Origin of the sequence: Kitasatospora aureofaciens (assembly GCF_001188955.3) — a bacterium.
GTDB classification, from domain to species: Bacteria; Actinomycetota; Actinomycetes; order Streptomycetales; family Streptomycetaceae; genus Kitasatospora; species Kitasatospora aureofaciens.
The window spans coordinates 572,876-613,388 of record NZ_JPRF03000021.1; the positions used below are offsets into that span (position 1 = coordinate 572,876).

The 40,513-nt window shown below is 70.5% G+C and carries 33 protein-coding genes and 3 pseudogenes; 19 read left to right on the forward strand and 17 right to left on the reverse strand.

The window, feature by feature from the left end; all coding sequences use genetic code 11:
* Positions 1 to 59 precede the first annotated feature (59 nt).
* Both HS99_RS15275 and zwf read left to right on the forward strand, forming a co-directional pair.
* Entirely contained in the window at positions 60 to 866 is an 807-nt protein-coding gene (locus tag HS99_RS15275) for a Cof-type HAD-IIB family hydrolase (RefSeq protein ID WP_030556389.1), read from the forward strand.
* Between the two features lie 35 nt (positions 867 to 901).
* On the forward strand, positions 902 to 2,347 hold the full coding sequence (zwf, locus tag HS99_RS15280; RefSeq protein WP_046385940.1) for a glucose-6-phosphate dehydrogenase: 1,446 nt from the start codon (positions 902 to 904) through the stop codon (positions 2,345 to 2,347).
* Between the two features lie 81 nt (positions 2,348 to 2,428).
* Here zwf and HS99_RS15285 read toward each other — a convergent pair whose 3' ends face one another.
* Positions 2,429 to 3,280, reverse strand: coding sequence for a helix-turn-helix domain-containing protein (locus HS99_RS15285; RefSeq protein ID WP_043389759.1), 852 nt, complete (start codon positions 3,278 to 3,280; stop codon positions 2,429 to 2,431).
* Positions 3,281 to 3,770: 490 nt separating this feature from the next.
* Positions 3,771 to 4,388, reverse strand: coding sequence for a hypothetical protein (locus HS99_RS15290; RefSeq protein ID WP_232543264.1), 618 nt, complete (start codon positions 4,386 to 4,388; stop codon positions 3,771 to 3,773).
* Positions 4,389 to 5,003: 615 nt separating this feature from the next.
* On the opposite strand from HS99_RS15290, the gene HS99_RS15295 reads away from it, so the two are divergent.
* Together HS99_RS15295 and HS99_RS15300 are read left to right on the forward strand one after the other, a co-directional pair.
* Positions 5,004 to 6,194: an NAD(P)/FAD-dependent oxidoreductase gene (locus HS99_RS15295; RefSeq protein ID WP_030556383.1), complete on the forward strand. Its 1,191-nt coding sequence runs from the start codon at positions 5,004 to 5,006 to the stop codon at positions 6,192 to 6,194.
* Between the two features lie 10 nt (positions 6,195 to 6,204).
* Complete coding sequence (locus HS99_RS15300) at positions 6,205 to 7,143, forward strand: sigma-70 family RNA polymerase sigma factor (RefSeq protein WP_030556381.1); 939 nt, start codon at positions 6,205 to 6,207, stop codon at positions 7,141 to 7,143.
* A gap of 162 nt (positions 7,144 to 7,305) precedes the next feature.
* Here the strand turns inward: HS99_RS15300 and HS99_RS46675 are convergent, their stop codons facing one another.
* Positions 7,306 to 8,082: a helix-turn-helix domain-containing protein gene (locus HS99_RS46675; protein ID WP_232543272.1), complete on the reverse strand. Its 777-nt coding sequence runs from the start codon at positions 8,080 to 8,082 to the stop codon at positions 7,306 to 7,308.
* A gap of 353 nt (positions 8,083 to 8,435) precedes the next feature.
* Between HS99_RS46675 and HS99_RS48130 the strand changes: the two are divergent.
* The 4 genes and pseudogenes from HS99_RS48130 to HS99_RS15325 all read left to right on the forward strand — a co-directional run.
* Positions 8,436 to 8,888 (forward strand): annotated as a pseudogene (locus tag HS99_RS48130) (transposase); the annotation flags it as partial.
* Between the two features lie 1,230 nt (positions 8,889 to 10,118).
* Positions 10,119 to 10,538, forward strand: a complete 420-nt coding sequence (locus HS99_RS15315) for a hypothetical protein (protein ID WP_030556374.1) — start codon at positions 10,119 to 10,121, stop codon at positions 10,536 to 10,538.
* A complete protein-coding gene (locus HS99_RS15320; protein WP_050366129.1) occupies positions 10,535 to 14,335 on the forward strand; it encodes a WD40 repeat domain-containing protein in 3,801 nt (1,266 codons plus the stop codon). The genes HS99_RS15315 and HS99_RS15320 overlap by 4 nt, the downstream gene beginning before the upstream one ends.
* An 82-nt stretch (positions 14,336 to 14,417) precedes the next feature.
* On the forward strand, positions 14,418 to 15,704 hold the full coding sequence (locus tag HS99_RS15325; RefSeq protein ID WP_370863245.1) for an IS256 family transposase: 1,287 nt from the start codon (positions 14,418 to 14,420) through the stop codon (positions 15,702 to 15,704).
* Positions 15,705 to 16,330: 626 nt separating this feature from the next.
* Here the strand turns inward: HS99_RS15325 and HS99_RS15330 are convergent.
* The gene (locus HS99_RS15330; RefSeq protein WP_030558416.1) at positions 16,331 to 16,960 is read right to left on the reverse strand and encodes an isochorismatase family protein; all 630 of its coding nucleotides are present in this window, start codon (positions 16,958 to 16,960) and stop codon (positions 16,331 to 16,333) included.
* Positions 16,961 to 17,631: 671 nt separating this feature from the next.
* Positions 17,632 to 17,835 (reverse strand): hypothetical protein, encoded by a 204-nt coding sequence (locus HS99_RS44085; RefSeq protein ID WP_107050830.1) that lies wholly within the window; start codon positions 17,833 to 17,835, stop codon positions 17,632 to 17,634.
* On the opposite strand from HS99_RS44085, the gene HS99_RS47805 reads away from it, so the two are divergent.
* Positions 17,834 to 17,956 carry a hypothetical protein gene (locus HS99_RS47805; RefSeq protein ID WP_267885612.1) on the forward strand — a complete coding sequence of 41 codons (123 nt, stop codon included), beginning with the start codon at positions 17,834 to 17,836 and terminating at the stop codon, positions 17,954 to 17,956. The two genes, HS99_RS44085 and HS99_RS47805, sit on opposite strands and share 2 nt — an antisense overlap.
* A gap of 185 nt (positions 17,957 to 18,141) precedes the next feature.
* Here the strand turns inward: HS99_RS47805 and HS99_RS15335 are convergent, their stop codons facing one another.
* Together HS99_RS15335 and HS99_RS15340 are read right to left on the reverse strand one after the other, a co-directional pair.
* Positions 18,142 to 19,716 carry a G1 family glutamic endopeptidase gene (locus HS99_RS15335; RefSeq protein ID WP_170066667.1) on the reverse strand — a complete coding sequence of 525 codons (1,575 nt, stop codon included), beginning with the start codon at positions 19,714 to 19,716 and terminating at the stop codon, positions 18,142 to 18,144.
* Between the two features lie 958 nt (positions 19,717 to 20,674).
* The gene (locus HS99_RS15340; RefSeq protein ID WP_141763733.1) at positions 20,675 to 20,959 is read right to left on the reverse strand and encodes a hypothetical protein; all 285 of its coding nucleotides are present in this window, start codon (positions 20,957 to 20,959) and stop codon (positions 20,675 to 20,677) included.
* A gap of 18 nt (positions 20,960 to 20,977) precedes the next feature.
* Here HS99_RS15340 and HS99_RS15345 point away from each other — a divergent pair, with 18 nt between their 5' ends.
* Both HS99_RS15345 and HS99_RS15350 read left to right on the forward strand, forming a co-directional pair.
* Positions 20,978 to 21,289 carry a transposase gene (locus HS99_RS15345; RefSeq protein WP_030558521.1) on the forward strand — a complete coding sequence of 104 codons (312 nt, stop codon included), beginning with the start codon at positions 20,978 to 20,980 and terminating at the stop codon, positions 21,287 to 21,289.
* Positions 21,290 to 21,294: 5 nt separating this feature from the next.
* Positions 21,295 to 22,206: an IS3 family transposase gene (locus tag HS99_RS15350; RefSeq protein ID WP_240520922.1), complete on the forward strand. Its 912-nt coding sequence runs from the start codon at positions 21,295 to 21,297 to the stop codon at positions 22,204 to 22,206.
* A 28-nt stretch (positions 22,207 to 22,234) separates the two neighbouring features.
* Here HS99_RS15350 and HS99_RS15355 read toward each other — a convergent pair whose 3' ends face one another.
* Positions 22,235 to 22,504 (reverse strand): hypothetical protein, encoded by a 270-nt coding sequence (locus HS99_RS15355; protein WP_030558112.1) that lies wholly within the window; start codon positions 22,502 to 22,504, stop codon positions 22,235 to 22,237.
* A 301-nt stretch (positions 22,505 to 22,805) separates the two neighbouring features.
* On the opposite strand from HS99_RS15355, the gene HS99_RS45880 reads away from it, so the two are divergent.
* Positions 22,806 to 23,672, forward strand: coding sequence for a hypothetical protein (locus HS99_RS45880; RefSeq protein WP_191898914.1), 867 nt, complete (start codon positions 22,806 to 22,808; stop codon positions 23,670 to 23,672).
* A 297-nt stretch (positions 23,673 to 23,969) separates the two neighbouring features.
* Here the strand turns inward: HS99_RS45880 and HS99_RS15370 are convergent, their stop codons facing one another.
* Positions 23,970 to 24,827: a LysR family transcriptional regulator gene (locus HS99_RS15370; RefSeq protein ID WP_030558113.1), complete on the reverse strand. Its 858-nt coding sequence runs from the start codon at positions 24,825 to 24,827 to the stop codon at positions 23,970 to 23,972.
* Positions 24,828 to 24,897: 70 nt separating this feature from the next.
* Between HS99_RS15370 and HS99_RS15375 the strand changes: the two genes are divergently transcribed.
* Positions 24,898 to 25,629 (forward strand): SDR family oxidoreductase, encoded by a 732-nt coding sequence (locus HS99_RS15375; RefSeq protein ID WP_030558114.1) that lies wholly within the window; start codon positions 24,898 to 24,900, stop codon positions 25,627 to 25,629.
* A 38-nt stretch (positions 25,630 to 25,667) separates the two neighbouring features.
* Here the strand turns inward: HS99_RS15375 and HS99_RS45885 are convergent, their stop codons facing one another.
* On the reverse strand, positions 25,668 to 26,222 hold the full coding sequence (locus HS99_RS45885; protein WP_198429408.1) for a hypothetical protein: 555 nt from the start codon (positions 26,220 to 26,222) through the stop codon (positions 25,668 to 25,670).
* 300 nt (positions 26,223 to 26,522) lie between these two features.
* Positions 26,523 to 27,593, reverse strand: a complete 1,071-nt coding sequence (locus HS99_RS15380) for an epoxide hydrolase family protein (RefSeq protein WP_043481686.1) — start codon at positions 27,591 to 27,593, stop codon at positions 26,523 to 26,525.
* 65 nt (positions 27,594 to 27,658) lie between these two features.
* Between HS99_RS15380 and HS99_RS15385 the strand changes: the two genes are divergently transcribed.
* Positions 27,659 to 28,237, forward strand: coding sequence for a TetR/AcrR family transcriptional regulator (locus tag HS99_RS15385; RefSeq protein WP_030558118.1), 579 nt, complete (start codon positions 27,659 to 27,661; stop codon positions 28,235 to 28,237).
* A gap of 125 nt (positions 28,238 to 28,362) precedes the next feature.
* Here HS99_RS15385 and HS99_RS15390 read toward each other — a convergent pair whose 3' ends face one another.
* On the reverse strand, positions 28,363 to 29,199 hold the full coding sequence (locus tag HS99_RS15390; protein ID WP_030558119.1) for a helix-turn-helix domain-containing protein: 837 nt from the start codon (positions 29,197 to 29,199) through the stop codon (positions 28,363 to 28,365).
* Between the two features lie 116 nt (positions 29,200 to 29,315).
* Between HS99_RS15390 and HS99_RS48135 the strand changes: the two are divergent.
* Positions 29,316 to 30,402 (forward strand): annotated as a pseudogene (locus HS99_RS48135) (aldo/keto reductase).
* 721 nt (positions 30,403 to 31,123) lie between these two features.
* Here the strand turns inward: HS99_RS48135 and HS99_RS44095 are convergent.
* A pseudogene (locus tag HS99_RS44095) lies at positions 31,124 to 31,935 on the reverse strand (IS256 family transposase); the annotation flags it as partial.
* A 143-nt stretch (positions 31,936 to 32,078) separates the two neighbouring features.
* The gene (locus HS99_RS15405; RefSeq protein ID WP_030558120.1) at positions 32,079 to 32,723 is read right to left on the reverse strand and encodes a TetR/AcrR family transcriptional regulator; all 645 of its coding nucleotides are present in this window, start codon (positions 32,721 to 32,723) and stop codon (positions 32,079 to 32,081) included.
* A gap of 166 nt (positions 32,724 to 32,889) precedes the next feature.
* On the opposite strand from HS99_RS15405, the gene HS99_RS15410 reads away from it, so the two are divergent.
* Entirely contained in the window at positions 32,890 to 33,852 is a 963-nt protein-coding gene (locus HS99_RS15410) for a zinc-binding dehydrogenase (RefSeq protein ID WP_030558121.1), read from the forward strand.
* A gap of 1,331 nt (positions 33,853 to 35,183) precedes the next feature.
* On the opposite strand, the gene HS99_RS15420 is transcribed toward HS99_RS15410, so the two are convergent.
* The 3 genes from HS99_RS15420 to HS99_RS44915 all read right to left on the reverse strand — a co-directional run bounded on the left by HS99_RS15420 (position 35,184) and on the right by HS99_RS44915 (position 36,989).
* Positions 35,184 to 36,014: a cytochrome c oxidase assembly protein gene (locus tag HS99_RS15420; RefSeq protein WP_030558123.1), complete on the reverse strand. Its 831-nt coding sequence runs from the start codon at positions 36,012 to 36,014 to the stop codon at positions 35,184 to 35,186.
* Positions 36,015 to 36,025: 11 nt separating this feature from the next.
* Complete coding sequence (locus tag HS99_RS15425) at positions 36,026 to 36,589, reverse strand: DUF2243 domain-containing protein (RefSeq protein ID WP_030558124.1); 564 nt, start codon at positions 36,587 to 36,589, stop codon at positions 36,026 to 36,028.
* 229 nt (positions 36,590 to 36,818) lie between these two features.
* Positions 36,819 to 36,989 (reverse strand): hypothetical protein, encoded by a 171-nt coding sequence (locus HS99_RS44915; RefSeq protein WP_157881909.1) that lies wholly within the window; start codon positions 36,987 to 36,989, stop codon positions 36,819 to 36,821.
* Between the two features lie 258 nt (positions 36,990 to 37,247).
* Here HS99_RS44915 and HS99_RS15430 point away from each other — a divergent pair, with 258 nt between their 5' ends.
* The 3 genes from HS99_RS15430 (at position 37,248) to HS99_RS44920 (ending at position 39,648) form a co-directional block, all read left to right on the forward strand.
* The gene (locus tag HS99_RS15430; protein WP_030558126.1) at positions 37,248 to 38,006 is read left to right on the forward strand and encodes a hypothetical protein; all 759 of its coding nucleotides are present in this window, start codon (positions 37,248 to 37,250) and stop codon (positions 38,004 to 38,006) included.
* Between the two features lie 1,232 nt (positions 38,007 to 39,238).
* Entirely contained in the window at positions 39,239 to 39,442 is a 204-nt protein-coding gene (locus tag HS99_RS15435) for a hypothetical protein (protein ID WP_370863254.1), read from the forward strand.
* 47 nt (positions 39,443 to 39,489) lie between these two features.
* A complete protein-coding gene (locus HS99_RS44920) occupies positions 39,490 to 39,648 on the forward strand; it encodes a hypothetical protein (protein ID WP_157881908.1) in 159 nt (52 codons plus the stop codon).
* The last annotated feature ends 865 nt before the right edge of the window (positions 39,649 to 40,513 follow it).

The window sequence follows — 40,513 nt, forward strand, 5'->3', positions numbered from 1 at the left end:
CCTGTCCCCGAGGTCAGCCGCCCAGCTCCTGGACCCACCGGACCAACCCGGAGGCAGGCATGGCCCCCCAATCCATCCGACTGCTGCTCGCCGACGTCGACGGCACGCTCGTCACCCAGGACAAGGTCCTCACCGAGCGGGCCATCGCCGCGGTCGCGAACCTGCGGCAGGCCGGGATACTCTTCGCCGTCACCAGCGGCCGCCCGCCACGCGGCATGTCCATGCTCATCGAGCCGCTTGAGCTCAGCACGCCGATCGCGGCGTTCAACGGCGGGCTGTTCGCCCGCCCCGACATGTCGGTGATCGAGCAGCAGGTCGTACCGGACGACGTGACGCCGGCAGCGATCGAACTGCTCATCGCCCACGGGCTGAGCGTGTGGGTCTACCGGGGCGCGGACTGGCTGGTCCTGGACCCTCAGGGACCACACGTGGCCCGCGAGTCCTGGACGGTCCGGTTCGACCCGACGCCCGTCGACAGCTTCACCCCGGTCTCGGACGGCGTGGCCAAGGTCGTCGGGGTGAGCGATGACCACGACGTGGTCCAGAAGGCGGTGGCGGCGGCCAGCGAGCGCTTCGGCGACCACGTGTCGGTGTCCAGGTCTCAGCCCTACTACGCCGACGTCACCCACCCCCACGCCAACAAGGGCTGCGTGGTCCGCTACCTCTCCGGGGCCTACCGGATCCCGGCCGAGGAGATCGCCACGATCGGCGACATGCCCAACGACGTACTCATGTTCGCCCACTCGGGACTCAGTATCGCCATGGGCAACGCGAGCCAGGAGGTCCAGCGGGCCGCCCGTCGTGTCACCACAACCAATGAGGACGAGGGCTTCGCCAACGCGGTGGAGCGGTTCATCCTGCCTTGACCCCGGCGCTGCCAAGGCCGACGAGAAGGAGTGCCATGACTGCACCGACGAGCACGGCCGCGGATGTCCTGGTGATCTTCGGCATCACCGGAGATCTGGCCAGGAAGATGACCTTCCGGTCCCTGTACCGCCTGGAGCGCCGCCGGTTGCTCCGCTGCCCGGTCGTCGGCGTGGCCCGCCAGGAGTGGTCGGCCACGGCTCTACTGGATCACGCCCGCCACGCCATCGAGGACACGGGCGAGACGATCGACGAGGACGTGTTCCAGCGGTTCGCGCAGCGGCTGTCGATGACCTCCGGCGACTTCGGGGATCCGAGCACCTATGACCGCCTCGCCCGGACGATCGAGACCCGGCACACTCCGGTCTTTTATCTGGAGATCCCACCGTCGCTGTTCGGCCGCGTGGTTGAGGGCCTGGCCGGTGCCAACCTCACCGCTCAGGCCCGGGTCGTCGTGGAGAAGCCGTTCGGCCACGACCTGGCGTCGGCCCGGGCGCTGAATGCCCAGTTGCGTAGGCTTCTGGAGGAGCAGCAGATCCTCCGCATCGACCACTTCCTCGGCAAGGAACCGTCCCTGGACATCCTGTTCCTCCGGTTCGCCAACTCCGTCCTGGAGCCGCTGTGGAACCGCGACCGGATCCAGTGCGTGCAGATCACCATGGCCGAGGACTTCGGCGTGGCGGACCGGGGCAGCTTCTACGACCCGGTCGGGGCACTCCGCGACGTCGTGCAGAACCACCTGCTCCAGCTCATCGGGCTGTTCGCCTCCGAGCCGCCGAGCACCGCCGACGCCGACGGGCTGCGCGACAAGCGAGTAGAGGTGTTCCGGGCTATCCCGTCGGCGGACCCGAGGCACTACGTCCGCGGCCAGTACGACGGCTACCTGGCCGTGCCGGGGGTGAGCCCGGACTCGCAGACCGAGACCTACGCCGCGCTGCGGCTGGAGATCGACAACTGGCGCTGGTCGGGCGTCCCGATCTTCATCCGGGCCGGTAAGGCCCTCCCGGAGCGAGTCACCGAGATACGGGTCGTCTTCAAGCGGCCCCCCGGGGTCGCGTTCGCGCCGACGTGCGCGCCGGACCCGAACGAGCTCATCCTGCGGATCGACCCCGACCCGGGTGTCGACCTGGTCGTGCAGGCCAAGCAGCCCGGAGCCAGGGCGACCCGGACGGTGGATCTGTCGCTGATCTTCTCCGAGGAGCTCGGGGAGGCACCGGAGCCCTACGAGCGGCTGCTCGGCGACGCCATGGAAGGGGATTCCAGCCTCTTCACCCGGGAGGACAGCGTGGAGGAGACCTGGCGCATCGTCCAGCCACTGCTGGACGCCCCGCCCCCGGTGGAGCCGTACAAGTCGGGGTCCTGGGGACCGGCCGGCGCAGACAAGCTGCTCGCGGGACACCCGCGTTGGCGCGACCCCTGGCTCCACTCCCGCGCCATGAGCCAACACCGTACGCAGCTGGACACGCCGGGCCGGACCGGCTGAACCTTTTTGGGTGCAGCTCGTTCTGAGGGAGGTGTCTGGCGTACTCGGCGTGGTTTTGGCCTTTGTCAGCTGTCGAAGCCGTCATGGCTTTGTCGGCGTGCCTGCTGGGACGGTTGCGCTGGGGGGCGACGTAGCGAGGCACCTCAAGGCCGTCTCGGTGGCTGGATCCTGTGCCGGGCTCAGCGCGACGATGCGTTGGCGGGGGTCACCGGGCAGGTCGAGGTTCTCGAGGTGCAGGGCCAGCACGCCGGCATCGGGGTGTCTGAGGTTCTTGACCCCGGCGGCCCGCAGTTCCACATCGCCGGCTGACCAGTGGGTTTGGAAGGACTGGCTGGCGGCGGTTAAGACGTCGATCAGCTGTGCCAGTTCACTGTCCGCCGGGTGACGGGCGCGGACGAGTCGTAGTTGAGCGGCGGTGGCTGCGGCTATTTCGTCCCAGTCAAGGTAGAAGTCCGCGGCGGTCGGGCTCAGGAAGAGGTGGCGGGCCAGGTTGCGTTGCGAGTCCGGTTCGGCCAGTACCGGCTCGAAGAGCCGCGCGCCCAGTTCGTTCGAGGCGAGGACGTCGAAGCGGTCGTTGATGACGAGGGCGGCGACCGACGCCATGCGGTCGAGCATGCGCAGCAGTTCCGGCCGGACCTGTACGGGCTGGTGACCATTCGGATGGCGCGGAGGGTGGGCGAGGGAGCTGAGGTGGGTGCTTTCCACCTTGTCCAGGCGCAGTGCGCGCGCGATGGCGCCGAGCACCTCCGGGGAGGGGCTGGACGACCTGCCCTGCTCAAGGCGCTGGTAGTACTCCACGCTGATCCCGACGAGCTGGGCGACCTCCTCGCGGCGCAGACCGGACACGCGGCGCCGGGCGCCGGGCCGCAGACCGACGGACTCGGGGGTCACGCGGGCCCGGCGTGAGTGCAGGAAAGCCCCCAGATCTTCCATGAACTCCATTATGGCAAGGCGCATGGTGGCCCTCGCAGTACCCGTACAGGCAGGGCCTGGAGCGTTCCGCCACGAGGCGGCAGGCTCTCACCTGCACGCATCGCACGAGCCCGGGAGGTTTGGACATGCCGACACGGTACGAGCGGGGTCGGGCTCGGCAGGCCGAGCTGAGTGGGGCAGGCGAGATTCGGCAGCGGGTCTACGACTCTCTGGCCGACATTGCACCGGACCTGCCGCGACTGGCCGTCGAGTTCGCCTACGGCGATATCCATGCCCGGCCTGGACTGGACGCCGGGCGACGGGAACTGGATCGTCCGTGCTGACGTCGGGACACCTTGTCCTGCGTCAACCCCACCGCGGCGGCCAGTGGCGCGACGACGGCGCCCTTCGCGAGGTGGCCGTGCGGGGCGAGCACCGGAGGGCCGGACGGCGGCGAAGTCGAGGCATGAGCGCCTGCGGCCCGTCGGTGACGAGCTCCGCGCGTACGGCCCTACCTCTTCACCGTGAAGTAGTCGCGCCCATCCACTGTCAGCTCGAGCACGGTGCCGTAGCGGGCGCGCGCCTCGGCCACTTTCCCTGCCCCTTCCGGAACTTGCGCGCAACGGTGGTACGTGCCGCCGCCGGACGGCGACAGACAGGGCGCGGGCTCCTCGATCCGGTTCACGAGCGCCAGATCCAGCCGGTCCCAGTCGATCGCGAGCCCGTCTGCCGTCAGCCGCGGGCTGGGCATCGGCCGGCCGTCTGGATAGTGACCACGGGTGCGCTGGTACTCCAGGGCGTAGCGGACGGTGCCGGTCGCGTACGGTCCGTCCTGGCCCTTCTCGTCCACCGGACCCCACCTGGTGAGGCCGGCCGCGCGGATCCCGGGCAGCACCGAGGTGATGTCTCCCCGGACACCGAAGTCCGCGGTGGCGTGCATCTTGCAGTTCAACACCACCTGCGTACCTGGCTCGAGAAGGTTCTGGGAACCCCTCTCGCAGGTGTCCTCGAGCAGGGTCACTACGGGCTCCAGCCCCTCCACCCGGCCCAGGCGATCGATCAGGTCACGGATTCGTGCCTCCTCCGCCTTGGAGGCGTCCGGCTGCACGCTCCACGAGGCGATCGACATCTTCGGAGAACGGTATGAGCAGCTCCGCTGCGACCGGCCGGACGACTTCCAGGTGAGCCGTGAGGAGTATGGCCGCAACGTCTACACCTGACCCGGGGACGGCGTCTCGATCGGTCAAACTCACCTGGCAATCGGTCAAGGGCATCTGTCACAGGACATCCGTAACGCCCGGTAGTCCGCAGGCAGTTGGAAACCGAGCACCTTGGGCCGCTGCTCCCACGGGACCGGGACCACTCCGCCCGCGGGCGGCGGCCCGATCACGGCGCCGAGCCGGTCCAGCATCGCCTCGATGTCCACGTCTGCTCCCGTCAGCCGCCCGTAACCGCCGGAGGGTATCGGCTTCCGGTGACAGCGCAGGCGGGCACCCCCCCCCGACCCTGGGCGCCTTCCTCCAAGGCGTGGCCGAGGCCTTGGAGCACATGGAGAACCGGCACTATGGCGGCACGGTCTCCCGCCCCATGCTGAACGAGGACGGCGCGGTGTACTGGTAGACGTCGACGGGTCACCTAGCTATAAAACTGTCGGACGTTGGTGACGCGCGTCACACCTGACTTCTGTCAGCAATCGGGGCGCCGTCTCGTTCAAGGGGCACGTGAACGAGACAGGAGCATCGCCATGAAGCACCGCATCGTGGTACTCGGCGCTGGATACGCCGGGGCCTTCGCCGCCGGAAACCTGGCCCGGCGGCTCTCACCCGCCGACACCGAGATCACCGTCGTCAATGCCGTGCCCGACTTCGTTGAGCGGATGCGGCTTCACCAGCTTGCGATCGGCCAGGACCTCGCGTTCCGCAAGCTCGCCGACGTATTCGCGGGCACCGGGGTGCGGCTGCGGCTGGCACGCGTCACCGGCGTCGACCCCGAGCGCAGGACTGTCGCCGTGACCGGCGAGGACGGCGACGGCGAGCTGGCGTACGACACGCTTCTCTACGCGCTCGGCAGCTCGGTCGCTCACCATGGCGTGCCCGGCGTGGCCGAGTACGCCTTCGATGTGACGGGCCGGTCCTCGGCGCTGCGTCTGCGCGAGCGCCTGGCCGGCCTGGGCGAGGGCGGGACCGTGCTGGTCGTCGGTGAGGGGCTGACCGGCATTGAGACCGCCACCGAGTTCGCCGAGTCGCGGCCCGATCTCTCGGTCGCGCTCGCCGCCCGCGGCGAGCTGGGTGCCTGGCTCTCCCCGAAGGCCCGCCACCACCTGCGCCAGGCTTTCGACCGGTTCGGCATCACTGTCCACGAGCACACCGCCATCGAAGCGGTCGAGCCGACACGGGCGATCGCCGCCGACGGTACGGCCGTCCCTGCCGACGTAACCGTGTGGTCGGCCGGGTTCGCCGTGCATCCGATTGCGGCCGCCAGCGGCCTGGAGGTCGCCGAGACCGGCCAGATCGTCGTCGACCGCACCATGCGCTCGGTCTCGCACCCGGACGTGTACGCCGCCGGCGACAGCGCCTACGCGATCGGTGACAACGGTCGGCCGCTGCCGATGTCCTGCGGCTCGGCCGGCTATACCAACATGCAGGCAACCGCCGCGATCATCGCGCGCCTGACCGGCAGCAAGGTCCCGACCACCGCGCTGAAGTACTACGGCAACACCATCAGCCTCGGGCAGCGGGACGCGATCCTCCAGACGGTGGACGAGGAGGCCCGATCGAAGTCCTGGTACCTGGGCGGCAGGCCCGCCGCGCGGCTCAAGTCGGGTGTGCTCAAGGGGTCCCGGTGGAGCATCGCCCACCCGACCTTCGGCATGCCGAAGCGCAAGCGCCGCCTGGCCATCGCGAAGGACCGGTCCGATGCGCCGGTCTCCGCATAGCCTGTGCCTCATGGACAGCGTCGCCATCGATCGGTTCGAGGCCAGCCGGGGCCTGCTGGCCCCGCTCGCGTACCGCCTGCTCGGCTCGGCCGCCGATGCCGAGGACGCCGTGCAGGAGGCGTTCCTGCGCTGGCAGGCCGCGGACCGGGACCAGATCGAGGTGCCGGAGGCGTGGCTGACGAAAGTCGTCACCAACCTCTGCCTTGACCGGCTCCGTTCGGCGCAGGCACGCCATGAGCGCGCTGCCGGGGACTGGCTGCCCGAGCCGCTGCTCGAAGGCGACCCGATGCTCGGCCCGGCTGACACCTTCGAGCAGCGCGAATCCGTTTCCTTGGCCGTACTGACGCTGATGGAGCGCCTCTCGCCGGTCGAGCGGGCCGCTTTCGTCCTGCGCGAGGCGTTCTCGTACCCGCACGCCGAGATCGCCAGGATCCTCGACATAAGCGAGTCCGCGAGCCAGCAACATGTCCACCGGGCCCGGCGCCGGGTCGCCACCGAGCGCCGTGGCGGCGACGTGGTGGACCCCGCGTCCGCACGCCGGGTCGTCGAGGAGTTCCTCGCCGCCGCCACGTCGGGGCGCACCGAACGGCTGGTGGCGCTGCTCACCGACGACGCGGTCGCGGTCTCGGACGGCGCCGGACTGGCCAGGCGGCTGCTGTGGTACAACACGCGCGAGCGGATCGCCTCCTACGTGCGGGCCGGCTTCAAGCCCACGCCGGCGAAGCGGCGGATGGCCGGCGGTTCCCCCGCGCTCCATATCGCGCTGCTCAACGGCTCCCCGGCCGTCATGGCCGTGATCGAGGGCCGGGTCGTGGGCGTGGTGGCGTTCGAGGTCAGTGACGGCAAGGTCGCGTCCCTGCGCGGCATCGCCGCCGCGGACCGGCTCACGCGCCTCAACGAGGCCTGGCGGCAGCACGAACCCGACGCGCCGGTCATCAACGCATGGTGACCAGAGCCATCGGAATCCGGTGAACTGAGTCGGAGCGAGGACGCCCCTTCGGCGCCGCGCTGCACAGCAGCGGAGGGGGGCGAAGCACGTTGGTCTCCCGAATCAGACCGGCCATGCAGTTCTGACCCCCGATGGCCAACCATCGGTCGGCACAGTGGCCACCTACGAATCGTCACGGGGGGCTGCCAGGGTAGCTCCATCGCGTCGCAGGGAGGCGGGTGTACGGCCGATGAAGTCCCGTGCGGTACGGGTGAGGTGGGCCTGGTCGGCGAAGCCTGCAGTGGCTGCGGCAACGGCGGCAGCCCCAGCCGGCAGGTCGGCGACTGCGGTACGGAGCCGGCCCCATCGCCGCAGGCGGGTGAGCGTGATGCCCACGTCCTGCCGGACCAAGGTGCGCAGCCGCGGTGCCGACAGGCCGACCTCCTCGGCGATGGACGCGAGGGGCATGTCCGAATCGCGGAGCATACATACGTAGAGGGCGTGGGCGACTCTCGGGTCGAGCGGTGTTGGGCGCCCTGCGACTGCCCGCAGTTCGGTGAATCCGGCGGCCAGATCCACCTGGGTGCCGGGGCCGTCGGGACCGGCGGTCCCGAGCGCAGCGAGCAGGCGGCGGACCTCGCCTGCATCGAGTCGTATCGGCCCCGGGCAGGAGGGCAACAGCCAGGAGTCGACGAACAGCGCGATGTAGGGAGAGGTGGCCGCGCAGACGTGGGCCAGCTGGGGCGGGACGATCAGCCCGGGGGCTGCCACCATGCGTAGTCCCGGTTGGAGGAGTTCGGCGTGGCCGCCGATGGAGAGCACGGCTTTCCACGCGGGCAACCGGTGCTCGGAGACGCGAAATGGGCGGGACTCGGCGAACATCGTCGCCTCGGTACCGGCAGCGAAGACGATGCGGCGATCGTTTTGTTCAAGCTCCCAGGCGCGGGGCGATCGGATCATCACCCTATGCACGCTATCGCTGCCGTCGCCCTGGGGCGACGCTGTCGTTGCGTCAACGGCTCAGCGGTACTCCGGTCGAGTTGGTCGTCGGTCAGGTGACCGCGATCGACACCACTGCCCGGACCGTGTGGATCGGCGACGAGCCCCGGGTGATCGGCTACGACACCCTGGTCTACGCGGTGGGCAGCCAGGCACGGCTTGACGATGTTCCGGGAGCAGCCGTGCACGCACACGCCGTCGCCGGCCCTGAGAGGACGTTAAGTCCCTTTATTCATGGTTGGGGATCACTCGTTCGTGTGATCGTTCGACGAACTGGCGTGCTGGCCGGGGGGGTAGGTGATGTTGTGCGGCGTATGGAGAGACCGGCGTATCCGAGTGACGTGACAGACGAGCAGTGGGAACTGGTCAGACCGATGATCGAGTCGTGGAAGCAGGAGCGGGTGGCCCGGTCGGCGACCGGAGATCCTGGGTCCTGCGACCTGCGGGAGGTCGTGAACGCGATCTTCTACCAGAACCGGACGGGCTGTCAGTGGCGTTACCTCCCGCACGACCTGCCGCCGTGGTCGGCGGTGTTCTACTACTTCACGCTGTGGCGGCAGGACGGCCTTGACCAGCGAATACAGGAGCTGCTGCGCTGCCAGGTGCGGGAGAGAGCCAAGCGATTAGAGGACCCGTCCCTCGTGATCATCGACACCCAGTCCGTCCGTGCGGCGGCCGGTGTCCCGAAGACCACGACGGGACTGGACGCCGGCAAGAAGGTGCCGGGCCGTAAGCGTGGGCTCGTGGTCGATGTGCTGGGCCTGATCACCTCCAACACGCGCTGCGCCGTGAGCACCACCGGCAGGACGTCGCCGACCGTGCCCGCGAGGCCGCCCACCAGGCCCACCAGACCACCGACCTCGCCCACCGACGCCTCGCCGGCACCGCAGCCCAACCCCTCTACACCGCCCTCAACCGCGCCGGCATCCACACCCTCACCGACGACGACCGCCAAGCCGTCCGCAACCTCACCCACCACCTCGACCCCGCCACGCTGCGCCAGGTCATGAGCTGGCTGGAGCACACCCGTACCGCGGCACTCGCGCTGCGCGGCACCGAGCAGGCCTCGCCCGTCCGTCCCAGGGCGCGCCGCAGCCAGTTCTGACCGACCGAGCGGGCCCCAAGGCACCTGCCCCTTCCGTTGCGCGCCCCCAGCCGGTGACTTCCGGCTGGGGGCGCGCTGCTCCGACGTCACCGTCGCGCTGTCCACAGCCAACCCCGGCCAGGTGGCGCCATGACGACGACGAAGAAGACCACAGCGCCCTGCTAGGCCCACACCGCCGACAGCTGGGGCAACTGCCCGGTGGCAGAACTGCGCACCGCCCAGACACGGCTCCTGGCGCTACTGGAGCGGTACGCCGACGGCCCGCTGAGCATGGACGACCGGTTCAGCCCGGACGACCACCCAGCGGGCGATCCGCCTGCTTGCGGCTCTCCTGGATGTGCCCCCCCAGAGCCGTACGCCGCCACGCCCGCGGCTCCCGCTGGCCCGCCGGCCGCAAGCTGCGCCAGGCGGTGAACCACCGGGGTGTTCACGAGTGGGGCTGACCAGCGGGGCGAGAGCAGGGTTGAAGATCGCTTCCCAAATGGCGAGTGATCGTTTCCCGAAAGAACTGGGGCGCTGTTGGTCGGCGTGCCGGGCAGGCTGTGCGACCGGCCGGCGAAGACGAACCCGTTGATCCTGGATTCCAGGTTCAGGTCGCGACCGGCTTGCTGGCCTTGGTGTTGGTCGCCGCGATGGCCCTGGCGCGCTCGAAGGCGGCGACGGGGTCGCGCTCACCGGTCCACGGCCCGGCACCACAGAAGGGGCCACTGGAATCCCCGGTGCGGGATGCCGTACCCGGTGTCCCTGAGCACTCGGCGTGCGATGCCGCCGCCCTGCCGGAACCGGCCCGGCATATCAACTGAGCAAGCATCAGTTCTGCTGACGCTAAGAGCGGTTCGACGGCTACCCTGGGCCTGTTGGGAGGGATCGGATCGGACGGGAGGGGCAAGGAATGGATCCGGAGCTGATAGGTCTGGCGTCTGCCGCTGCCACGGCGCTGGTGGGCCGACTTGCGGCTGATGGCTGGGAGCAGGCCAAGCGGGCGGTGGTCGCCCTGTGGCGCCGGTCCGGCCGGGCGAACGAGGCCGAGGTAGTAGCGGGCGAGCTGGAGGAGTGCCGCAGCGAACTCCTGGCCTCCGGCCAGTCCGAAGAAGGCCAGGCCGCGGCACGCGAGATGGCGATCGAGTGGCGTGGCCGGCTGCGCGGTCTGCTCGCCGCCGAACCGGCGCTGGCCGAGGAACTGCGCGCGCTGCTGACCGAACTGCGCCCCGACCAGCCCGAGTCCGGCGCGCGGGTGGAGATGCACGGCACCGCGTCGGACCAAGCGAAGATCTACATGTCCGGCGGCTCCATGCACATCAGCGGTTCATGACCGATCGGGGGCCCACGGTCCACCTGGAGGCGTTCGCCTCCGGATCGGGCACCATCTACCTGGCGGCAGGCGACCAGTACATCGCCGAGCGGGATCTCCACCTGCACTACTGGGACGGCGTACACCGGGTGCGTCGCGTCCGACCCGGTTCGGACGGTCCGGACGACTGCCCCTATCCCGGCATGTCCGCCTTCACGGCCGAGCAGGCGGCGTGGTTCTTCGGCCGCGACCGGGTGAGGGCGCGACTGGTGGGCCTGCTGGACGAATCCCTCCGGCAGGGTGGTGCAGTCGCTGTGGTCGCCCCCTCGGGCGCGGGCAAGTCCTCGCTGCTGCGGGCCGGCCTGGTGCCTGCCCTCGCCCGGGGCGCCCTGCCGGGCTCGCGGCGCTGGCCTTGCCTGGTGTTCACGCCGACCGCCGAACCGCTCGTCGCGCTGACGATGCACCTGGCCGCACTCACCCAGGCCGATCCGGCCGAGATCGGGGCCGAGCTGGCCGAGCGGCCCACCGCCTTGGCGGATCGGCTGCGCGAGGTTCTGGAGGAGCGCGGAGCGGACCGGCTGGTGCTGATCGTCGACCAGGTCGAGGAACTGTTCACACAGGGTGCCGAGGACACCATCGGGCCGGATCGTCAGGACTTCCTCGCCGCGCTCGGCTCGCTGGCCCAGGCGCGTGGCCAGGACGGGCCGTTGGCCCTGGTGGTGTACGGGGTACGGGCCGACTTCTACGCCCGCTGCGCGCCGTATCCGTTGCTGCGGGAGGCCTTGGAGCACCGGCAGGTGTTCGTCGGTCCGATGTCGGCCACCGAGCTGCGGGAGGCGATCCTGCATCCGGCGCGCTCGGTCGGCCTGGACCTCGAGGAGGGGCTGGTCGAGCTGCTGCTCACCGATCTCGGCGTGGCCACTGCCCAGGGCTCACCCGCCACCGCGACACAGGACGAGCACCCGGAGTCAGGTTACGAGTCCGGCCGCCTGCCGCTGCTCGCCCACGCGCTGCGCGTCACCTGGCAGCAGCGGCACGGCTCGACCCTGACGGTGGCTGGTTACCGGGCGGCCGGCCGGATCCAGGGGGCGGTCGCCGAGACCGCCGAACGGGCGTACCGCCGGCTGAGTGCCGAAGCGCGGCGCGTCGCGGAGCCGCTGTTCCGGCGTCTGGTGCGGATCGGGGAGGACACCGCCGACACCCGGCGCACCGTGCGGGCCGACCGGCTGACCGAGGGACTGGACCCGCAGGGCACGCAGGCCGTGCTGAGTGGTTTCACCGAGCAGCGGCTGCTGACCATGCGGCGGGACACCGTGGAGATCACCCATGAGGCGCTGCTGACCGCCTGGCCCCGGCTGCGTTCCTGGGTCGACGCTGACCGGGCGGGTCTGCTGGTCCAGCAGAGGCTCGGCGAGGACGCGGACAGCTGGCACCACGACAACGCCGCGCTCTACCGGGGCAGCCGGTTGGAGCTCGCCCGTGACTGGGCGGCCAGTCATCCGGGCGAACTCCGTCCGGTGGAAAGCGAGTTCCTGGCCGCGAGCGATCGCGCCGGTCGGCGCCGTAGGCGGTGGCTGGTCGGTACGGTCACGGCCCTGGTCGGGCTGCTGGTGGCATCGCTGGCCGCGACCGTCCTGGCAATTCGGGAACTGGACACCGCCCAGGAACGGCAACGTCGGATCCTCGCCCACGAGTTGGTCGGCAAGGCGAGCGGCGCACAGGCCAACGATCCGAGACTGGCCCTGCAACTGAGCATCGCGGCCGATCGGATCGACCACAGCCCCGAGTCCACCGACAGCGTGCTCCGCAGCCTGCTCACCCCGTACGCGGCCACCCTGGTGGGGCATGGGAGCATGGTGCGCGCGGCGAGGTTCAGCCCCGACGGCCGGGTGCTCGCCACCGGGGGAGCGGACAGCACGGTGCTGCTCTGGGACACCTCGACCCCGCACCCGGAACAGCCGGTCGGCACGCTGCATGCGGCACCCGGCGGGGTGAACACACTCGCTTTCAGCCCCGACGGGCACACGCTGGCCGTCGGCGCGAAGGACTCCGTCGACCTGTGGAACGTCAGCGACCCGCACAAGCCGGTGTCCGGAAACGGACTCAGGACCGGTCACGGGCGCGTGTGGCAGGCGCGGTTCAGCGGCGACGGGCGCATTCTCGCGACCGCCGACGAGGACGGCACGGCGGTGCTCTGGAGCCTCGATGGCATCGGGGAGCCTCAGCCGCTCGGTTCGGTCACGGGCGGAGACGGCGGCGTCAGTGCCGTCTCGTTCGGCCCGGACGGCCGCACGCTGGCCATCGGGAACGACGGCGGAACGGAACTGCTGTGGGACATCGCCGACCCGCACGTCCCGCGCCGACTTGGCCAACCGCTCACCGACCACTCCGACTGGGTCACCGCGCTCACCTTCAGCCCGGACGGTCACCGTCTGGCGAGTGGCGGCGGCGATGGCGTGGCGACGCTCTGGGACGTCAGCGATCTGAGCAGGCCCGCCTTCCTGACCCAGGTCGTCACCGACAGCCCGGTTGCGGCTATGCGGCTTACCGCCAACCAGCTCAACGTCCTGGGGGAGAGCCACCGCCTGGACACCTGGGACCTCGGCAACCCGAGCCAGCCCCGCCACACCGGTCAGCAACTCGGCGGCGCCGCCTGGTCGACGGCGGCGGCCATGAGCCCGGACCTGCATATGCTCGCCACCGGCAACACGGGCAGCACCGACAACACCGTTGTGCTGTGGAGGGACCAGCGGGACATCCGTGACCGGGCAGCCCTGGATCCGATAGGAGCCGGGGCATGGGCAGTGACCTTCAGCCCAGACGGACACACCCTGGCCGTCGGCGGCGGTGACGGATCGGTGGTGCTGTGGGACGTCCAGGCCCCGGACAGGCCCCGCCGACTGGCCCAGCTCACCGGCGGCACCACCTACGTGGACGCTATGGCGTTCGCCCCGGACGGGACCACCCTGGCGACCGGCAGCACCGACGCCACCATCACGCTGTGGGACACCCGCGATCCCGAGCACCCACGCGAGATCTCCCGGGTGACGGCGCCCGCCGGAGTCCGAACACTGGCGTTCCAACCCGGCGGCCACCGCCTGGCCGACGGTGACGGCGACGGCGGGGTGACCGTCTGGGACGTCACCGACCCCGCGCAGCCCGTCCGCTACGAGCTGAGCCACTCCGCCGCCCGCGAGGCCGTCGGCGCGCTAGCGTTCAGTCCGGACGGACGCCAACTGGCATCCGGCGGAGTTGACGGCACGGTGACGCTGTACGCCCTCCACGCGGCGCTCCGACACTACGACTTTCAACAGCTGCCCGGGCACACCGCAGGCGTGGACACGGTGGCGTTCAGCCCCGACGGACACACACTCGCCGTCGGCAGCTCCGACGCCAGCATCATCCTGTACGACACCACCAAGCTGCACGACGCCCAGCAGCTCGGCCAGCCGCTCACCCAACACGCAAGCTGGGTACGCTCGGTGGTGTTCAGCCCCGACGGTCACACGCTGATCTCCGGAAGCAACGATGGCACGTTCATCATCTGGGACACCACCGACCGGACCCAGCCACAGGCGATCTCGACCTCGGACCGCTATCCGAGCAGCGTCGTCGCCCTGGCCCTCGCCCCCGGCGGACCCTTGCTCGCCAGCGCCGACCAGGATGGCACGGTCCATCTGACGGACCTGAGCGCCCTCGACGACCTGCGCACCCACGCCGTGGACCGCGCCTGCGCCCGCGTCGGCCAGGGCCTGAGCCGGACCGACTGGTCCCGCTACCTCCCCGGCCAGGCCTACCGGGACACCTGCCCGTCGTGACGGTGCCCGCAGGCCGTTACTGAGGGGGTCTGTACGGTCTTCGGTGTAACTCCCGATCAAGAGAGAACACCTGATGAGCGACGTGATCGTCTCCGCGGAGGCGGTTGAGGAAGTCCGGCCGGTCGAGCTCGCGCCGGACGTACTGGACGAGCAGTTGATCGGGCAGTTGGTCGACCGGGCCCGCGCCGGAGGCGTCAAACTGACCGGCGAGGGCGGGCTCCTGCAGCAGCTCACCAAACGCGTCCTGGAGGCCGCCCTGGAGGGCGAGATCACCGACCACCTCGGCTACGAGAAGCACGACCCGGCCGGCGCCGGCTCGGGGAACTCCCGCAACGGCACCCGCTCGAAGACCGTGGTCACCGACGTAGGGCCGGTCGAGATCGACGTGCCCCGCGATCGGGAGGGCAGCTTCGAGCCGCAGATCGTGCGCAAGCGCCAGCGCCGGCTGACCGGCGTGGACGACATGGTCCTGTCCCTGTCCGCCCGGGGCCTGACACACGGTGAGATCTCCGCCCACCTGGCCGAGGTCTACGGCGCGAACGTGTCCAAGCAGACCATCTCCACCATCACCGACAAGGTGATCGACGGGATGGCCGAGTGGCAGAACCGGCCCCTGGACCCGGTCTACCCAGTGATCTTCATCGACTGCGTCCACGTGAAGATCCGCGATGGTCAGGTGGCGAACCGCCCGATCTACGTCGCGCTCGCGGTCACCGTCGAGGGCACCCGCGAGATCCTCGGTCTGTGGGCCGGCGACGGCGGCGAGGGCGCCAAGTACTGGCTCCACGTCCTCACCGAGATCAAGAATCGCGGCGTCGGCGATGTGTGCATGGTCGTCTGCGACGGCCTCAAGGGCCTGCCCGACGCCATCGAGACCGTCTGGCCGCAGGCCATCACCCAGACCTGCGTGGTCCACCTGATGCGCGCGTCCTTTCGATACGCAGCTCGCCAGGACTGGGACAAGATCTCGAAGGCACTCAAGCCCGTCTACACCGCCCCGACCGCGAAAGCGGCCGAGGACCGGTTCCTGGAGTTCCAGGAGGCCTGGGGCGACAAGTATCCGGCGATCGTGAAGATGTGGTCGGACGCCTGGGCCGAGTTCGTCCCCTTCCTCCAGTTCGACACCGAGATCCGCCGGGTCGTCTGCACCACCAACGCGATCGAGTCGGTCAACGCCCGCATCCGCAAGGCCGTCCGAGCCCGCGGCCACTTCCCCAACGAGCAGGCCGCGTTGAAGTGCGTCTACATGGCCATCATGGCGCTCGACCCGACCGGAGCCGGCCGCAAACGCTGGACCACCCGCTGGAAGGCCGCACTGAACGCCTTCGAGATCACCTTCGACGGCCGACTCTCCATCGGCCGCCGGTAGTACAAATCAACCTGAGTTACACCGTTGGCTGGACACACCCCACGTCAAGCAGCTTCAGGTCCCCCGAAGAGACCGACTCGGCGGCACCCTCCACGAGTACCGACACGCCGCTTGACCAGGCCGGATGATTAACCGGCACCCGCAGAGCGCCCGGCGAACGCCGGAGGCCCCCGGGCTCCGTCGGGTCGGACCGGCGGCGATCCTCCGCCAGGCCCTACCCGGCCCGGCTGGACTGTCGACGCCGACCGGAATCCGGCACCGCCCCTTGGCCCGACCGATGCCCCACGGGCGGCCCCTGACGGCGACCGCCGTGCCCTGACGCACCGTCCGGCCCAGGAGTGCGGTCCGGGCCCCACACGGCCTGGGAACGGCCCTTCCCGGGCCTTCCGATGCAGCTCCCGATGTGGCTCCTGCTGTAGCTCCTGATGCCAGCACCCCCGCCCCGGGCGCGGGGTGGCATCTGCGCAGGTCACAGGGTCAGCCAAGGTGGCCGGAAAATCCGACATCCCTTTCTGCACGCCCCTGTCCTCCTGGTGGTGGGGGGTGGTGGGGTGGTGCGCTGTCGGGTCGGGATGGCCTGCGGCGCTGCTGGCGGGGCCCGGCCCAGTTGGTCGGCCGGTGGACCTCTATGCGGCGGGGTGGGCGGCGGAGATCTGGTCGACCAGGACGGCGAATGGCATGTCCAGGGCGGTGTAGAGGGTGGCGGCCTCGGGAGCGGCGTTGTCGGCCAGGGCCTCGACCATGAGGGTGGCGTAGTCGCTGACGATGACGCCCGCCTGCTGCATGCGCAGCAGTCCGGTCTCACGCTTGGCCTGGCTGAAGGTGCCGGAGGCGTCGACGACGACGTAGGCGTCGTAGCCGGCGGCCGTCGCGGAGATCGCGGGCAGTGCGGCGCACACCTCAAGCGACACCCGGGCGAAGACCAGCTTCTGCCGGCCGGTGGCTTTGATGGCCTCGCGGACTCGGTCGTCGTGCCAGGCGTTGACCGTGCTGCGGTCGATGATCTTCTGTCCGGCCGGCAGCACCTGGACCAGCTCGGGGGCGGTCGGCCCCCACATGCTGTCGGCCGCGGTGGTGGTGACGACCAGCGGGATACCCAACACGGTCGCCGCGCGTGCCAGCGCCACCACGTTGTGCTTCAGCTCGCCGAGCGGGATGTCCCGGACGCCGGACAGCAGGCCCACTTGGTGGTCGACCAGCACCACGGCGGCGTTCTCCCGGGTGATCGGCTCCAGGAACTTGCTGCGCTCGCTCATCTTTCACTCCTTCGGAGGTTGAGCCACACCCTCATCGGTCATCAATCGTGATGGTCGATTTTGAGCGGTCTGCTCCAGATGGAGGCCGCCACCTCCATCTCCATCATGCGCACGATCGAGGAACGCCACTCGAAGGCACTGGGCACGCAGGAGTGACGGCGTCGGCGGCGTCGCGGGTGGCGGGGTCGGGGTCGTTCAGCTGTGGGGCGATCAGCTCGGCGGCCGCGGCCGAGCACAGGGGCGGGGACGGTCGCCGACCGCAGGTGCGCGAGCTGGGAGGCGGCCTTCTCTCCGGGTGTGGCCTGGGCGCGGGCGTCGGGGGATCAGGGCGCTGATGCCGCGGGGCAGGGGCTGGGTGCTGGTCACCCGACTCAGCCGCCGGGGACGGCCCGGTGTTCGGCGGGGTGGTGCGTCGTGGAACCCGGGCATCGCCGGCCCGGCCCGGCCCGGCCCGGCCCGGCCCGGCCCGGCGCACCGGACGCCACCGCCGGACGTGACGCCGTCCGTCGGCTGGTTGCCCGCGTACGGGGCCCGGGCTGTTCGGCAGGGGGTTCGGCTCGTAGTTCGGTACGGGGTCCGGTGCCGGGTTCGATCTGCGGTTCGGTTCAGCCACCGGCCCTGACCGCGCTTGCCCCCTGTTCGCGCAGCTCAGGGGTGCCGGAAGAGCGAACTCACCACTTCGACTTATCTTCCTGGGCCCCTGCCTGGTGGTTGTGGTGGGTGGGTTGGGGGCGTTGGTCGGTGTGGCCGGGCGCTGCGCTGAGCCGTGGCCGGTGTGGAATCTTGGAGGCGTCTTCGGCGAAGGTGGTGTAGCGGACGAAGTGGAGCCGGTTCTCGATGGGCCACTGCGATCTGGCGTTGAGATCGGTCGCCATGAACTTCCTTCGCAGGACGGGAAGTTCGATCGCCGACACGCGTCGAAAGCTCTCCCTCATCCCGCACACCGCTCCGCTCGACCTCTTCGACATCCCCTGCGACCTGCACATTCGCGCCTGAAATCCGACCTTGCAACAGCCCTGCACACCCGCCGGGGCTGGGCAGGCACCCGGCGAACGCGGGAACGCACTTGGCGATCTTGGCGGCTCACGGCCTTGGCCTTGGGAAGAGATCGGGCGGGGCAACGGTGTTGACCGGACTACCTTCGGCGTTTATGCAGGTCAGATTCGTGCTGGCACCGCATGTCAGTTCCAGCCGCCGTGGTCGTTCCAGAACGTGGACCACACGCGGTTGTCGAACCCGATGACGAACAGATCCAGGTTTCCGGGGGCGCGGGATACCGCCGCCAACTGCTGGGTGGTGTGGTCGAACACCGCCGACCCGGGCAGCGGGAAGAAGTCTCCGTTCCACCCGTTCTGGTCGTTCCAGAACGTGGACCACACGCGGTTGTCGAACCCGATGACGAACAGATCCAGGTTTCCGGGGGCGCGGGATACGGCCGCCAACTGCTGGGTGGTGTGGTCGAACACCGCCGACCCGGGCAGCGGGAAGAAGTCTCCGTTCCACCCGTTCTGGTCGTTCCAGAACGTGGACCACACGCGGTTGTCGAACCCGATGACGAACAGATCCAGGTTTCCGGGGGCGCGGGATACGGCCGCCAACTGCTGGGTGGTGTGGTCGAACACCGCCGACCCGGGCAGCGGGAAGAAGTCTCCGTTCCACCCGTTCTGGTCGTTCCAGAACGTGGACCACACGCGGTTGTCGAACCCGATGACGAACAGATCCAGGTTTCCGGGGGCGCGGGACACCGCCGCCAACTGCTGGGTGGTGTGGTCGAACACCGCCGACCCAGGCAGCGGGAAGAAGCCCGCGTCCAGGTAGTTCACCGTGAGCGAGTCCATCGCCGTCGTGACGCTCGTCAAAGACCTTCCGAACGCGCTGATGTTGGTCGTGTCACCAGTGTTGGGATCAGCGCCGACAGTCCCGTCCGCGTTGGAGCCGACGGCCACCGAGAAGTCGACCGGGGTGAATCTCGGCAGCGACGTGCCTGGCTCGCCCGAGTTCGGCGCCTCGACGATCCACTCCAGGCTGTTGCCGTTCAACGACGCGCCGGGCGGGGGGGCTAGCTGGATGTTGAAGTAAAGTCCCCGGTCGACGTTGCCGAACATCACGAAGCCTTGACCATTCTGGTAAGCAAGCCTCGCAAACACCTCATCGCCGGGTTCGATGGGCATGTTCTCGATGTTGGTCTGGAAGATGTAGGCGGGTGACCCGTCGACCTCCGGAGCGAACCACTCGTACCAGGGAATGTAAGTCGCCGAGCCATTGGCGTCGACGGATTGCTGTACGCCCGCCTGGAGGACGTCGCTGGAACCGTACGCTCCGTCGATACCCACCCATGAGGAGGAATCCCAGCCCCCGTCGTTCCCGGCCGGAGTCGAGGGAATGCTCACTGCCGGCACCCGCCAGGTGCCCATGGCGATTGCCCACGTCCCCGCGATGGTGCTGCCAGCCCAATTGTTCGAAGTAAAATCGGTGTCCGTGACCTGCTCGCGCGACGTCAGCTCATGCGTGACGCCCACCTGCGGCGCGAGACGGGGAACGATGCGTGCGTCATCCGGCCAGTCCCGGTCGAGCAGGCGTCGACGCAGCGCAGCGACACGCCCGTCCGCGCCGTCCAGCGGCCCGAGTAATTCACTCGCGATGGCTTCCGCGTGACTCAGCGGCTTATCCCCATCCTTCGGGAGCCATTGAATCGCCGTAGCTCCCGAAATGTTTGTCTCTGCAAGTGCGGAAAAGCTACCGATGTCTTGGGGCATGGATCCTCCCATGACAGAGCAGGGGCACCAGCATTTACAAGCAGTATGCGCTCCCCCAGGAAAGCGCGCTACCACGGCACGGTCGACTCCAGGGGCGCAGCAGTCGCCGCGCCGTACCTTCCCGCAGCCCTCATGGGCGGCGTCTTTGCCCCATGAGGTGCCCAGGGCCAGGGCCAGGGGATCGAGCACGGCTACCTCGCCGACTACCGGGTGCTCGTCCCGGTGGTGACCGACGAGGACCTGCGCGACCTGCTCATCCTGCCCGCCGTCGCCGACCTGCGTTCCCAGCGCTCGAACGAGGACCTGCTGCGCCTGGCCCCGCGAGAAGCACGGCGAGCTGATCTCCTGGCTCGACCGGCAGCGCTACCTGAACGGCCAGGGCCTGCTCGATGCCGTTCGGGTCTCGGAGCTGGACGCGCTCGGCATGATCTGGTCCAAGCACGCCAACGCCCCGACCGTCGATCTCCAGACGGCCACTACCCGACCTGCCAAGCGCGGGCAGCCCATCACCCGCTGGTGCATCCGCAAACCGCCGCCCTGGCCGTCCTCGCCATCCGGGGCGCCTGGGTCGCTGCTCCTGAACGTGGTCGGGGATGCCTCACGCGTGGCATGGAGCAGGTCAGCCGCCGGATCTCCGCGGCCGACTCGGTGCCGTCCTGGCATCGGGGCCGGGGGTGTGGTGTGGGTGGCCGTCAGGCCGCCGTCCAGGAGGCGGTGCACCGCCCCCGAGGGAGGCCTCGGCGGTGAGGCTGCGCCCCGCCCCGCTCAGCCCCGCTCAGCCCCGCTGCGCTCCGCCCGCACCGTGCCGCCTCGGCGCCCCCAGCGTTTTTCGAGGGCCGTCAGGCCCCGGCCCGCGCCGAAGGCCCGCGTGTCTTCTGGTCTCTCTTCCGGTCGTCCATGGTGGTGTTGTGTCTCGGTGTTCGGGAGGTGTTGGCCGGGCCGCGCCCCCGGGTAGCTGTCAGTCCGAGGTGGTCAGGTACTCGCTCGGCGGGATTCGGCTGATCGTGTCCATGGTGAATGCTCCCACGGCCATGGCGGCCGCTCCGGCGATCGCGCCCAGGGAGGCGAGCGTCGGGCCGTCGTGGTTCGGGATGTCGCCCGTGGACAGGTAGGCCCCGATCAACGTGCCCATCAGGACCCGCTCGATGTTCGGTGCGGCGTCCGGACCCATGCCCCGTGCACTGCCCTGGACTGAGGTTCCCCCGACGTGCGGAAGGTTGCCGGAGATGGCCTGATTGGCCATGAGAAGGGAGCCTCTGCCATGGCCGCACCGATGAAGTACCCGCCCGAGTTGCGACGGCGTGCGGTGGAGATGTACCGCACCGCCGACCCGAAGCCCGTGATCCGCAAGATGGCCCGCGACCTGGGCGTGCACCACGAAGCGCTGCGCAACTGGATCCGCCAGGACGAGGCGGACCGGGGCGAGCGGGACGACCGGCTGACCACCGCGGAGAAGGAGGAGCTGGCCGCTCTGCGGAAGGAGAACGCCGAGCTCCGCCGGTCCTGCGAGATCCTCAAGGCCGCCTCGGCTTTTTTCGCCCAGGAGCTCGACCCGACCCGGCGACGGTACTGAAGCTCATCGACGAGCACCAGGACCGCTTCGGGGCCGAGCCCGTCCTCCGGGAACTGCACATCCCCGCCTCCACCTACTACCGCTGGCGCCGCGACGTGGCGGAGCCGTGCGAGCGCAAGCGCCACGACGCCGAGCTCACCGAGCACATCCGCCGCATCCACGCCGACTCCGACGAGACGTACGGCTCCCCGCGCGTCCACGCCGTCCTGCGGCGCGAGGGCACCCGGGTCGGCCGAAAGCGGGTCGAACGCCTCATGCGCCAGGCCGGCATCCAGGGCGTCAGCCCGCGCCGGCCCCGCTCCTTCACCCGCCGCGACCCGGCGGCGGATCTCGCCCCGGACCTGGTCCAGCGCGACTTCACCGCCGTCGCGCCGAACCGGCTGTGGGTCGCCGACATCTCGCTGATCCCCACCGGCGAGGGACCGTGGTGGCTGGCCACGATCCGCGACGCCTTCTCCCGCCGGATCGTGGGCTGGCACACCTCCGAGCGGGCGGACGCCGACCTCGTGCTCACCGCGCTGGAGTACGCCCTGCACGGCCGCCCCGTCGAACCCGGCCAACTGGTCCATCACAGCGACCATGGGTGTCAATACACGTCCATCAAGCTCACAACTCGACTGCTGAAGGCGGGAATCGAGCCGAGCATGGGAAGCGTGGGGGACTCGTTCGACAACGCCCTCGCCGAGAACTTCTGGAGCGTGCTGAAGACCGAGTGCGTGCGTCGCACGACCTTCGAGACCCGCACTGACGCCGACCTGGCCCTGTTCGCCTACATCGACGGCTGGTACAACACCCGCCGCATCCAGAAGCGCCTGGGCTGGCTCAGCCCCGACGAGTACGAGGCGAAGTTCTACGCCGACCAGGCGACGGCCGAACCGGTGACCGTCGAACCACCCACACCCGTCCTGACCAGGTAATCAACGCCTCCCGTGCAGCGGGGGAAGCTCAGACGATGCCGGCGATGGTGATGGCCAGTGGACTGGCATCGGGTCGGCCGGCGATCTTGGCCGCCTGGTCCGCCGCCTGGTTCGGCGTCTGGCCGTTCTGGAACACCAGCCGACCGAGCTCGCCGAGTTCCTCGACATCCTGCTCGGTCAGGCCGGCCATCGCCTGGAGCCGGAGCAGGTGGTAGCGGAATCTGTGGTTGTTCACGTCCTCGACGAAGAACCGGGTCATCAGGCCGAGGGAGTCGTCAGCCTGCGGGAAGTCAGACATGGTGCTGCCCTTCGGATGCGGCGGCTCGGGCCGGTGCAGGTCATGCCTGCTCCCGACGCGAGAGCGGGCGGATCGTCCGTCGACGACACTATGGGCACCCGCCCGGCCCCGCCCGCGCGCCTGAGCCAACCGTGGGCACACCGTCAAGTCCGGCACCCGCCGTATACGCCACACGCCGCCCGACACCACCCGCCCCGATCCAGACCCCGCCGCCGCGCCCCAGCTGGAGCTGGCCCCGCGCCGCAGCCGGCCCGGGCCCGCCGACCGGGACCTGGGCCGCCCGATCCTCGACTCCCCGCTGGTGCGCGGGGCGATGTGGCTGCGCTGGAGCGGCCACGACGGCATCCGTACCCTCCACCACAGCGCGGGCCTGGCCCGGGGTCGGACGGAGCGCGACGTCGACGGCCTGGACGGCTGGGTGGCCCTGGCGGAGCGCCCGATCGTCTACAGCGTCCGCCCGGGCGGCCCGCCGGAGCCGGTGGTGCACGCCGAGGCGTGGGAGGCCGGCGCGACGCTGCACGCCGCCCTCGCCCAACACCCAGCCCCCACTCACTTGACCCAGGAGGAGGACGAGTCCGACGGCCAGGAGCACGCTCTGCTCGGCGACCTCCTCAGCCGGATCCGCCGCCGGGCCGCCGGAATGACCCTGGAGAACATCCAGCAGGCCCTGGAACAAGCCCAGTTCGAGGAACGCTGCGCCGACCGGCACGCCGACGCCGGCCACGAGAGCGCCTACGCCACCGCCGCTGACACCCTCGCCGAGTGGCAGCGCATCCACGACCACACCGCCGCCACCCGCGCCGAGCCGCCGGCGCTACGACCCCGACCACGACACCGCCCTCCAGCACACGCCGAGCGCTACGACCCCGACCACGACACCGCCCTCCAGCACGCGCCGAGCGCTACGACCCCGACGACGACACCGCCCTCCAGTACGCGCTGCGCCGTGAGCACCACAGGCAGGACGTCGCCGACCGTGCCCGCGAGGCCGCCCACCAGGCCCGACAGACCACCGACCTCGCCCACCGCCGCCTCGCCGGCACCGCAGCCCAGCCCCTCTACACCGCCCTCGACCGCGCCGGCATCCACACCCTCACCGACGACGACCACCAAGCCGTCCGCAACCTCACCCGCACCCTCGACCCCGCCACGCTGCGCCAGGTCATGAGCTGGCTGGAGCGCACCCGCACCGCCGCCGTTGCGCTGCGCGGCCCCGGGCAGGAGCGGCCCGGGCGGCCCGTCGTACGGCGCAGCACGTTCTGACGGACCGGGCCCGCCCAGAGGTGTTGACCTTGATCTTCGGCGGGCGTTGGATAGGCGCTCCCGGGCCGGGGCCCCACACCCGGCCCGCAGCACGGGAAGGAACCGGTGCCCTGTGTCGACGGTGGCCGTGAGGGCGTCCTGGAGTGTTCGCACGCCTGCGAGCATGGGCGGGGGCGCCTCCCACCCCGCGTGTCTCTCCGCTCTACCCGCCGTGGGCCGTCGTCTTGCCCGCCACTGCGGCGGCCGTGCGGATGAAGGCGGCCAGGGCTGGGGAGGTGGCGTGCTCGGGCCAGGCGAGGAGGAGAGTGGTGGGCTCGGCATCATCGACTGGGACAGCGACCAGGTCGTCGCGGAGCTGGTCGCGGATGGAGGAGGGGAGGACGGCGACCATGCGGCGCAAGGCGACGAGGTGGAGAAGCTGCCCAAGGTCGTGGATTTCGGGTCCGTGTGATCTACCCTCAGATGCGCCCGGCCAGCGCGGCAGGGGCTCCCCGGCGAGGTCGTTCAGGCAGACCCGGGTACGGCCCGCGAGGCGATGCGAACTCGGCATCACGAGAACTTGAGTCTCGGTCAGGAGGTCCTGGGTGTCCAGGCCGGTGAGGTCGTGGTGGGGGCGGTGAAGCAGGGCGGCGTCGGCACGGCCCTCCCGTAGGAGGATCTCACGCTCGCCGAAGCTGCACACCAGCTCGACTGGCAGCGCACCCGGCTCAGTCTGATAGGCGTCGAGGATCGCGGGCAGCAGGCCGCCGTCGCCGCCCGGCTTGATGACCAGGACCAGACGCGGGTCGCCGCGGCCGGCCCGCCGGGTGCGGCGCGCCGCGGCCGACGCGGCGTCGAGCACCGTACGGCTCTCGCGGAGCAGGACGGCCCCCGCCTCGGTCAGTGCGACCCGGCGACCGCCACGTTCCAACAGGGCCACGCCCAGCCGTCGTTCGAGCTGCTGAATGGCGCGGGAAAGAGGCGGTTGGGTCATACCCAGCCGGGCGGCCGCCCGACCGAAGTGCAGTTCCTCGGCGACAGCGGTGAAGTAGACGAGCTCGCGGACCTCCAGACTTTCCATACCCGCACGGTATCGCTGCTTACCTGATCGGTGTTGGAACTCCCGGCCGCCCCCGTGGTGGGCTGAACGCATGACAGAAACCACGACTGCCCTGGTCACCGGTGCCAACAAGGGCATCGGGCGCGAGGTCGCAGCCCGGCTCGCCTCGCTCGGCACGAACGTCCTGCTGGCCTCGCGCGACCCGCACCGCGGTGCGGCAGCCGCAGCCGACCTGGGCCCGCGGGTGTACCCGGTCACCCTGGACGTCACCGACCGCGCCAGCGTCCTATCCGCCGCCCGCTGGATCGAGGAGCGCTTTGGCCGGCTGGACATCCTGGTCAACAACGCCGGCATCTCTGGCGACCTCGCCGCCCAGAGCCCTGGCAGTGTCGAACTGCCCGCTGTACGCGAGGTGTTCGAGACCAACGTGTTCGGCGTTATCAGCGTGACCACCACGATGCTGCCGCTGCTCGCCCGCTCCCCCGCCGCCCGGATCGTCAATGTCAGCAGTGGACTGGGCTCCATCGCCCGGATGACCGATCCCGACGACTACTTCACAACCCGGCCCCCGTTGGCCGCGTACGTCCCGTCCAAGACCGCACTCAACTCGCTGACCGTGCAGTACGCCAAGGAACTGCGCAGCCGCAACATCCTGGTCAACGCCGCCGATCCGGGGCCGTGTGCGACCGACCTCACCACCGCGTTCCCCGGCCTCACCCGCACCGCGGCCGACGGCGCGGCCGTGGTCGTCCGGCTCGCCACGCTGCCCGATGACGGGCCGACCGGCGGCTTCTTCGACGAGCACGGCCCGGTCCCCTGGTGAGCTGCCAGTCAGGGAACCGAGGGACGGGGTGGTCGGGGTCAGCCCGGACGGGATGGGCGAGCCGGAGACCGCGCCCGCGCCCGACGGGCCGCAGCGCCCGGGTTACCCGCCGGACCGCCCCGGCAACAGCCGACGGAAGGGTAGCGGACCGTCAGGCAGCCTTGGCCCGGGTACTCGGTCCAGGTGCGGATGGGTGAGTCGGGGGCGAAGCTGGTCTTCGGCTCGGCGCGGGCATTTCGCCAGCGCACGTAGGCGCCGATGGCGGCGTTCTGTTCGCCATGGCTGCGGTGGTCGGTGCCGTTGAGGACCAAGTAGCGCAGGGCGGCGAACTCGGACTCGATCCAGTTCAGCCACGATCCGTAGGTCGGCAGGAAGACCAGCTCGATGTCGTTCGGAGCCGGCGCCGTACACGGACATGAAGTCCGTGTAGTCCCGCGGGAGCCGCGTGCCCCACCGCGCTCCGCCGCCGCCCAGTCGATCTCCTCGTCAGTGCCAAGATCTGGAGGAAGGATCTTGGCCAGCGCAGTGATGCCTGACGGGTCTTCCATGGCAATCCCTTCGATCAGGTCGCCGAGGAGCGTACGAGATTGCACTGACAACGAGGATATGACCGTTTCAGGACGGCATGAGGCGCCCGTCTGGCCGCCCGGCCGCCCCTCCGCTGCCTCCTGGGGCGTGACCTGTTCGCAAATGGGCTGGTTTTTTCGGGTGTTTTAGGCGTTTTAGCCGGGTTTGGTTGAACCAGTGTCGGGCCGGGCCTGGGGTGGCCGCGCCCCTGTTTTGGTCGAGGTGGTGGGGCTGGGAGGGCCAGGATCCAGTGGAACGGGTTGGAAGGCTTCGGGAGGGGTGTCCCTGGGGGACGGCTATGCGCTTCTGAGTGTCGTCGAGAACCTCTACTGGTTCGCGAGTGCGACGGCCCGGCGGAGGTCTTGGACATAGCGCAGCGGCTGCTCCCAGGCCGCGAAGTGACCGCCGTCCTGGTGCTCGACGAACTCGTGCACGTTGACGAACCGGGACACGAAGCTGCGAGGTGCGGGCTTGGTGTCGTGGGCGAAGGCGCTCACGACGGTCGGCGTCGCCATGTACGGTACCGGGGGCGCGAGTTCGGAGTACGGCGCGAACGACGTTCCGATCGTGTTCGTGAACCAGTAGGCGCTGGTCCAGGTGAGCAGGTCGTCCTCCTCGAAGGGGGTGTGGGACCAGCTGTGCAGCTTCTCGACGATCCAGGCCGCCAGTCCTGCCGGTGAATCCGCCAGTGCCGGTGCGAGGGTGTGCGGTTTGGTGGACTGCTCGGCGATGTACCCCCCTTCGGCGCGCTGCCACGCTGCTGCGGTGTCGAGGTAGGCGAGCTCCTCGGCGCCCAGGGACGACCGGTCGGCGAAGACCGCGTGGAGGGGCGAGATGTTCGTCAGGTGCAGGGCCGTGACCCGGTCCGGGTGCATCGCGGCGAGTTGTTCGGCGACGTCCGCGCCGACATCGCCGCCGGAGACGACGTACCGGTGGTATCCGAGCGCGTCGACCGCGTCGGCCACCAGCGACGCCATCGTGGCGGTCGTCGTCCCGGGTTGCGCCGGCCCGTTCGAGAAGGGGTAGCCCGGGAGGGCGGGGACGACGACGTTCAGGTCCGTGAGCAGGGGGAGCAGCCGCTCGAAGCGGAGCGCCGAGTCGGGCCAGCCGTGCAGCAGGACCACCGCGGGGGCGTCGGCGCCGGCGCGCTGGTGCACGAGGTGGAGTGTCCGGTCACCGCGGCCGGCGCGGGCCCACGGCAGGGAGAGGATGCGGGCCTCGTGGGTCCGCCAGTCGTAACGCTCGCGCCAGGAGTCGAGCAGGTGGGCGAGGAAGTCCGCGTCCATGCCCCGCTCCCAGCCAGCCCCGCTGGCGAGGGGCGGCCTTCGAGTCGCGGCCAGGCGCCGGTGCAGGTCCTCCAGCTCGGACTCGGTCACGGGGGTGAATGGAAGAGGCATGTGTACAACCATACACATGATGTGTATCACGGTACACATGCTCGGGTCGCCGATATCCTGACGGAATGGAAACCGCGACGCCCCAGCCCAAAGACGCTTCGCGGACCCGTGAACGGATCCTCGGGGCCGCACGGCGCGAGTTCGCCCGCGCCGGGTTCGCCCGCGCGACGGTCCGCGCCATCGCCACCGCCGCCCAGGTCTCTCCGAACCTGATCACCCGCTACTTCGGTGGCAAGGACGGCCTCTTCGTTGCCGCCACCGAAGTCCACCTCGCCCTCGACCGCATGTTCGACGGCCCGCGGCACTCCCTGGGACGGCGGATGGCCCACGGCATCGTCGACCGGTGGACCGGCATGGAAGGCGAGGACCCGCTCCTCGTCCTGCTGCGCGCCGCCGGCGAACGTGGCGAGGCAGCCGAGGCGCTAGCGACGTTCCTCGACCGGGAATCACTTGAGCCCTTGCGCCGACAGCTGCTCGGCTACGGGATGACGGAGGAGGAAGCCCTCGCCCGCGCCCGAGCGATCGACGCCTTCATCCTCGGCATCTCCGCCCGCCTGCGGGTGCTGCGTGACGACCTCGGCGACAGCGCGGCACTGGAACACTGGATCGCCGGCACCATCCAACGGCTCGTCGACGCACCCTAGAGCCGCCCGCCCCGCCCGCGTCATCGCCCCGTCGCTACGCCCCCGCCGCCGGAGCGTGCGGGGCACGCTCGGCGGCCCCGTACACATGGCCGCAGGCGTCCCGGCCCGGCTCCCAGAGTCGACCGTCACCGGGCGCACAGCCGCTCCAGGGCCGCGCGGCTCTCCTCGTCCGCGGCGCGGTAGACCAGCAGGCGCAGATCCGGGTCCTGGAGCGGCAGCAGGACTTCGAAATCGATGGTGAGCGCACCGGCGACCGGATGCCGCAGCACCTTGCGGCCACGTCCGTTGACGCCGACCTCCCGCTCGGACCACAAGCGGGCGAAATCAGCATCCTGCGTGGCGAATTCGGCGATGAGGCAGGACAGCGCCCGGTCCTTCGGGTGCGCGGCCCAAGCCGCGCGCAGGTGGGCGATCCCGTCCCGCAACACCTGCTCCCGGTCAGCGTAGAACCCGCGCATCGCCGGGTGCAGCAGGCACAGCCGCATCGCGTTGCGCCGTGACGGCGCAACGGCGTCGAAGTCCGGCAGCAGCCGGGCCATCTCGGGGTTCCAGGCGAGGATGTCGTAGCGGCGGTCCAGCAGCATGGCCGGCAGCGGCGAGAGGTCATCCACCAGATGGGCCAGCGACGGCGCCACACCGGAGGCCGACCCGCCGGTGGTGCCGGGACGGCGGCGCCCTGCCAGGTCGAAGAGGTAGTCGCGTTCGCCCGGGTCCAGGCGCAGGGCCCGGGCCAGCGCCGCCAGCACCTCCGCCGACGGCCGCAGCCCCCGGCCCTGCTCCAGCCGGACCACGTAGTCGGCGCTGATCCCGGCCAGTTCGGCGACCTCCTCCCGGCGCAGCCCCGGCGTCCGCCGGGCCCGCCGGTGCGACGGCAGGCCCAGCCGGCCGGGGTCGAGGCGTTCGCGCCTGCTCCGCAGGAAAGCGGCCAACTCCTGGGCGGTGTCCATGGTTCGGGTCGTCATGACCGTTCCAACCGCCAAGGTGGGACCGGCCTTCCCAGGAAGCGCCGTCCCTTACCCAGGGTCGCCGCCGCCCCAGACTCGGTCCCGGCAACGGACCACCAGCACAGGAGGACCTGATGGCACTGACCCTCGACACCTACCGGCTGCTGGGCCGCTCGGGGCTGCGGGTCTCACCGCTGGCCCTGGGCACGGCGACCTTCGGCACCGAGTGGGGCTGGGGCGCCGAACGGGCCGAGGCCCGCAAGCTGTTCGACCACTACGTCGGCCTCGGTGGCAACCTCCTCGACACCGCCGACACCTACACCGACGGGAGCTCCGAGCGCCTGCTGGGCGAGTTCGCCCGAGAGGAGCGCGACCGCCTGGTGCTGGCGACCAAGTACTCGACGCTGCGCCGCCCCGGCGACCCCAACTCCGGGGGCGGCCACCGCAAGGCCCTGTTCGGCTCGGTGGAGGGGAGCCTGCGGCGGCTGGACACCGACTACCTCGATCTGCTGTACCTGCACGTCTGGGACTTCCGGACGCCGGTCGAGGAGGTCCTGCGAGGCCTGGACGACCTGGTCCGGCAGGGCAAGGTGCTGTACGTGGCGATCTCCAACACCCTGGCCTGGCAGGTGTCCCGGATGCAGGCGATCGCCGACCTGCGCGGCTGGTCGCCGCTGGTCGCCGCTGGTCGCGCTGCAGCTCGAGTACAGCCTGATCGAACGCACTGCGGAGCGCGACCTGATACCGATGGCCCGGGAACTGGGCCTGGGCGTGGTCCCGTACTCACCGCTGGGCGGCGGGGTGCTCAGCGGCAAGTACAGCCTGAACGACGTGACCTCGGCGGGCACCGGCAGCAGCGATGGCACCGGCGACGGCACCCGCAGGGGCGTGAACCTCGCCCTGGGCACGCTCAACGAACGCAACCTGGCCGTGGCCGGGGTCGCCCGGGAGGTCGCCGCCGAGCTCGGCCGCACCCCGGCCCAGGTCGCGCTGGCCTGGACCCTGCGGAACTCCGGTGTGACGACCACACTGATCGGGGCCCGCACGCCCGCCCAGCTGGAGGAGAACCTGGGCGCCCTGGAAGTCGATTTCACGGCCGCCCAACTGGCCCGCCTGGACGCGGCGGGCGCGATCGAGCTCGGCCAGCCGCACGACGTGCTGGCCAGCGACCACATCCGCCGGGTGACCACGGGCGGCTTGCGGATCGAGACCCGCCGTTGACGGACGGCCAGTCGTCCGTCAGCGGCGGAATCCGGTGCGGGAGCAGCCACGGGCCGGCAGGCGCCGGGCCAGCGCGCCGTACTCCCCGGGGAGCGCGGCGAAGGCGGGGAAGCAGACGGCGCACCCCCGTCGCTCCCCGCAGGCCCGGCCCTGCTGCGGCGAGTACAGGAATGCCCGCGACCTGCGCGTCGCCTGGGGCCCGGAGGGCCGGGCCACGGAAGCGTGGCAGAGAGCCGTTTCAGTGAGACCATCGCCCAGTTGGAGGCGGAACTTACCGGTATCGAGGCCCGGCGTCGGCGCTTGGAGGACGAGCTGACCGGCGCCGTGGCGCGGGAGAAACGCGGCGCCATCGAGGGCCTGCGGGCCCTGGCCGGACTGGTGGCCTCGCAGGACACCGCGCTGGTGGGCGGTGTCCGGGCGGAGGCGGACGCCATCGTCGGGGACCGGCCGGAGCAGCTCGTGGCCGAGGCCGAGGCCGAGGCGGCGCCGGAGCGGGACCGGGAGCCGGCCGAGAAGACCACCATGGGCACGGACACGGTCACGAAGGCGGCGAAGAAGGCCGCTGGGAAGAAGGCGGCCCCGCCAAGAAGGCCGCAGGGAAGAAGGCCGCAGCGAAGAAAGCGACACCCGCGAAGAAGACGGTGGTGAAGAAGACCACCGACGGCGCGCGGCCTCCCGCTGGGAAGAAGGCGGCCGCAGCCAAGGGGGCCGGGCCCGTGCGCACCGGCGCTGGGCCGTCCGTCGAGATGGCGTCCGGCAGGCCCTTGAGGCCGTCGCAGACGACCATGCCACGTCCTCGACGCCGCGGTTCTTGATCTCGGTCAGGACCTGGAGCCAGTACTTGGCTCCCTCGCCGCCGTCGCCGGCCCACAGTCCGAGGATGTCGCGGGTGCCGTCCACGGTCACCGCGAGGGCGACGTAGATCGGCCGGTTGGCGACCTGCCCGTCGCGGGCCTTCACGTGGATGCAGTCGATGAAGATCACCGGGTAGATCGCGTCGAGCGGGCGGTTCTGCCACTCGGCCATCCCGTCCATGACCTTGTCGGTGATGGTGGAGATGGTCGACTTGGACACGCTCGCCCCGTAGACCTCGGCCAGGTGCGCGGAGATGTCACCGTGCGTCAGACCCCGGGCGGACAGTGACAGCACCATCTCGTCGACGCCGGTCAGCCGCCGCTGGCGCTTCTTGACGATCTGCGGCTCGAAGCCGCCCTCGCGGTCTCGTGGCACCTCGATCTCGACCGGGCCGACGTCGGTCAGCACCGTCTTCGCCCGGACACCGTTGCGATTGTTGCCGCTGCCCGCACCGGCCCGGTCGTGCTTCTCATAGCCGAGGTGGTCGGTGATCTCGCCCTCCAGAGCGGACTCCAGCACCCGCTTGGTCAGCTGCTGCAGCAGCCCGCCCTCGCCGGTCAACTGGAGCCCGCTGGCCCGGGCCCGGTCGACCAGCTGCCCGATCAACTGCTCGTCCAGCACGTCCGCCGACAGCTCAGTCGGCCGGACCTCTTCAACCGCCTCAACCGAGACGATCACGTCGCTCATCAGGTGCTCTTCCTTGATCGGGAGATACACCGGTCACCGTACAGACCCTGGGGCAGCAGGCGGTCGCGCCGGTACTGCGACTCAGCCTGTCTCGTACAAGAGCCCAGGGATTGACGGACCTCCAGGTGACGGATTTATGGGGTGCTGGGCGAGTGCGTGAGCTGCAGGCGTGGTGCCGGCGGCAGCGGCGTAGGCGCTCCCGTCGCTGGTGCGGCGCTGAACGCTTCGATCATGTAGGCGGCGAAGCGGCGGGAGGCCGTGACCCGGGCGGCACGCGGCGTGTCTTGGAGGCCCCGGTGGGCCATGAGCATGAGGACCAGGTCGTCGACGACGAAGCCGGGGCGCAGCTGGCCGGTCTTCTGGGCGCGGCGGGCCAGTTCGCGGACCGCGTGCAGGGTCCGCTCCCGGTCTGCGGCGAAGTCCATGGCCTCGGGGAAGGCCGTCATGAAGGCGTCGGCGAATCCCCTGCTGTGGGCGTGGAGTTCGCAGATCCGCTCGATCAGGCTCCGGAATCCGTGCCACGGGTTCGAGTCCGTAAGGGCGTCGCGGACGGCGGCATGGCAGGCTCGCCGCTGCTCGGCGAAGGTCTCCGCGAACAGTGCCTGCTTGGTCGGGAAGTGTCGGTACAGCGTGGCGGGGCCGACGCCTGCATGCCGGGCGACCTCGCGCATGGGCGCACTCAGGCCCTCTTCGCCGAACACCGCGCGGGCGGCGTCCAGGATGCGGGCCCGGTTGTCGCGGGCGTCGGAGCGCACGGGCTGAGGCAAGTGGCTGGTCATCGTCTCTCATTTTAGCCAAACGGACGGGGGCGTCCGTTACGGTCCGATGGCGGTGCTGCCGCCGCGTCCCGGCACGTCACCGGTGATGCCCTGGCGGCGGGGGCCGACTCGGCGCCCACAGCCGCGGCAGCTGTGATCCGTCCCTCAACCGACCCGAGGAGCAGAGATGAAAGCCGTCGTGATCAGGACGTTCGGAGACCCCGATGGCCTGGAGGTCGTCGATGTGCCCGTGCCCGTTCCTGCCCCGGGGCAGGTGCGGATCGCCACGGAGGCGATCGGGGTAGGCGGCGTGGACGCGGTGATCCGCCGGGGAACGCTTGCCGCCTACGGCTTCCGGGAGGGCCATCTCCTCGGCAGCGAGGTCGCGGGAAGGGTCACCGCGGTGGGAGAGGGCGTGGACGCCTCGTGGCTCGGGCGGCGGGTGTGGGCGTTCACCGGCCTGTCCGGAGGGTATGCCGAGCAGGCCGTCGCCTCGGTCGAGGATGTCCTTGCGCTGCCCGACGGCCTGACCGGCGCCGATGCGGTGACCCTCGGAGGCTCCGGCGTGGTCGCCCACTTCGCGCTGGACCGGGCCCGTTTCACGCCCGGCGAGACGGTGCTCGTGCGCGGTGCGGCGGGCAGCATCGGGATCACCGCGGTCCAGCTGGCAGCCAGGGACAGGGCGGGCGCGGTGGCGGTCACCACCTCGTCGGCGGAGCGTGGCGCCCGCCTGCGGGACCTGGGTGCGACCCATGTCCTTGACCGCTCCGGGGAGAACGGCCCGGACACACCGGCGGGCTTCGACGTGGTGATCGATGTCGTGGGGGGTCCCCAGCTTCCCCTTTTCCTGGACAGGTTGAACTCCAACGGGCGGTATGTGGCTGTCGGGGTGGTTGGCGGCCAGCCGCCGGCGGACTTCGGCATGCGGCTGATGGACGCCTTCCGCAGGTCGTTGTCGTTCGCTACTTTCAGCTCTGACACCGTGACCGGCCCCGACCGGCAGGCCGTGCGGTCGTCCCAGTTCGCCGATGCCGCGCACGGGGACCTGCACACGGTCGTGCACGAGGTGTTGCCGCTGGACCAGGCGGTGCGGGCCCACCGCGCGATGGACGCGGGGGAGGTGTTCGGCAGGGTTGTGCTGGCGCCCTGAGCCGGGCAGGGACGGCGTTCGCGGCCCCGGGGAACGAAAGGGGACCCGCTCAGGTCGTGGCTGACGCCCGGCGCTGACGGTCGCCACCGGCGCAGGACCGCATCGCGTTCCTACGGACCCTTCGGCGTAGCCCGGCGCCGAGGGCAGGGTGGACCCCCTGCGCGGCACGCACCTGCTCGGTGTGCTGGCCGTCCTCGGAGTTCTCGGTACCGACGACGACCAGGACCAGGACGCGCGCCGGTCATCCTCCCGCGCCAGCAGGACGACGACCCGCTGCGCCCGCCGCCAGAGCCGTACCTGCGCGGCCTGGGCCGCTGTGACCTGATCCACAACGCCGGAACGCTCCTCGGCTCCGGCTGGGACCTTGTCGGCTGGAGCTGGGCCCCCGGCCTGTTCTACGTCCGCAAGGACGGCCGCGCGCTCGGCTGGATCGAGCACGGCGCCGGCCGCGTGAACGGCTGGGCCGTCCTGGTCGCGGGCACCTTCCTCGTCGACTCCAGCGCCCCGCCCGCTCGCTCGCCCGCGACACCGCCGACAACGCCGCCCTGCTCGTCCGCCAGGCCCTGGACCAGGGCCGGGTCTGTACGGTTGGCTGGACACACCCGCCGGGCCGGGCTCCTCCAGGTGGGAGGATTCCGCGCGGCCGTATGTCCGCCAGGAGTACGTGCGGTGGGCGGAGCTGACCGATGGCGGCCGGGACGCCCGCGTGAAGGACACGGGGGCAGCTGATCCCGAGCGTCGCCGTCCTGAGGCGTGGAAGTGCAGCTCGAAATGTGCTGGTCGCCTTAGGGCGTCCGGGCGGGGAATTGTGATGCTGGCGGCCTGCACCGCGGTGGGGTGCACCGGTGTTACCGCTCGGGCCGTTGTGTACGAAGGCCGCCGACTGGCGTTGTCAGGTTTCCGGCGCCGGGTCCCAGGAGGCCGCGCGTACCCGGCCGCTGCGAGAACGTCTTCGAGTACCGGATCGCCGGGACCGTTTCCTTCCCCGGCCACCTTTGACATCCCCGCACTGTCCCGGACGGTGTCCGCCAGCGCCGTCGGGGTCGGCAACGCCATGTTCGGTAACACCTGCGCCACCCAGGGCGGTACGGCGCAGGGCGCCGGGAGCACTGTGGCCGGCAGTGGCGTGGGGGCGGTGACTCGGCACAGTTGCCGTTGGGTCTGGCGCGCAACCAGCACGGCAACAGGGGCACTGTCTGCTTCGCGACCGCTTACTGATGGGTGCGGTGGCTGCTGTTCGGCCCGGCGTCATGGCCGGGGGTGGCGTCGAGGCGTCGGTGGCGTCGCACCGACGGGCCCTGCAGGCCGCCCGGCCCAGCGGCGTGGATCTATCAGGCGGGTGCCGTCAGTTCCCGGTCGGTGGTGGTGGCCGGGTCGCGGGTGGGCGAGCGCCGGGGTTCGGGGCGCCAGGTGGCGATCAGGGCGGCGGCCAGGAGCAGTTCGGCGGCGTCGCCGCCGTAGTACATGATCTCCGCGCCGGCCTGCACTTGGGGGATCGGAGCGTGGATGTCGACCCAGAAACCGCCGTACATCATCTGGGAGATGACCGCGTGGGCCGCGATGGCGACGCCGAGGTGGACCAGCCGGGCGCGCACGCCGGGCCGGGAAGGGGCCGGGTCCGGGCCGGCGACGGCATGGACGAACAGGCACCCGGACAGCACGAAATGGGCGTGCAGCAGGCAGTGTGCTGCCGGTCCGCTCGTGGTCGCGCCGTAGAGAGGGGTGAAGTAGAGGACGGCGAGGCCGCCCGTGGACAGGGCCAGCCCGACGGAGGGGTGAGCGATCACGCGGGCGGGCGGACTGTGCAGCACGGCGGTGAGCTGCCTTCCCCGGGCCGCGGGCAGGGTGCGTAGCAAGAGGGTGACCGGCGCCGCCAGAACGAGTGCCAGCGGCGCGTACATCCCCATGAGCATGTGCTGGACCATGTGAGCGCGGAAGTCCTCGTGCGCGAAGGGTGCCACGGGCGGCAGCAGCGCGGCGCCGAGCAGTGCGGCACCGGTCAGGAAGCTGGTCGTCCGCCACCGGCTCCAGCCCCGGACCGGGTTCCGGCGGCGGGCCCGCTGGGCGAGGAGCAGGTAGGAAGCCGCGGCGCCCAGCAGGACGAGTGCGGGCAGCAGCCACTCCAGCAGGCTGCTGCCACCGCCCTGCCCGTGAGCGGGCATGTCATGGCCCATCAGGCCGGCCGGCTTCCGGTTCGCCGGGCCGCGGCGTTGGGGTCGAAGGGCTGGCCGCTGCGCTGGAGCAGGTACCCGCCGATCAGGAGCAGGCCGCCCAGGACGAGGAAGCCCGCGTCCCACCACGCCTGGTCGGGGCCGCCGTGGACGTGGTGGATGCCCAGGGCCTGGTGGTCCAGCAGGCCCTCGACCAGGTTGAACAAGCCCCAGCCCACGAACATCCAGCCCCACAGGACCCGCGAGGTCCACACCGCCCGCCGGTTGTGCGTGACGCGGGAGTACAGGATGGCGAGGCCGGTGAGGACGGCGATCCAGCACACGGCGTGGAAGATGCCGTCCCACATGGTGTTCATCTCCAGCCCGGACACCGTCTTCGGGTTGTAGTACTTCAGCCCGATGTGGTCGTGGTTGGTGCTGCTGAGCATGTGGTGCCACCGCAGGAGCTGGTGCAGCAGGATGCCGTCGACGAACCCGCCCATTCCCACGCCGAGCACAATGCCCGGCAACTGCACACTCGCCGGCTGTGCCGTGCCGGCCCGGGCCTCGCCCGTCGAGGTGATCATCACTCGTCTCCGCTCCTGGTGGCGGGCTCTTCCGTTGAAGATGCCCCAGTCGCAGGTTTCCCTCCCTGCAACTTTCGCGCGCTGCGTTTCCTCCATCCGGCCCAACCCCAGGCGCGGGCGGCCCGGTTGATTGCCGTGTGGCGTCGGTTCGTCGAGCCGCCCTGCTGACGCCCGGGCCGCGCGAAGTCTGGGCCCGGTCGTCAGGGCAGGGCGTGTTCGGGCTGTGGGTTCACAGGTGGTCGCGAGTCCAGGTGGTGAGCCACCCGACGAGGACGGTGCCGACGGCGGTGGCGGCTCCGCGCACCAGACCTGTGAGGGCGGTGCGGGACAGCTGGCTGGAGTGCCCGCGGTACGGGCGCGGCGCCCGGCGGTGGGTGCGCTTCTTCGAGTGAATGCTCACGGTCAATCTTCCTGGTTGGACTTGGCGGTGTGTGGGAGAGGTCTCACGGTGCCGGCGGTCGTGGTCTTGGTCGTTTGTCGTACCCGCGCCGTCGAACTGTGCAAGCATGCGCACGCCCCGAGTTGGTGCGGAAACCGCACCAAAGGCTGACCAGGTTTTTTTAGGAAATCGTCGATGTCGTTACCGAGCAGGGAACAGGGCAAAGGGGGGCCCGGGAGGCCCCGTAAGAAGCCCAGCGAAGCAGCCGTCGGTAAGGCCGTGACCGACTGGGCGAGCTACGCCGGCAAGGTGGTGGACGCCACCTGGACGCTGCGCAGGGACGCCGAGCAGGCTCTGGGGACCAAGCACGCGGACCTCTCCCTGATCCTGTCGGGCAAGGGCCTTCCCTGCATGGAGTGGCTGAGCATCCTTCACCGCGCCCTCGAAGCCGCGGGTTACTTCGTGGAGGAGGAGGAACGCGAGACCTCCTACGCCCTCTACATGGCCGCGCTGAAGGAGATCGCGGAGGCCGAGCAGCGTGGCGAGCCGAGGCGGGTCAGGGCCATCGGCTGGAAGCACAAGCGGGCCTCTGCCCACTACGAGCTGGAGCAGACGCGGGAGCGTGCCCGTCGGGAGCGGGACGAGGCCGAGCAGCTGAGGATTGCCACCGGGCAAGCGGCAGAGCAACAGCGCGGGGAGCCGGAGGGGGAGAACAACCTCGACGACGGCCAGGCGCAGGGACCAGTGCGGCAGGCCAGGCCCCGCCCACTGGCCGTGATCGCCGACTTCACAGGTGCGGTGGTCGGGTTGCTGCTGACTCTCCCTTTGGCGTTCCGACGGGAGGTCGTCTTCACGCAGGTGCTGAAGGGAATCGACACGGAGTATAGGTTCACGGCCTACCCCGTTGCCCAATGGATGGACCTGGTTGATCTGGTCTTCCTCCTGCTGGGCAACGTCGCCACCGCCCTGGCGGTCTCCACCATCGTCTGCTCGTTTCAGCTCCACCCCGCCCCTGCCTGGTGGTCACCGATCCGGTGAGCTCCCGGCACACGGCGACGCGGCACGACCGCAGGCCCGCAGGCATCGCCAGGACGACCACCGAGGCCTCACCCATGACCGGGAGCATGCGCCCCCCACCGCCGCGGCACGCAGGGCGGGCGCGCCGGTCAGGTCGCCATCAGCGGCACCGCCCTGACCGGGTCAGCGGCTGTCGGCCGAGGGCCAGCGGACCTGGAAGCAGTGAAACCCGGGCGGGGATCGCGGCTTCGACGCGCCTGTGGGTCCGGTAGGCGGCCTGGCGGCAGGGACGCGGGCGTGGGCAGTACCGGCGACCCCGGCCGCTCGGCAGGACGTCCCCGCACCAACCGCATCTGTCGCCCATATTCGAAGGATATGACCGTTTTCCTGCGACATGGGGCCGCCACCCGGCCGCCCCTCCGCTGCTTCTCGGGGGTGTGACCTGTTGGTGGTTGGAGGCGTTTTTTGGGGTTGGCTGGGTCGGCCGGTTGGCTGCTGTGCCCGTCCTGGGCTGGGGCTGTTGCTGGTTGCTGTGTGTGTTTGCCGGGGGCATGCCATGGGATCGGAGGGAGGCATCAGAGGCGGGGATTTCCGGGTGTTCCTGAGGGTGTTTTGCTTCGGGGTTCCGGCGTGTTTTAGCGGCGTGTTTTCTGCCGGGTTTCCGGCGGGGTTTCCGGCGCGGATCTTTTCGGGGGCGGTTGGTGCGCGTCACGGGCAATGGGGTGTGACGCGCACCGGGTTGTGATCCTGTCAGGTCGGGAGTCGGGGGCTTGCTCGGGGGGTTGGTTGGATGCCTCGCGCGTGCCATCAAGCTTGGTGGTGGTGGGTCGTCTGGCCGCCGTCCTCGCCCCTGCCGCATCCCGTCCCTGGCGGCCGTTCCCGGGGGCCGCCGCGCCCGCCGTCCGGGGCGCCGCTGTGCGGTGCTGCGCCCTGCCCCGGCCGCCGTTTGTGTGTGGTGGGGGTGCGACAGGTGGGCGCGACAGCCGTAGTGAACCTGGTTGTGGGGTTGCGGGGTTGGGTGTGGGGCTTGTGAGCCGACATCCCTTCTTGTCCGGTATGCCCTGTGGGGATTGTGAGGCAGGGCCCGCGCTTTCCCTGGTAGGGGCGCCTGTCTGTAGGGCGGCCTGTGGGGCTGTGTGGCCGGTAGGGCAGCGCCCGTGTCCTCTGACATGAGATCTTGACTTTGTGCCAGGAGAGTTTGACGACCAGCAGTTTCCTGCCACTTGATCTCGACCGTACGAATGAATGCAGAGGTGGGGAACGTGACTGCTCTGATACTGCTCGGCATCTTGGCGCTCACCATCGGCGGGTGCGCCTGTGTGGTGTGGGCGGAGCGCGGCGGGCCCCGGTGGGCCCGCGCCGTGGCGACCGTGACGCTCACTGCGGGTGAGCTGGTGCGCCGCTTCGGGAAGAACCGTAGTCGGAGCGGGAACCGGGCCACCGACGACGGTTACTAGCAACTGAATCGGGCGGTCAAACTCACCTGGCAAATGGTCAAGATCGCTTGTCAGAGCTCAGCCCGTCCCGGGCCGCCGTCGCCGTCGCCATCGTTCTCGCCGCCGCCGCCGCCGCCGCCGCCATCGCCGGCGGCGGCGGCGTCCGGGGCCGACAGTGGCCGTGTGGGTCGCTTGGGTCGCTGTGTCTGGTCGACGTCGTCGGTTGATGTCTCGCGCGTCGTATGGAGCCGGGGGCGGCTGCTTCCCGTGGCCGGGCCGCCGTCCCGTCGTCTCGGTGCCCGGCGCCCGGCGCCCGGGGTGTGGGCGGCTGGCAGGCCGCCGTCCAGGAGGCCGGTTTGCCGTCCTTGGGAGAGGCCTTGGGAAGGGTGGCTGCGCCCCGGTCGTGGGTCTGGCCGGCACCTGCGCCCGGGGTGCCGCAGGCGCCTCCTGGACGACCTCGGCGCCGGGGCCGCCAGGCCCTACCCGAATACCGGCCGCCCCTGTTTCTCGGTGGCGCCGTAGGCGGCACCCCAGCCGTTTTCCGAGGGGCCGTCAGGCCCCGGCTATCGCCGAAGGCCCGCGCTGTTTGCTGGTTCCTGTTCTGGTTGTTTTCGTCGTGTTGGTTCTCGGAGTTCGGGAGGGTGCCGGGACCGGTCATTGTTGGCCGGTAGCAGCGGGTAGCGGGTTGGTGGTTGTTGTGGCATTAGGGGGCGGTATTCAGGGCGTTTGGCGATGGTTTTACGACCGGGGTGTCTGGGGCGCCTGGTGGTGTCTTCTGGCCTCTTTCCGGTGTGTCTGCGCGGTGACGCCCTGGGCCGGGTTTCGGTGACATTCCCGTGCGTTTCATGGGGGCCCGCGCTGTGCCCCGTGCCGCGCCCCGTGCGCGCCCCGTGCCGCGCCGTGTCTGGGGCTTTTTGACGGGGTGGGGTGTGACGGTTCGGTGGCTGTTTTCGGGGGAGTCCCCTGGCCGGATTCCCGGGGGTGGTGCGGGGGTCGGGTCGGTGACAGCTCTTGCATCTTCGACGGCCCCGCCCCCGCCTCGCCCCGGCACGGGGCGTCAGGCCTGGGGAGGACTGCCCGGGGAGCCCCGGC

Coding starts and splice junctions, on each gene's coding strand:
- HS99_RS47805 (WP_267885612.1), top strand. CDS start 17,834: ATGAACTTCCTTCGCAGGACGGGAAGTTCGATCGCCGACACGCGTCGA.
- HS99_RS44085 (WP_107050830.1), bottom strand. CDS start 17,835: ATGGCGACCGATCTCAACGCCAGATCGCAGTGGCCCATCGAGAACCGG.
- HS99_RS15380 (WP_043481686.1), bottom strand. CDS start 27,593: ATGCCTCTTCCATTCACCCCCGTGACCGAGTCCGAGCTGGAGGACCTG.
- HS99_RS15355 (WP_030558112.1), bottom strand. CDS start 22,504: ATGTCTGACTTCCCGCAGGCTGACGACTCCCTCGGCCTGATGACCCGG.
- HS99_RS15425 (WP_030558124.1), bottom strand. CDS start 36,589: ATGATCACCTCGACGGGCGAGGCCCGGGCCGGCACGGCACAGCCGGCG.
- zwf (WP_046385940.1), top strand. CDS start 902: ATGACTGCACCGACGAGCACGGCCGCGGATGTCCTGGTGATCTTCGGC.
- HS99_RS15375 (WP_030558114.1), top strand. CDS start 24,898: ATGACAGAAACCACGACTGCCCTGGTCACCGGTGCCAACAAGGGCATC.
- HS99_RS15290 (WP_232543264.1), bottom strand. CDS start 4,388: ATGTCGATCGCCTCGTGGAGCGTGCAGCCGGACGCCTCCAAGGCGGAG.
- HS99_RS15320 (WP_050366129.1), top strand. CDS start 10,535: ATGACCGATCGGGGGCCCACGGTCCACCTGGAGGCGTTCGCCTCCGGA.
- HS99_RS46675 (WP_232543272.1), bottom strand. CDS start 8,082: ATGATCCGATCGCCCCGCGCCTGGGAGCTTGAACAAAACGATCGCCGC.
- HS99_RS15295 (WP_030556383.1), top strand. CDS start 5,004: ATGAAGCACCGCATCGTGGTACTCGGCGCTGGATACGCCGGGGCCTTC.
- HS99_RS15410 (WP_030558121.1), top strand. CDS start 32,890: ATGAAAGCCGTCGTGATCAGGACGTTCGGAGACCCCGATGGCCTGGAG.
- HS99_RS15315 (WP_030556374.1), top strand. CDS start 10,119: ATGGATCCGGAGCTGATAGGTCTGGCGTCTGCCGCTGCCACGGCGCTG.
- HS99_RS15340 (WP_141763733.1), bottom strand. CDS start 20,959: ATGGCCAATCAGGCCATCTCCGGCAACCTTCCGCACGTCGGGGGAACC.
- HS99_RS15345 (WP_030558521.1), top strand. CDS start 20,978: ATGGCCGCACCGATGAAGTACCCGCCCGAGTTGCGACGGCGTGCGGTG.
- HS99_RS15330 (WP_030558416.1), bottom strand. CDS start 16,960: ATGAGCGAGCGCAGCAAGTTCCTGGAGCCGATCACCCGGGAGAACGCC.
- HS99_RS15370 (WP_030558113.1), bottom strand. CDS start 24,827: ATGGAAAGTCTGGAGGTCCGCGAGCTCGTCTACTTCACCGCTGTCGCC.
- HS99_RS15335 (WP_170066667.1), bottom strand. CDS start 19,716: ATGCCCCAAGACATCGGTAGCTTTTCCGCACTTGCAGAGACAAACATT.
- HS99_RS15275 (WP_030556389.1), top strand. CDS start 60: ATGGCCCCCCAATCCATCCGACTGCTGCTCGCCGACGTCGACGGCACG.
- HS99_RS15300 (WP_030556381.1), top strand. CDS start 6,205: ATGGACAGCGTCGCCATCGATCGGTTCGAGGCCAGCCGGGGCCTGCTG.
- HS99_RS15420 (WP_030558123.1), bottom strand. CDS start 36,014: ATGCCCGCTCACGGGCAGGGCGGTGGCAGCAGCCTGCTGGAGTGGCTG.
- HS99_RS15385 (WP_030558118.1), top strand. CDS start 27,659: ATGGAAACCGCGACGCCCCAGCCCAAAGACGCTTCGCGGACCCGTGAA.
- HS99_RS15390 (WP_030558119.1), bottom strand. CDS start 29,199: ATGACGACCCGAACCATGGACACCGCCCAGGAGTTGGCCGCTTTCCTG.
- HS99_RS15285 (WP_043389759.1), bottom strand. CDS start 3,280: ATGGAAGATCTGGGGGCTTTCCTGCACTCACGCCGGGCCCGCGTGACC.
- HS99_RS15405 (WP_030558120.1), bottom strand. CDS start 32,723: ATGACCAGCCACTTGCCTCAGCCCGTGCGCTCCGACGCCCGCGACAAC.